This window comes from Candidatus Pelagibacter sp. HIMB1715, from assembly GCF_052047595.1.
GTDB lineage: Bacteria > Pseudomonadota > Alphaproteobacteria > Pelagibacterales > Pelagibacteraceae > Pelagibacter.
The window spans coordinates 1-48,601 of the sequence record NZ_JBNAJY010000011.1 but is presented as its reverse complement, the minus strand read 5'-3'; the positions used below and the strand labels follow the sequence as shown (position 1 = coordinate 48,601).

51 protein-coding genes, 2 tRNA genes and 1 pseudogene are annotated in these 48,601 nt (G+C 28.6%); 13 read left to right on the top strand and 41 right to left on the bottom strand.

The window, feature by feature from the left end; genetic code table 11:
• The 6 genes and pseudogenes from ACTTAY_RS03680 to rarD all read right to left on the bottom strand — a co-directional run.
• Positions 1–401, bottom strand: a pseudogene (locus tag ACTTAY_RS03680) (AAA family ATPase); the annotation flags it as partial.
• Complete coding sequence (gene tmk, locus ACTTAY_RS03675; protein ID WP_440672411.1) at positions 398–1,012, bottom strand: dTMP kinase; 615 nt, start codon at positions 1,010–1,012, stop codon at positions 398–400. The gene tmk and the pseudogene ACTTAY_RS03680, both read right to left, overlap by 4 nt.
• Complete coding sequence (locus ACTTAY_RS03670) at positions 1,005–2,156, bottom strand: D-alanyl-D-alanine carboxypeptidase family protein (RefSeq protein WP_440672410.1); 1,152 nt, start codon at positions 2,154–2,156, stop codon at positions 1,005–1,007. The genes tmk and ACTTAY_RS03670 overlap by 8 nt, the downstream gene beginning before the upstream one ends.
• Entirely contained in the window at positions 2,149–2,988 is an 840-nt protein-coding gene (locus ACTTAY_RS03665; RefSeq protein ID WP_440672409.1) for an SPOR domain-containing protein, read from the bottom strand. The genes ACTTAY_RS03670 and ACTTAY_RS03665 overlap by 8 nt, the downstream gene beginning before the upstream one ends.
• Entirely contained in the window at positions 2,978–3,979 is a 1,002-nt protein-coding gene (locus ACTTAY_RS03660) for a lytic murein transglycosylase (protein ID WP_440672408.1), read from the bottom strand. Before ACTTAY_RS03660 ends, ACTTAY_RS03665 begins: the two co-directional genes overlap by 11 nt.
• A complete protein-coding gene (gene rarD / locus ACTTAY_RS03655) occupies positions 3,966–4,844 on the bottom strand; it encodes an EamA family transporter RarD (RefSeq protein ID WP_440672407.1) in 879 nt (292 codons plus the stop codon). Before rarD ends, ACTTAY_RS03660 begins: the two co-directional genes overlap by 14 nt.
• Before the next feature lie 85 nt (positions 4,845–4,929).
• Here rarD and ACTTAY_RS03650 point away from each other — a divergent pair.
• Positions 4,930–5,019: transfer RNA gene (locus tag ACTTAY_RS03650), tRNA-Ser, on the top strand.
• A gap of 5 nt (positions 5,020–5,024) precedes the next feature.
• On the opposite strand, the gene ACTTAY_RS03645 is transcribed toward ACTTAY_RS03650, so the two are convergent.
• A complete protein-coding gene (locus ACTTAY_RS03645) occupies positions 5,025–5,282 on the bottom strand; it encodes a succinate dehydrogenase assembly factor 2 (RefSeq protein WP_440672406.1) in 258 nt (85 codons plus the stop codon).
• Between the two features lie 23 nt (positions 5,283–5,305).
• Here ACTTAY_RS03645 and recG point away from each other — a divergent pair, with 23 nt between their 5' ends.
• The gene (gene recG / locus ACTTAY_RS03640) at positions 5,306–7,357 is read left to right on the top strand and encodes an ATP-dependent DNA helicase RecG (protein ID WP_440672405.1); all 2,052 of its coding nucleotides are present in this window, start codon (positions 5,306–5,308) and stop codon (positions 7,355–7,357) included.
• On the opposite strand, the gene ACTTAY_RS03635 is transcribed toward recG, so the two are convergent.
• A complete protein-coding gene (locus tag ACTTAY_RS03635) occupies positions 7,354–8,010 on the bottom strand; it encodes a DUF502 domain-containing protein (protein ID WP_440634143.1) in 657 nt (218 codons plus the stop codon). The genes recG and ACTTAY_RS03635 overlap by 4 nt on opposite strands.
• Before the next feature lie 112 nt (positions 8,011–8,122).
• Between ACTTAY_RS03635 and ACTTAY_RS03630 the strand changes: the two genes are divergently transcribed.
• A complete protein-coding gene (locus ACTTAY_RS03630; protein WP_440618428.1) occupies positions 8,123–8,950 on the top strand; it encodes a M48 family metallopeptidase in 828 nt (275 codons plus the stop codon).
• Between the two features lie 10 nt (positions 8,951–8,960).
• Here ACTTAY_RS03630 and ACTTAY_RS03625 read toward each other — a convergent pair.
• The 6 genes from ACTTAY_RS03625 to ssb all read right to left on the bottom strand — a co-directional run bounded on the left by ACTTAY_RS03625 (position 8,961) and on the right by ssb (position 14,394).
• Positions 8,961–9,036: transfer RNA gene (locus ACTTAY_RS03625), tRNA-Lys, on the bottom strand.
• A 152-nt stretch (positions 9,037–9,188) separates the two neighbouring features.
• The gene (gene tgt / locus ACTTAY_RS03620) at positions 9,189–10,301 is read right to left on the bottom strand and encodes a tRNA guanosine(34) transglycosylase Tgt (RefSeq protein ID WP_440672404.1); all 1,113 of its coding nucleotides are present in this window, start codon (positions 10,299–10,301) and stop codon (positions 9,189–9,191) included.
• Between the two features lie 8 nt (positions 10,302–10,309).
• A complete protein-coding gene (locus ACTTAY_RS03615) occupies positions 10,310–10,870 on the bottom strand; it encodes a peptidylprolyl isomerase (RefSeq protein WP_262589211.1) in 561 nt (186 codons plus the stop codon).
• Complete coding sequence (gene coaD, locus ACTTAY_RS03610; RefSeq protein WP_262589212.1) at positions 10,863–11,357, bottom strand: pantetheine-phosphate adenylyltransferase; 495 nt, start codon at positions 11,355–11,357, stop codon at positions 10,863–10,865. Before coaD ends, ACTTAY_RS03615 begins: the two co-directional genes overlap by 8 nt.
• The gene (gyrA, locus tag ACTTAY_RS03605; RefSeq protein WP_440672403.1) at positions 11,357–13,936 is read right to left on the bottom strand and encodes a DNA gyrase subunit A; all 2,580 of its coding nucleotides are present in this window, start codon (positions 13,934–13,936) and stop codon (positions 11,357–11,359) included. Before gyrA ends, coaD begins: the two co-directional genes overlap by 1 nt.
• Before the next feature lie 5 nt (positions 13,937–13,941).
• Positions 13,942–14,394, bottom strand: coding sequence for a single-stranded DNA-binding protein (gene ssb, locus ACTTAY_RS03600; RefSeq protein ID WP_440672402.1), 453 nt, complete (start codon positions 14,392–14,394; stop codon positions 13,942–13,944).
• 89 nt (positions 14,395–14,483) lie between these two features.
• On the opposite strand from ssb, the gene uvrA reads away from it, so the two are divergent.
• Together uvrA and ACTTAY_RS03590 are read left to right on the top strand one after the other, a co-directional pair.
• The gene (gene uvrA, locus ACTTAY_RS03595; protein WP_440672401.1) at positions 14,484–17,336 is read left to right on the top strand and encodes an excinuclease ABC subunit UvrA; all 2,853 of its coding nucleotides are present in this window, start codon (positions 14,484–14,486) and stop codon (positions 17,334–17,336) included.
• A gap of 50 nt (positions 17,337–17,386) precedes the next feature.
• Positions 17,387–17,989, top strand: a complete 603-nt coding sequence (locus tag ACTTAY_RS03590) for a urate hydroxylase PuuD (RefSeq protein WP_440672400.1) — start codon at positions 17,387–17,389, stop codon at positions 17,987–17,989.
• On the opposite strand, the gene secF is transcribed toward ACTTAY_RS03590, so the two are convergent.
• Genes secF through ACTTAY_RS03525 form a run of 13 tightly spaced genes read right to left on the bottom strand, consistent with a single transcriptional unit; the run spans position 17,986 to position 28,778 of the window.
• Positions 17,986–18,882, bottom strand: coding sequence for a protein translocase subunit SecF (gene secF, locus ACTTAY_RS03585; RefSeq protein ID WP_440672399.1), 897 nt, complete (start codon positions 18,880–18,882; stop codon positions 17,986–17,988). The genes ACTTAY_RS03590 and secF overlap by 4 nt on opposite strands.
• Positions 18,882–20,435, bottom strand: a complete 1,554-nt coding sequence (secD, locus tag ACTTAY_RS03580) for a protein translocase subunit SecD (RefSeq protein WP_440672398.1) — start codon at positions 20,433–20,435, stop codon at positions 18,882–18,884. The genes secF and secD overlap by 1 nt, the downstream gene beginning before the upstream one ends.
• Positions 20,436–20,448: 13 nt before the next feature.
• The gene (yajC, locus tag ACTTAY_RS03575; RefSeq protein WP_262589219.1) at positions 20,449–20,739 is read right to left on the bottom strand and encodes a preprotein translocase subunit YajC; all 291 of its coding nucleotides are present in this window, start codon (positions 20,737–20,739) and stop codon (positions 20,449–20,451) included.
• Positions 20,740–20,792: 53 nt separating this feature from the next.
• Entirely contained in the window at positions 20,793–22,052 is a 1,260-nt protein-coding gene (gene serS / locus ACTTAY_RS03570; protein ID WP_440672397.1) for a serine--tRNA ligase, read from the bottom strand.
• The gene (gene tatC, locus ACTTAY_RS03565; protein WP_262589221.1) at positions 22,045–22,815 is read right to left on the bottom strand and encodes a twin-arginine translocase subunit TatC; all 771 of its coding nucleotides are present in this window, start codon (positions 22,813–22,815) and stop codon (positions 22,045–22,047) included. Before tatC ends, serS begins: the two co-directional genes overlap by 8 nt.
• On the bottom strand, positions 22,808–23,026 hold the full coding sequence (gene tatB, locus ACTTAY_RS03560; protein WP_262589222.1) for a Sec-independent protein translocase protein TatB: 219 nt from the start codon (positions 23,024–23,026) through the stop codon (positions 22,808–22,810). Before tatB ends, tatC begins: the two co-directional genes overlap by 8 nt.
• Before the next feature lie 5 nt (positions 23,027–23,031).
• On the bottom strand, positions 23,032–23,232 hold the full coding sequence (tatA, locus tag ACTTAY_RS03555) for a twin-arginine translocase TatA/TatE family subunit (protein ID WP_262589223.1): 201 nt from the start codon (positions 23,230–23,232) through the stop codon (positions 23,032–23,034).
• Between the two features lie 47 nt (positions 23,233–23,279).
• A complete protein-coding gene (scpB, locus tag ACTTAY_RS03550; RefSeq protein WP_440672396.1) occupies positions 23,280–23,981 on the bottom strand; it encodes an SMC-Scp complex subunit ScpB in 702 nt (233 codons plus the stop codon).
• Positions 23,974–24,717, bottom strand: coding sequence for a segregation and condensation protein A (locus tag ACTTAY_RS03545; protein WP_440672395.1), 744 nt, complete (start codon positions 24,715–24,717; stop codon positions 23,974–23,976). The genes scpB and ACTTAY_RS03545 overlap by 8 nt, the downstream gene beginning before the upstream one ends.
• A gap of 9 nt (positions 24,718–24,726) precedes the next feature.
• Positions 24,727–25,677, bottom strand: coding sequence for a glycoside hydrolase family 3 N-terminal domain-containing protein (locus ACTTAY_RS03540; RefSeq protein WP_440672394.1), 951 nt, complete (start codon positions 25,675–25,677; stop codon positions 24,727–24,729).
• On the bottom strand, positions 25,667–25,930 hold the full coding sequence (locus tag ACTTAY_RS03535; protein ID WP_440672393.1) for a hypothetical protein: 264 nt from the start codon (positions 25,928–25,930) through the stop codon (positions 25,667–25,669). Before ACTTAY_RS03535 ends, ACTTAY_RS03540 begins: the two co-directional genes overlap by 11 nt.
• A complete protein-coding gene (gene argS / locus ACTTAY_RS03530; protein ID WP_440672392.1) occupies positions 25,930–27,663 on the bottom strand; it encodes an arginine--tRNA ligase in 1,734 nt (577 codons plus the stop codon). Before argS ends, ACTTAY_RS03535 begins: the two co-directional genes overlap by 1 nt.
• Positions 27,660–28,778, bottom strand: coding sequence for a deoxyguanosinetriphosphate triphosphohydrolase (locus tag ACTTAY_RS03525; RefSeq protein ID WP_440672391.1), 1,119 nt, complete (start codon positions 28,776–28,778; stop codon positions 27,660–27,662). Before ACTTAY_RS03525 ends, argS begins: the two co-directional genes overlap by 4 nt.
• A gap of 50 nt (positions 28,779–28,828) precedes the next feature.
• On the opposite strand from ACTTAY_RS03525, the gene ACTTAY_RS03520 reads away from it, so the two are divergent.
• On the top strand, positions 28,829–29,146 hold the full coding sequence (locus tag ACTTAY_RS03520; RefSeq protein WP_440634131.1) for a HesB/IscA family protein: 318 nt from the start codon (positions 28,829–28,831) through the stop codon (positions 29,144–29,146).
• Positions 29,146–29,922: an exodeoxyribonuclease III gene (gene xth, locus ACTTAY_RS03515; protein ID WP_440672390.1), complete on the top strand. Its 777-nt coding sequence runs from the start codon at positions 29,146–29,148 to the stop codon at positions 29,920–29,922. The genes ACTTAY_RS03520 and xth overlap by 1 nt, the downstream gene beginning before the upstream one ends.
• On the opposite strand, the gene ACTTAY_RS03510 is transcribed toward xth, so the two are convergent.
• The 3 genes from ACTTAY_RS03510 to ACTTAY_RS03500 are packed head-to-tail and all read right to left on the bottom strand — an operon-like array spanning position 29,914 to position 31,756.
• A complete protein-coding gene (locus ACTTAY_RS03510) occupies positions 29,914–30,912 on the bottom strand; it encodes an Ldh family oxidoreductase (RefSeq protein ID WP_440672389.1) in 999 nt (332 codons plus the stop codon). The two genes, xth and ACTTAY_RS03510, sit on opposite strands and share 9 nt — an antisense overlap.
• 14 nt (positions 30,913–30,926) lie before the next feature.
• Positions 30,927–31,391: a hypothetical protein gene (locus ACTTAY_RS03505; protein WP_440672388.1), complete on the bottom strand. Its 465-nt coding sequence runs from the start codon at positions 31,389–31,391 to the stop codon at positions 30,927–30,929.
• Positions 31,391–31,756: a Fur family transcriptional regulator gene (locus tag ACTTAY_RS03500; RefSeq protein ID WP_428080143.1), complete on the bottom strand. Its 366-nt coding sequence runs from the start codon at positions 31,754–31,756 to the stop codon at positions 31,391–31,393. Before ACTTAY_RS03500 ends, ACTTAY_RS03505 begins: the two co-directional genes overlap by 1 nt.
• 101 nt (positions 31,757–31,857) lie before the next feature.
• On the opposite strand from ACTTAY_RS03500, the gene ACTTAY_RS03495 reads away from it, so the two are divergent.
• Genes ACTTAY_RS03495 through ACTTAY_RS03475 form a run of 5 tightly spaced genes read left to right on the top strand, consistent with a single transcriptional unit; the run spans position 31,858 to position 34,580 of the window.
• Complete coding sequence (locus ACTTAY_RS03495) at positions 31,858–32,739, top strand: phytanoyl-CoA dioxygenase family protein (RefSeq protein WP_440672387.1); 882 nt, start codon at positions 31,858–31,860, stop codon at positions 32,737–32,739.
• Between the two features lie 51 nt (positions 32,740–32,790).
• The gene (locus tag ACTTAY_RS03490; RefSeq protein WP_075506507.1) at positions 32,791–33,015 is read left to right on the top strand and encodes a DUF6552 family protein; all 225 of its coding nucleotides are present in this window, start codon (positions 32,791–32,793) and stop codon (positions 33,013–33,015) included.
• Positions 33,015–33,446, top strand: a complete 432-nt coding sequence (locus tag ACTTAY_RS03485; RefSeq protein ID WP_440672386.1) for an arsenate reductase ArsC — start codon at positions 33,015–33,017, stop codon at positions 33,444–33,446. The genes ACTTAY_RS03490 and ACTTAY_RS03485 overlap by 1 nt, the downstream gene beginning before the upstream one ends.
• Positions 33,436–34,095, top strand: coding sequence for an MIP/aquaporin family protein (locus tag ACTTAY_RS03480; protein WP_440672385.1), 660 nt, complete (start codon positions 33,436–33,438; stop codon positions 34,093–34,095). Before ACTTAY_RS03485 ends, ACTTAY_RS03480 begins: the two co-directional genes overlap by 11 nt.
• On the top strand, positions 34,092–34,580 hold the full coding sequence (locus ACTTAY_RS03475; protein WP_440672384.1) for an NUDIX hydrolase: 489 nt from the start codon (positions 34,092–34,094) through the stop codon (positions 34,578–34,580). The genes ACTTAY_RS03480 and ACTTAY_RS03475 overlap by 4 nt, the downstream gene beginning before the upstream one ends.
• 34 nt (positions 34,581–34,614) lie before the next feature.
• On the opposite strand, the gene ACTTAY_RS03470 is transcribed toward ACTTAY_RS03475, so the two are convergent.
• The 3 genes from ACTTAY_RS03470 to ACTTAY_RS03460 all read right to left on the bottom strand — a co-directional run bounded on the left by ACTTAY_RS03470 (position 34,615) and on the right by ACTTAY_RS03460 (position 40,315).
• A complete protein-coding gene (locus ACTTAY_RS03470) occupies positions 34,615–36,531 on the bottom strand; it encodes a PhoX family protein (protein ID WP_440672383.1) in 1,917 nt (638 codons plus the stop codon).
• 132 nt (positions 36,532–36,663) lie between these two features.
• A complete protein-coding gene (locus tag ACTTAY_RS03465) occupies positions 36,664–38,175 on the bottom strand; it encodes a Ppx/GppA phosphatase family protein (RefSeq protein ID WP_440672382.1) in 1,512 nt (503 codons plus the stop codon).
• A gap of 1 nt (position 38,176) precedes the next feature.
• Complete coding sequence (locus ACTTAY_RS03460) at positions 38,177–40,315, bottom strand: RNA degradosome polyphosphate kinase (RefSeq protein WP_440672381.1); 2,139 nt, start codon at positions 40,313–40,315, stop codon at positions 38,177–38,179.
• A 14-nt stretch (positions 40,316–40,329) separates the two neighbouring features.
• Here ACTTAY_RS03460 and ACTTAY_RS03455 point away from each other — a divergent pair, with 14 nt between their 5' ends.
• A complete protein-coding gene (locus tag ACTTAY_RS03455) occupies positions 40,330–40,854 on the top strand; it encodes a SixA phosphatase family protein (RefSeq protein WP_440672380.1) in 525 nt (174 codons plus the stop codon).
• Here ACTTAY_RS03455 and phoB read toward each other — a convergent pair.
• The 8 genes from phoB to ACTTAY_RS03415 all read right to left on the bottom strand — a co-directional run.
• A complete protein-coding gene (gene phoB, locus ACTTAY_RS03450; protein WP_440672379.1) occupies positions 40,836–41,519 on the bottom strand; it encodes a phosphate regulon transcriptional regulator PhoB in 684 nt (227 codons plus the stop codon). The genes ACTTAY_RS03455 and phoB overlap by 19 nt on opposite strands.
• A 3-nt stretch (positions 41,520–41,522) precedes the next feature.
• A complete protein-coding gene (phoU, locus tag ACTTAY_RS03445; protein WP_440672378.1) occupies positions 41,523–42,230 on the bottom strand; it encodes a phosphate signaling complex protein PhoU in 708 nt (235 codons plus the stop codon).
• The gene (pstB, locus tag ACTTAY_RS03440; RefSeq protein ID WP_440656633.1) at positions 42,230–42,985 is read right to left on the bottom strand and encodes a phosphate ABC transporter ATP-binding protein PstB; all 756 of its coding nucleotides are present in this window, start codon (positions 42,983–42,985) and stop codon (positions 42,230–42,232) included. Before pstB ends, phoU begins: the two co-directional genes overlap by 1 nt.
• Positions 42,986–42,988: 3 nt before the next feature.
• Positions 42,989–44,260: a phosphate ABC transporter permease PstA gene (pstA, locus tag ACTTAY_RS03435; protein ID WP_440672377.1), complete on the bottom strand. Its 1,272-nt coding sequence runs from the start codon at positions 44,258–44,260 to the stop codon at positions 42,989–42,991.
• On the bottom strand, positions 44,253–45,638 hold the full coding sequence (gene pstC, locus ACTTAY_RS03430; protein ID WP_440672376.1) for a phosphate ABC transporter permease subunit PstC: 1,386 nt from the start codon (positions 45,636–45,638) through the stop codon (positions 44,253–44,255). Before pstC ends, pstA begins: the two co-directional genes overlap by 8 nt.
• Positions 45,639–45,713: 75 nt before the next feature.
• Complete coding sequence (locus ACTTAY_RS03425) at positions 45,714–46,745, bottom strand: substrate-binding domain-containing protein (protein ID WP_440672375.1); 1,032 nt, start codon at positions 46,743–46,745, stop codon at positions 45,714–45,716.
• Between the two features lie 106 nt (positions 46,746–46,851).
• Positions 46,852–47,460, bottom strand: a complete 609-nt coding sequence (locus tag ACTTAY_RS03420) for a hypothetical protein (RefSeq protein WP_440672374.1) — start codon at positions 47,458–47,460, stop codon at positions 46,852–46,854.
• A gap of 85 nt (positions 47,461–47,545) precedes the next feature.
• The coding region (locus ACTTAY_RS03415; RefSeq protein ID WP_440672373.1) for a sensor histidine kinase at positions 47,546–48,601 on the bottom strand (1,056 nt) is incomplete at its 5' end.

Genomic DNA, 48,601 nt, shown 5'->3' with positions numbered 1-48,601 from the left:
TTTAATAATTCTATATTGTCTATTAAAACAAATCTTTTTTTATTATTAAATGAAGATTTATTTAGATTAACTATTAATTCTCTTATTTGATTTATATCAATGTTTTTTTTATCTTCAACAACGTCTATAAGATTAAAATTTGGATTAGATTTATTTTGTAAAAGTTTGAATGATTTATTTTCTAAATTAATTTTATTATTTTCAACATCATAAGAATGTTCTTCATTTTCAGATAATACAAAGTTTATTAGATGATAACCTAATGTTGCTTTACCAATCCCCTTTTCACCAGATAAAAGAATTTTATTTGGTAATTTATTATTTAAATATAATTTAGATAAATGTTTGAAAATATCTTGATGTTCGTACAAATTCAGTTGTGTGGAAGAATTTAGGCTCATTTAATTAATTTTTTAATATGATTGATAATTAATTTTTCATTTTTCTTAATATCTAAATTTGAATCAATTATCTTGTATTTTTTCTTATTTAGTTTTGACATCTTAAGAAATCCATTTTGAACCTTGTTATAGAAACTGGCATTAAATTGATCATATCTATTCAAAGATTTTCTCATTTTTAATCTTAAGAAAAGATTTTTTTTATTTACAACATTAAGAAATGTAAAATTAACCTTAATATTTTTTAACAAATATTTATTAATTATATTTATAATTTTAATATCAACACCCATACCATAATGTTGATAAGCAATTGTAGAGTCTATAAATCTATCAATTAAGATAACTCTTTTTTTATAATATTTTTTAATAAGATTAATATTTTCACTTCTGGAAGCTAGATATAAAAGTAAATCAGTTTTTACATTAAAATTGGATTTCTTATTTAATATTAATTTTCTAATTTTTTCAGAATTTAAACTCCCTCCTGGTTCTCTGATTTTTAAATATTTAACTTTATTTTTGTCTAAATACCTTGAAACAATTTTAATATGATGACTTTTGCCACTGCCTTCTATACCTTCAAAAACAATTATTGGCTTCTTAGACATCGCCCCAAATTAAGTAGTTTAATGATTTAAGCAATCTAGAAAAGAAATTTACTTTTTTAATTTCTTTTAAAGCAAGCAAATCATACTCACCTACTAATTCTTGGTCATAAACTACTTTTAATGTTGCAATTTTTTGATCTTTGTTTATTGGTGCTTCTACAGGACCATCATAATTTACAGAAACCTTTAATAATTTTTTTTTGGCCTTTTTAATAGTTTTGTAAATATCTTCATTTGTATAAACATCAACTGCATCTTCTTTTCCCAACCATACGTCTATTTTTTGAAAAGGTTTATTAGCTTCAGTAATTTTAACTAAATCAAAATTTGTAAGTCCATAAGTTAACATTTTAGTACTTTCTTTTGATCTGGCGTTTTTTGAATTAAAACCACTGCCAACAGCAATTAATCTTCTTCCATTTCTCTCTATAGACGAAGCTAATGAATATTTTTCTACAGCTAAATAACCAGTTTTGATACCATCTGCTCCAAGATTTTTATATAATAAAGGATTTCTATTACCTTGTGTTATTGGATCTCCTCCTGTTCTATCCCAAGTAAATTCTTTTTCTGCAAACATTTTATAAAATTCTGGATGTTCTTTAATTAAGTATCTAGACATGATCATTATGTCTCTAACTGTTGAATTATTATCAGGGTGATTAATTCCTGATGAATTAGAAAAGTTTGTATTGTCCATTCCTAACTCTTTAGCTTTTGATGTCATTAAGATTGCAAACTCTTCTTCAGTACCCGCTATGCCTTCTGCTAATGCAATACAAGCATCATTACCAGATGCTATGATTATACCTTTTAGTAAATTTTCAACTGAGACCTCATCCCCTACCATTATAAACATTGAGGAATAACCAGCTGTAGATAATCGCCAAGCTTTTTCTGAAATAATAAATTTTTCATCCATACTTAAATCTCCTGACTTAATTAAGTCAAAGGCAATGATGGAGGTCATTATTTTCGTCATGGACGCAGGATAAATTGATAAGTCCGCTTCTTTTTCAAAAAGAATTTCACCAGAATGATAATCTTGAATTATTGCAGTTTTTGCTTTCACATCAAAATTAGCAAATGATTTAGATGCAAATAAAATAAATATTAAAATAATTAAATTTAATTTTTTAAACATCTTTAATAATTTTTAGGTTTTCAAAATTTAGTTTTTCTATTTCGTCAAATGACTCTTGAATTTTTTTTATATCATTAAATGGACCTAATAATACCCTATATTTTGTTTGAGATAATTTTTTTATAACAGGATTTGTTATCTTTGTTTCATCCTTAATTCTTTGGATCATATTTTCAGCTGAATCTTTATAATAAAAATCTGCAATTTTAATTGAATATAGAAAATTACTTTGAGTAGTCTTAGGCAATTCCCTTTTCTCTTCGGTTCCTAAATTATCTATTTTTATTCCATCTACAGGAGCCTTTTGAGCTACTTTTTTTTCTTCATCAAACGTTTTAGCTTTTTTGGCTACAAAAGTTGATTCATTAGAAATTAGAGATAATTCAACATAAGGTTGATTTTCATCAAGAAATAATTCATCAACAATTCTTTTGGTGATTACTGAATTATAAAAATTTGAAAAAATCGCCTTATTAGATATCACTTGTGCGATAACAGTTTTTGTATTTTCAGGGTTAGTAATTTTCACAAAAGAATTTTTTCTAATTTTGGTATGAAAAATAAACAAACCTCTATTATCCAATTTTTTTGAAATACTTTTTTCTTTAAAGAGATTTTCGTCATAAATTAATGCAAAACCTTGGTTGGTATACTCTCTATCAAAAATATATTTAGTACTATCTTCATCATTTTCATCTGAAGATTTTAAATTTGTTTCTGCTGTTGATGTATCGGGCTCTATCTTTATAGTTTTCTTTTTAGTTGTTTCTAATTGTTTGCATCCCACAAAAAAAATAAACAACAATAATGGTAATACTTTTTTAAAGTTCATTTTTGAATTTATCCTTTAATGTGCAGACTGCTAAAGCAAATCTTAAAGATCTATTCCATTGTAAAATTATTTCATAATTACTAAATACCACATAAGCTGGATTTAAAGTTTCCGCATCAGGAATTATATCTTTATCTGGTGTTATTATTGCAACTTCTAATTCATCATAATTATTTGATATAATTGAATTGTTCTGAATGTATTGTCTAAAAAACTTTAATTGTTTCTTATCATGTAATTTTTTTGCAGAAATATTTAAATATTTTTTTGGAATATCATTATTCAGATCAATTCTATAAAAACATGGTTCATTAGATTTCCAACCTATTTTCTTTAAATAATTACTCGCTGAAGCATAGGCATCAGGGTTACTTTTTAAATTTATTGAACCATTGCCATCATAATCTGTTGCATAATTTTTCATAGTAGAAGGCATAAATTGGAAGTAACCAAAAGCACCCGCCCAAGAACCATATAATGTTTTATAATCAATTTGATTTTTCTCAATTAAATTTAAAAGTATTAAAAGTTCTTTCGTGAAAAATTCTGATCTTCTTTTGTCAAAACTTAATGTAGCTAGTGAAGAAAGAATGTCCATTTTACCAACATAGGTTCCAAAATTTGTTTCTATACCCATTAATGATAAGAGAAGTTCTTTTTCTATGTTAAATTCATTTTCAACAGAGGTAATTAAATTTAAATTATCTATATAAAGTTTTTTTCCTTTTTTTACTTTTTGTTCAGAGGTTCTTTTTGATATGTAAGTTTTTGTATCTTCATAAAATTCTGGTTGATATCTATCATATTTAATTACATCTGGTAAAAACTTAGTATTAGACATAACTAGATCAAATGTTGCTTCAGAAATATTATTTTCTAGAGCAATTTTTTTGAAATTATTTTTCCATTTTTCGAATTCTATATTGATATCTGCTAATGTGTTTTGATGAAAAAAAAGAGATAAAATAAGTATAAGTTTAATTAGTTTCATATAAATCTCTTAAATATATTATTACAGCAATCCAGATTAAAATGAAACTTACTAGTTTATTAAATGAAAAAACTTCATCGTAATAAAAAAAACCTAGTAAAAATTGAAGAGTTGGCGTGATATAGAAAATCATCCCTGTAGGACCTAATCCACATAATTCAACTCCTCTCACATATAAAAATAAAGGTATTACTGTCATTGGACCTGCCAATAATATTATTAACATCATTGGAGGGTTTGATAACGAGAAATCATTGTAACCGTTAATTGCAATGAGATAAAATGCAACAATTGCAATTGGTAATATAAATAAACTTTCTATTAAAAGTCCAATATCAGTATCAACATTAACTTTTTTTCTTACTAAATTATAAAAGCCCCAACTTAATGCTACAAGTATGCCAACCCAGGGAAGCGATTTTAAACTTACAAAAATTAAATATAAAATTGATAAAATAACTAAAGTAATTGAAAAAATTCTTTTATTATTTAATTTTTCTTTAAAAAAAATATAACCAAGAAGAACACTTAATATTGGCATTATAAAATAACCAAAACTCGCATCTATTATTCTGTTGGTAGCGATTGCATAAATCCATACACCCCAATTCATGAAAATCAAAAAACCTGAAATAAAAAGATAAATAATATTTTGTTTACTTTTAATTATCTTAAAAAAAATATCCCACTTTGAAAAAAAGAAAGTTGTTAATATTAAAGTCAAAGTTGTCCATAAACATCTGTGGACTACTAACTCAATATAACCAATAAAAGTAATATATTTAAAATATAAAACTCCAAAAAAACCCCACCAAAAAGATCCAAAACCAGCAAGTAAAAGCCCTTTATTAAATTCTTTGTTCATGTAGCTTTGATATTAGTCGTTAATGAGTTTTTTTCGACTATTTTATGGTTGAATTAAATAATTATAATTATAAAACCTTGCTCACGGAGAGATGGCTGAGCGGTTGAAAGCACCGGTCTTGAAAACCGGCAAAGGGGCAACTCTTTCCTGGGTTCGAATCCCAGTCTCTCCGCCATCATCTTAATATTTAAAATTTTTAAACAACATGCTAATATTGTTTTTTTCTATTTCAAACTCAGTATCAAAACCATTATAGAAATTATATAAATTTGTGTCATCAATATTAAGAAATTTATCTAAATCGATTAAATCCTCTTTTTGTAAATCATTAATATATTTTTTTACAAATTTACCTAAGAGCTTATCCATTTCCTTGGTACCTCGATAATTGGAACGATAAATAATTTTTTTTTTTAAATCATCTATATTGAGGCTCATTATTAGAATATAATTAATTTGTCATGGATAATAAAACTAATTTTGAATATTTATTATCTGATCTAACAGCTTTAAATGGTGTTGGTATAAAAACAACAAATTTACTCAAGAAAAAGAATATAAATAATATTTTTGACTTACTTTGGAAACTTCCAAAGGCCTATACAGATAGAAGTTTATCAACAAAAGTAAAAGATTTAAAGATCGGTGAAAATCAAACTGTTACCGTTGTAGCAAATAAATATTTATTTCCACGAATTAGAAAATTACCAAATAGAGTTAAATGTTCAGATGAAACAGGTGAGTTAGATTGTGTCTTTTTTAATAGTTATGAAGGATATATTAAAAAAATACTACCTTTGGGAAAAGAAATAACGGTAAGTGGCAAAATTGGCTACTTTAAAAATAAATATCAAATTACCAATCCCAAGTATGTATCTGAGGACTCAAGTTTAATTAAACAAGTTCATAATAAATATTCGTTAACTGAGGGAATATCTGAGAAAATTTATAATAAAATTATAAAACAAATAATAGATAAATTACCTAACTTAAAAGAATGGCACTCAAGTAAAATTTTAAATAAATTCAATAATATCAATTGGAATGATGCAATTAAAGAATTACACAAGCATGAGAATATAGGAAAATACAAAGATCATTTTTATCAAAGACTTGCCTTTGATGAAATATTTGCAACATTTTTAGTTAATTCAGAAATAAGAAAAAAAATTAAGAAAGTTAAAAAAAAAAATAAAATTATTAATTTAAATAAACAAAAACAACTCATTAATAAATTAGAATTTACATTAACTGACGATCAAATTAAATCGATTAACGAAATTAATGAAGATTTATCATCCTCAACTAAAATGTTTAGATTATTGCAAGGAGATGTTGGTAGTGGAAAAACAATTGTCTCATTATTAGCTGCATTTAATACTATTAATTCAGGTTTCCAAGTAGCTGTTATGGCCCCTACCGAAATACTAGCAAGACAACATTATAATTTAGCAAAAAAAATTTTTCCATCAAACATATCAACAGAGTTAATTTCTGGTAAGTCTAGCTACAAAGAAAAAAAATTAATCCTCAATGAATTAATAAATAATAAGATTAATATTATTTTTGGTACTCATGCTATTTTTCAAAAAACAGTTAAATTTAAAAAATTAGGATTAATTATTATTGATGAACAACATAAGTTTGGTGTTAATCAAAGAAAAAGATTATCTGACAAAGGTGGTAATGATTGTGATGTATTATTGATGACTGCCACACCTATTCCGAGAACTTTAACAATGACAATTTATGGTGATATGGATTTATCAATTATTAGAGAAAAACCTAAAAACCGTAAAATGATAAAAACTTACAGTAAATTAGAAAGTAAAATTGATGATGTAATTAAATTTATAAAAAAAGAAATTAATTCAGGAAATCAAATATTTTGGGTCTGTCCATTAATTGAGGAGTCTAAAAAATTAGATCATACTTCTGCAATTCAAAAATTTGAATATTTAAAAAAATTATTCCCTAAACAAGTCTCTATTCTTCATGGAAAAACAGATATAAATGAAAAAGATGAAATTTTAAAAAGATTTTTAAATAAAGAATTTAAAATATTAGTATCTACAACTATTATTGAGGTTGGAATAGACTTTCCAAATGCCAATGTCATTATAATTGAAAATGCAAATAAGTTTGGCCTATCTCAACTCCACCAATTAAGAGGTAGAGTTGGTCGTGGAGAGAAAGAAGCAACTTGTATTTTGATGTTCAAGTCAAATTTGAGTGAAAATGCTAAAAAAAGAATAAACATATTAAAAGAGACCAATGATGGATTTATTATTTCTGAGGAAGATATGAAGATCAGGGGTTTTGGTGATATATTGGGTTTTAAACAAAGTGGTGTTAAAAATTTCAAGTTAGCAGATCCAATACAGAATAGTGACTTATTTGAATTAGCTGAAAAAGAAATAAAAAGAATTGAACTTGAAAATGAAAATTTAAGTAAGTTTAAACCATTAATTAAATTGTACGATAGAGCAGATATAATTAACGATATCGCTTAATTTTTTTCTGTTGTTGTTGTTCCAGCTGATACAATAAATTTAGAAGCTTCTTCAAAAGTCATGTTTAAAAATATAACGTCGTCTTTTGGGAACATTAGCAAAAAACCACTTGTTGGATTTGGAGTTGTTGGAACAAATACGTTTATTAATTTTTGATTTGTTTTTTCAGCAATTTCTCCAGAATTTTCTTTAGTTGCAAAACCTACAGCCCATACACCTTTTCTTGGATATTCAACAAGAACAACACTCTTACTTTTACTGCCACTTTCTTTAAAAGATTGTGACATTTGTTTAATTGCAGACCAAAAAGTTCCTAGTAGTGGTATTTTTTTGAATAAACTGTCTATTAACTGAAGAAATTTTTTTCCTAAATAAGATAAAGATATGAAACCAATGATTGTTATGAAAATAATTGAAATAATTATCTCTAGGCCAGGTATATTAAATGGCAAATAATAATTTGGATTTATTTGGGACGGTAAAATTTTTGAAGACGTATTTATTAAAAATTTACTTAAATAAATAGTTAGTCCTATTGGTATTAAAACTACAACACCTGTAAAAAAATAATTCCTAATTTTTAAAGATAAAATATAAAACCATAGACCTATAATTTCTCTTTTTTTTATAGGTTTCTTTTTGGTTTCTTTCATTTATTAACTATAACTAGAATATGTAACAAAAATTATTGCAATGATAAATAATACAACTAAAATTTTATTATTAAGATTCATAATGATAAATTATTACCAATTTTAGAATGAAATGAATAGAAGAAAATTTTTAACATATGTTGGATGTGGTTGTGGAAGTTTACTTCTACCTTCTTGCACAAGTGCTCCAATTACTGACAGAAAACAATTAAAATTAATACCTGAAGCTAAATTAAATGCTCAAGCTGCTCAAATTTATGAGAAAGTTAAAGAAAAAGAGAAAATGAGTGATGACACAAAAACTTTAAATGAAATAAAAGAAATTGGAAAAAAAATGGAAGATTCAATTAGTGAATATTTCTATAGATCTAATTTAAATGATCCAACTGCTAACTTTGATTGGGAATATATATTAATTGATAATAAAAAAGTTAGAAATGCTTGGTGTATGCCTGGAGGTAAAATTGCAGTTTATACAGGTATACTTGATGTAACAAAAAATACTAATGGTCTTGCAGCAGTCATGGGACATGAAGTTGCTCATGCTGTTGCCAAACATTCTGTTGAAAGAGCAAGTAGAGGAGTTTTACTTAACACAGGTACAAGAATTATTGATATTGCAAGTGGAGGCATATTATCAGATATCAACAGAACAACTGGAATGGACACTGTTGGCCTACTATCTCAAATTGGATTAATGAATCCATTTAATAGAAAACAAGAAAGCGAAGCTGATTATCTTGGCATGATTTTTTCCTCTTTATCGGGATATGATATTAGAGAGACGGTTAAAATTTGGGAAAGAATGAAAGAATTTAATAAAGGCAAAGAACCTCCTCAATTTATGAGCACTCATCCTTCATCTGATACAAGAATTAAACAATTAAATGATTGGATGAATGAGGTAATTCTTGATTATCCACCGATTGAAATAAGTTAAATTCAAATAGTGGTGAGCCGTGATGGACTCGAACCATCGACCCATTCCTTAAAAGGGAATTGCTCTACCAACTGAGCTAACGGCCCACAAAGATTCATTTTTATGAAAATGAATATGGTTTGTATACAGATAAATTTTAATATTTCAATTCGTTCAATGTAATTTTTATAAAAAGAATTCGTTATAAATGAGGGATTTTCATTACAAAGTTGTACACATAATAGCACAGTTAATAAAACTACAACTTATCAATGTATTTATCATGAAATTCATCGAAGGTATTATTCATAATATTTTTTCTGATTTCAGACATTAATTCTTGATAAAAATTTATATTATGAAGTGTTAATAACATTGATGCTAATATTTCATTGGTATTAAACAAATGATTTAAATAGTTTTTTGAATATTTATTTAAATTTAAATTTTCACAATTAGGATCTAACGGCGTGTTGTCATTTTGATATTTGTTATTTTTAATATTTACCCTTCCATCCCAAGTAAAAGCAAGACCTGTTCTACCTGATCTAGTTGGAAGAACGCAATCAAACATATCTATACCTCTTTTTACAGCTCCTAAAATATCTGATGGTGTACCAACACCCATTAAATAATGAGGTTTTTCATCTGGTAAATGTTCCTTAATACCATCAAGAGTGGTAAACATTTCATCTTGAGTTTCACCTACAGCTAATCCTCCAACTGCATAGCCATCAAATCCAATCTTTATAAGTCCTTCGAGAGATTTTAATCTTAAATCCTTAAATAATCCTCCTTGAATAATTCCAAATAAAGCTTTGTGAGGATTGTTTCCAAATGCCTTTTTAGATCTTTCAGCCCAATACAAAGATAGATCCATAGATTTTTCTATTAAATTATAATCTTCAGTTTTTTTTGGACACTCATCCATTATCATTACAATATCTGAGTTTAAACCCAATTGAATCCTAATACTTTCTTCAGGACTTAAATAAAATTTTTTTCCATCGACATGTGAATTAAATATGGCCCCTTTTTCGCGATCTATTTTATTTAACTTTGATAGAGACATTACTTGAAAACCACCTGAGTCTGTAAGTATTGGCAAATCACAATTCATGAACTCATGTAAACCACCTGCTGACTCAACTCTTTCCACTCCAGGACGGATCATTAAATGATATGTGTTAGATAGTATTATTTCTGATCCAGTTTTCTTTATATCATCGATTGTACAAGCTTTAACTGTTGCTTGTGTACCAACAGGCATAAATGCTGGTGTATTAACCTCACCTCTATGAGTTTCTATAACACCACGTCTAGCAAATTTGTCTTTGTTTAAAACTTTAAAGGCAAAATTTTTTAATGCCATTTAATATTTTACAAAGATTTAAAGCTTATAATTTTATCAGGATCTGTTACTGCGCCATTATTATTTTGGTCACCTCTTTTAATTTTATCTACAAACTCCATTCCTTCAACAACTTTACCAAAAACAGTATACTGTCTGTCTAAAAAAGGAGCTGGTTGAAAGCAAATAAAAAACTGGCTATTTGCGCTATTTGGATCTTGAGCTCTAGCCATAGATAATGTGCCTCTGTCATGAGGTAAACTATTAAATTCTTGCTCTAAATCAGGCATATCAGATCCACCCATACCTGCTCTTCTTAAGTCAAATTCCTTAGACTCTGAATTTCCAAATTTAACATCACCTGTTTGAGCCATAAAACCATCTATCACTCTATGAAATACAACGTTGTCATATTTTCCACTGTTAGCTAATTCTTTAATTCTTTTGACATGGTTTGGTGCCACGTCTTCAAATAATTCAATTTTTACATCACCATCTTTTAGTTTTAAAATCATTATATTCTCCTCAGCTATTAATTGATTTGCACTAATAAAAAATAAAATAAATATGTATGATAAAATTCTATTCATATTTTTCTTTTAAAGATTTTATTGTGCTTTTGGTAGTAAATTTTTTAATATTTCCATTTAATTTTACAATTTCTTTAACAAACCTTGAGGAAATGATTTGATTCTCTACATCTGACATTAAAAAAATTGTCTCAATATTTTGGTTGAGTTTTCTATTCATTCCTGCAAGTTGAAATTCATATTCAAAATCAGATACAGCTCTTAAGCCACGTAATATGATATTTGATTTATATTTTTTGCACAAATCTGTAGTTAGTGAACCAAAGGAAACAACTATAATTTTTTTTTTATTTAATTTTAAATCCTTAAATAAAGCTTTATTAACAATTTCTATTCTTTCCTCTGATGAAAATAAATAATTTTTATTACTTACGTCCGAAACACCAACTACTATCTTATCAAAAAGTTTTAGTGCTTTTTTAATAACATCTATATGACCATAAGTAATTGGATCAAAAGTTCCTGGATAAATAGCAATTTTACTCATTAAATTAAATTATCATCTATTTTAATTGCAGACACCACTTTTTCATCACCAGATAATTTTATAATTCTTACACCTTGAGTATTTCTACTAGCGGTTCTTATTTCTTTCACTGCAACTCTAATAACTCTTCCTTTATTTGTAGATATTAAAATTTCATCCCCTTCAAATACAGGAAAAGATGAAGTTATATTTCCATTTCTTGGAGAATTTATAATTCCTATAATACCCTTTCCTCCTCTATTGGTAACTCTATAGTCTATATGAGAAGTCTTTTTACCATAACCGTTTTCACTTATTGCTAATACAAATTTTTCTTTTGCTTTTAATTCTGATTTTTCATTTTTTGATTTTGTTCCATTTTTATTTAATTTATCATTATCAATTACAGACAATGAAACAATTTGATCACCAGATGCGAGTTCAATTCCTTTAATTCCTTTTGAAGATCTTCCCTTAAATACTCTTAGTTTTCTAGCTTCAAAACGGATACATTTACCAAATCTAGTACTTAGAATTATATCTTGGTCATCTTTACAAATTTTTACTCCAACAATTTTATCGTTGTTATCAAGTTTCATTGCAATTTTTCCTGAAGCATTGATGGAAGAAAAATCTTCTAAACTATTTTTTCTAACTTTACCTTGTGCAGTTGCAAAAATAATTTGATACTTTTTTGAATCTGTATCTTCATCAGGCATTGGCATAATTGAACTAATGGATTGATGGCTCTTTAGTGGAAGAATATTGAATAAGGATTTACCTTTTGAAATCGATGATCCCTCAGGTATTTTCCAAGCTTTAATTTTATAAACAAGTCCTTCTGTAGAAAAAAATAAGACTGATGTATGCGTATTTACTGAAAGAGTTTGTATTACAGAGTCTTGATCTCTGGTAGTAATTCCAGATTTACCTTTTCCACCCCTTTTTTGTTGTTTCACATTATTTAATGAGCCTCTTTTAATGTATCCTTGCAAAGTTACTGTAATAATTACAGATTGTTTTTGGATTGTTTCCTCGATGTCGTAATTTAATACCGCATCAATAATTTTAGTTCTTCTAGGAACACCAAATTTTTCTTTAATATTTTTTAATTCTTCGCTTATTACTCTCAAAAGCTCTTTTTTAGATGATATAATTTTTTTATATTTTGCAATTAATTCAGCTAATTTTTTAATCTCAACTTCAATTTCATTGATACCAAGAGCTGTTAATTTCTGTAATCTTAATTCTAAGATAGCTAATACTTGTGGTTCAGATAAAGAATAAATATTTTTACCCTTTTTTCCCTCTACTAAAGAAATTAACTTTTGCGATTTGTTTATTTTCCATTTAGTTTTAAGAATAGCATTTTTTGCATCCTCTGGTGTTTTGGAAGATCTAATTATTTTTATAATTTTATCTAAGTTTTCTACTGCAACAGATAGACCTATTAAGATATGAGCTCTTTCCTCCGCTTTTTGAAGATCAAATTTTGTTTTTTTGATTACTACATCTTCTCTAAAAGATAAAAAATTAGAAAGAAATTCTTTTAATGTACATGTTTTTGGTTTCCCTTCTACTATAGCTAAAGTGTTAAAACCAAAAGAGCTCTCTATTTGAGTATTTTTGTAAAGTTGTCTTTTAATTGTTTCTGGCTCAACACCATTTCTTAAATCTATAGCAACTCTTATACCTTCTCTATTAGATTCATCTCTTATATCTTTAATACCTTCTATTTTTTTTTCTCTAACTAATTGTGCAATTCTTTCATTTAGTACAGCTTTATTTACTTGGTATGGAATTGAAGTAATTACTAATCTATCTCTACCATTCTTTAAGCTTTCAACTGATACTTCACCTCTAATTTTAAATGAGCCTCTACCATTGTTGTAACCTTGTTTAATTATATCTTTGCCGATTATTACTCCTCCAGTTGGAAAATCTGGTCCTGGAATATGTTTCATTAGTTCTTTTATTTTAATATCTTTGTTTTCTATTAAGGCTAAAGTACCATCAATTATCTCACCAAGATTATGAGGAGGAATACTGGTTGCCATTCCAACAGCTATACCTCCAGCTCCATTAACTAACAAATTTGGAAATTGCGCAGGTAATACGCTAGGTTCTTTCTCTGTTTCATCATAATTACTTTTAAAACTAATCGTATTTTTTTCGATATCATCAATCAAATATTGTGAAACTTTTGATAATCTTGTTTCGGTATACCTCATAGCAGCAGCTGGATCACCATCTATGGATCCAAAATTACCTTGTCCTTGAACTAAAGGTAAGCTCATTGAAAAATCTTGAACCATCCTAACTAAAGCATCATATACTGATTGGTCACCATGAGGGTGATATTTACCAATTACATCCCCGACAATTCTTGCTGATTTTCTAAATTGTTTAGACCAATCATAACCACCCTTGTACATTGCATAAAGAATTCTTCTGTGAACTGGTTTTAATCCATCTCGTACATCAGGTAATGCACGACTTACAATAACACTCATTGCATATGACAAATAAGACGAGCTCATCTCGTCATGCATAGAGATTAGATTAATATTCTTATCTTTTGGTTCTTCAGTTTTTTGCATAGAAATTAAAATGGTATTTCGTCATCCATATCATTTGACACTTGAGAAGAGACCTCAATATTATTTTGTTGAGTTGTGTCATTCTGAATTCCACCACCTGTATTTCCTCCACCTAACATTGTAAGTGAAGAATTGTAACCTTGTATGACAATTTCTGTTGAATACTTATCCTGGCCAGATTGTTCATCTTTCCATTTACGTGTTGTCAGTTGTCCCTCTACATAAACTTGAGCACCTTTTTTTAAATATTGTTGAACAACATTTACCAATCCTTCATTGAATACAACTATACGGTGCCATTCAGTTTTTTCTTTTCTTTCACCAGTATTTTTATCTTTCCATGTTTGACTGGTTGCAAGACTTAATCTAGCTACACTCTTGCCATTTACCATTTGTTTAATTTCAGGGTCTGCGCCCAAACGACCAATTAATAATACTTTATTTAAACTTCCAGCCATAATATTTTACTATTTGTTAAATTAATTAATAAGATTTATATCACAATTCTTCTGAATATTAATTTTATTGACTCAAAGCAACTAAAAATATGATGAAAAAGATAGTTATTAAGGGCGCTAAAGAACATAATTTGAAGAATGTGACTGTAGAGATTCCAAAAGATAAATTTGTAGTGATAACAGGTTTGTCTGGATCAGGAAAATCTTCATTAGCTTTTGATACCATCTACGCTGAGGGTCAAAGAAGATATGTTGAAAGTTTATCTGCTTATGCTCGTCAGTTTTTAGATAAAATGAAAAAGCCAAATGTTGATTTAATTGAAGGCTTAAGTCCTGCTATAGCAATTGAGCAAAAAAACACTTCAAAAAATCCCAGATCAACTGTTGCAACTGTTACAGAAATTTATGATTATATGAGGGTACTCTATGCAAGAGCAGGTATTCCCTACTCTCCTTTTACAGGTAAGCCAATAACCTCTCAAACAATTACTCAAATTGTTGATTTAATTAAAAAATTACCAAAAAAATCTACAATTTATATTTATGCTCCAGTAGTTAGAGGTCGTAAGGGTGAATATAAAAAAGATATTTTAAGCTATAAGAGACGTGGATTTAGAAAAATAAAGATTGATAATGTATTATACGACATAGAAAAATCTCCTAACCTTGATAAAAAATTAAAACACGATATTTCAATTCTAGTTGATAGAATTGTACTTAATTCAAAACTTGGAAACAGATTGGCTGAAAGTGTAGAAACAGCTGTAAATTTAGCTAATGGATTAGTTTTTGTTGAATACGAAGATGAAACACTTCCTCAAAAATTTAGAAAAATTGAAAAATTAATTTACTCAACAAAGTTTGCCTGTCCAGAAAGTGGTTTTACTATCGAAGAAATAGAACCGAGATTGTTTTCATTTAATAGTCCCTATGGTGCTTGTGAAGAATGTGAAGGTATAGGAATGAAATTAAATGTAGATCCAAATTTAGTAGTGCCTGATGAGCGAAAAAGTTTAGCAGATGGGGCAATTGAACCATGGGCCAAATCGACAACTTTATATTATGCCCAAACATTAGCTTCACTTGCAAAACATTATGAATTTTCTCTTGATGAAAAATGGAAAAAACTTCCAAAAAAAATAAAAGATATAATTTTATATGGTTCAGATGAGGACGAAATTAAATTTAATTATGATGATGGATATGAAAAATATTCATATAAAAAAACTTTTGAAGGTGTAATTAATAATCTTGAAAGACGTTTCTTGGAATCTGATAGTGAATGGAAAAGAGAAGCAATAGCCGAATATCAATCTGATACTGCATGTGAAGCTTGTAATGGTGATAGACTTAAAGAAGAAGCATTATGTGTTAAGATTAATGATTTAAATATTAGTGAGGTTACTAAAAAATCAATTCATGATGCCGCCGAATGGTTTAAAAGCTTAGAAAACAATTTGGATAAAAGGCAATTTAAAATTGCAGAGCATGTCCTAAAAGAAATAAATGAAAGATTAAATTTCTTACTTAACGTTGGTTTAGATTATTTAACACTTTCAAGAGAGTCTGGAACTTTATCAGGTGGAGAAGCTCAAAGAATTAGATTGGCATCGCAAATTGGATCTGGTTTGACTGGAGTATTGTATGTTTTAGATGAACCATCAATTGGTTTACATCAAAAAGATAATGTTAAATTAATTAATGCATTAAAAAGATTAAGAGATCTTGGAAATACAGTAATTGTGGTTGAGCATGATACTGAAACAATGGAAAATGCAGATCATATTATTGATCTTGGCCCTGAAGCAGGAACGAATGGTGGTCAAATAACAGCTCAAGGAACTTATGAAGAACTTAAAAAGGATAAGAAGAGTATAACGGGACAGTATCTTGCAAATAAACAAAAAATTGAAATTCCTAAAACTAGACGATTGGCAAAGAATGGTAGATTTGTAGAAATAAATGGTGCTAGTGGAAATAATTTAAACAATGTTAATCTTAAAATTCCTACAGGAACATTTACTTGTGTAACAGGAGTTTCGGGTAGTGGTAAATCTACATTAGTATTACAAACGTTATTCCATGCATTAAACTTAACACTTAATAATAAAGCTAGAAAAACTCCAAAAGCATTTAAAGGTTACAAAGGTGTGGAATTAATTGATAAGATTATTGATATAGATCAATCCCCTATTGGCAGAACTCCAAGATCTAACCCAGCAACATATACTGGAGCTTTTGGTCCTATAAGAGATTGGTTTACTAGTTTGCCTGAGTCTAAAACTAGAGGTTATAAGCCAGGAAGGTTTTCATTTAATGTTAAGGGTGGTAGATGTGAAGCGTGTGAAGGTGATGGAGTTATTACTTATGAAATGCATTTTTTACCAGATGTTTATATTCAGTGTGATGAGTGTAAAGGAACGAGATACAACAGAGAAACTTTAGAGATTAAGTTTAAAGGAAAAAGTATAGCTGATGTTTTAGATATGTCTGTTGATGAAGGTTGTGAATATTTTGAAAACATTTCAAATATTAAATCTAAATTATTAACCTTAAAAAAAGTTGGACTTGGTTACATTAAAATTGGACAACAGGCCACTACACTATCAGGTGGTGAAGCACAAAGGATTAAACTAGCTAAGGAATTATCAAAAAGATCAACTGGTAGAACTATGTACATATTAGACGAACCAACTACTGGACTACATCAGCACGATATTAAAAAATTACTAGAAATTCTTCACACCTTCGTAAAATTAGGAAACACAGTAGTTGTAATAGAGCATAACTTAGATGTTATAAAAACAGCTGATCATATAGTTGATATGGGTCCTGAGGGCGGTGTTAAAGGTGGTAAAATTGTTGCTGAAGGTAAACCTGAAGAAGTTTGCAAAGTAAAAGAAAGCTACACAGGCCAGTTTTTAAAACCTCTTTTGTACTAAATATAAAAACTTATAAAAAATCTAAATTTAGTGTATATTAATTAAGAATCATGAGCAGTTTATTATCATCACTATCTAAAACAATTCATGCATCGCTTGCATTAGCAATCATATTGTTTTTAGGTCTTTCCTATTTAAATGATGGTATTGCATTCGATACTCTTTTTTGGAGCTGGTTATTTAGATACATTCATGTTGTTGTTGCAATAATGTGGATAGGGTTATTGTGGTATTTTAATTTTGTTCAAATTCCAAATATGGGAAAAATACCTGATGAACAAAAACCTGCTATTGGAAAAGTAATTGCTCCTGCTGCATTATTTTATTTTAGATGGGCAGCTGCGTTTACTGTTCTTTCAGGATTAATTCTAGCTTTGTTAAATGGATATTTACATGATGCTATGACTTTTAGCATTGGATCTGGTGTTCCAAAACATACAGCAATAGGAATTGGTATGTGGTTAGGAATTGTAATGGCTTTTAATGTTTGGTTTATGATTTGGCCAAACCAAAAAAGAGCTTTAGGAATAGTTGAAGCTGATCCAGAAACAAAAGCTAAGTCTGCTAAAACTGCAATGTTATTTTCAAGAACAAACACACTTTTATCTCTACCAATGTTACTTTCAATGGTAGCTGCTCAAAACTTATATTAAACTGTTTTACTATCGTCTTCTCTTAAGACTGTTTTCTGTGATACTCTTAATCTCACTAAAACTGTATTAGCTATATAAATCGAAGAATAAGTTCCAAACACAACACCAAGTATCATTGCTAAAGAAAAACCTTTTAAAATTTCACCACCAAAAAAGAATATTGCTAATAAAGCTAACAATGTTGTAGCTGAGGTTATTATTGTTCTGGATAAAGTTTCGTTAATTGAAATATTTGTTAATTCAAAAATTTTAATGTCTGAATATTTTCTCAAATTTTCTCTAACACGATCAAAAATTACAACCGTATCGTTCATTGAATAACCAACAATTGTTAGAACAGCTGCAATAATTGATAAATTAATTTCAAGACTAAATAATGAAAAAATTCCCAATGTAACAATTACATCATGAAATAAAGCCAAAATAGCACCTAAACTAAATTGCCATTCAAAACGTATCCAAATATAAATTAGCATTACAGCCAGAGATAAAGAAATAGCAATTACACCAGCTTTAAGCAATTCAGCGCTTACTTTAGGACCTACGTTTTCAACTCTTCTAAAGTCATAGTTATTTCCAAAAGAACTATCTAAATCCTTTTTAATTTCTTCAATAATATTTTTTTTATTATCTTTATTTTCAAATTTAATTAGAAAATCAGTATCATTTCCAAATTTTTTAACAGAAACATCACCTAAATCCATTTGATTAAATTTATCTCTCAACGAACTTACGCTAATTTTGCTATCTGATGACCTTAGTTCAATTAATGTTCCACCTTTAAAGTCTATACCGTAATTTAAACCTTTAAAAATTAGTAATAAAAGTGATGCTGTAATTAAAAGTATAGATAGTATGTTAAAGTGATTATAGTATTTATTAAAGGCTATCATTAGATTAGTTTTTCCTTATTTTTATTTCTTGTCACATAAAGACTAGTGAACAATCTTGCTATAAAATAAACTGAAAATAGAGTTGTAAATATTCCTACACCTAGAGTAACAGCAAATCCTTTTACTGGACCAGACCCCATAAAAAATAAAATTATAGCTGCTAATAAAGTGGTAATATTTGCATCAATAATTGCAGTTCTTGATTTTGTGTAACCACCATCAAAAGCTAAAATATTATTACTTTCATCTTTAAGTTCTTCCTTAATTCTCTCAAAGATTAAAACATTTGCATCAACAGCCATACCAACGGTTAAAATTATCCCTGCTATACCTGGAAGAGTTAGTGTTGCTTCAAATAAAGTTAAAATACCAAGTAATAAAAATAAATTAATTATTAATGTTACGTTAGTGATTAGTCCAAAAACTTTGTATTTAACAAACATAAAAATAATAACTAATAAAAAACCTATAGCTAAAGCAATCATTCCTGCATTAATCGAATCTTGACCAAGATCAGGTCCTACAGTTCTTTCCTCAATAATCTCTAATGGAGCCGGCAAAGCTCCAGATCTTAATAATAAAGCTAAATCTGTAGCACTTTGGAAAGTAAATCCACCACTGATTTGACCAGACCCACTTGCTATTGTATCTCTAACAACAGGTGCGCTAATTATTTTTCCATCTAAAACAATGGCTAATTGTTTTCCAATACCAGTAGATGTTGCTTTACCAAATCTTTTGGCACCAACTCTATCTAATGTAAATGACACAATAGTTTGATTGTTTTGAGTGTCCATTTTTGGTTGTGCATCTAATAGATTTTCACCACTGATGATTATTCTTTTGCTTACTGTTGCCTCTTCTAAGCCATCTTCAAATTTTAACTTCTCAACACCAAATCTGTCACTTTCATCATTAGTTACAAATCTAAATGTAAGATTTGCAGTTTTTCCCAATAGTGATTTAATTCTTTGAGGGTCATCTAGACCCGGAAGTTCAACAAGTATTCTATCATTTCCTCTTTTTAAAATATTTGGTTCGTTAGTACCGACTTCATCTACCCTTCTTCTTACAATTTCTATAGCTTGATCTTGTGATGATGTTTTAAGATTGATTATGCCTTGTCTTGAAAAACTTACTTTTAAATTAATACCATTATCTTCGATGTCAAGTTGGTGTGATTTAAATCTTGGGTAATAAGGATTTAGATCACTGTTTTCATCTTGAAACACATCTAGTACTGCTTGTTTGTCTAAATCAGCAACATTGAAAAAAATATTTTGATTATCAATTTTAATATTATTAATTTTGATATTTTTCTCTTTGAAATAATTTCTAATAGTGGTTGTTAAATTTTGTAATTTTTGTTCAATTACAGGCTCATTATCAATTTCAAGTAAAAGGTAAGAACCACCTTGTAAATCTAAACCAAGGTTTATTTTCTTATTAAAAAAACTATCATCGAACTTAAATAAATTTGATGACGCAATTAAAATAAATAATAAAGAAAATATAGTTACAAATAAGATTCTTAGTTTAGAAAAATAAAGCACTTATCTTAATTGATTATTTTTTAACTTCTGGAGTATTGTTTAAGAGACTTTGAATACCTGTAGCTTTAACAATTTCTACTTTAACATTTTCAGCTATTTCAACTTCTACTTTGTCGTTATCAATTAATCTTTCTACTCTTCCTGTTATTCCACCTGAAGTGACTACTTTATCACCTCTCTTTAAACCTTCGACCATCGCTTTATGCTCTTTAACTTTTTTTTGCTGTGGTCTGATTAAGAAAAAATAAAAAATAACAAAAATTAAAATTAGCGGTATAAATTGACCTATTCCTGAACCTTCCATAAATCTCCTTTAAATTATGGCATTCTTATACCATCTAACTAATTAAAACAACTTTAATTGTTGGAAATCAATTCCATATTGTTCATATAAGGTCTTAGAACTTTAGGAATTATAATAGAACCATCTTTTTGCTGATAGTTTTCCATAATTGCAATCAGAGTTCTTCCAACAGCTAAACCACTTCCATTCAAAGTACCTGCAAATACGTTTTCCTTATTATTGTTTTTATATCTTGCCTTCATACGCTGTGCTTGAAAAGTTGAACAAGACGAACATGATGATATTTCTCTATATTTATTTTCTGATGGTAACCATACCTCAATATCATAGGTCTTCTCTGCGCTAAAACCCATATCACCTGAACATAAAATTACTTTTCGATAAGGTAACTCTAATTTATCTAGTATGTCGGTAGCACAATTTGTCATTCTCTCTAATTCTTCTAAACATTTTTCATTCTCAACAATGCTTACCATTTCAACTTTGTAAAATTGATGCTGTCTAATCATACCCCTTGTATCCTTTCCATAACTTCCAGCTTCTTTTCTAAAACAAGGTGTTGAAGCAACAAATCTCATTGGTAAATTATTAAGATCAATCATTTTATCTTTAACAATATTGGTTAAAATCACCTCTGCTGTTGGTATCAAAAATTTTCTATCTGAACCTTCGTCAAATTTAATTTCAAATTGGTCATTTTCAAATTTTGGCAACTGTCCGGTGCCGTACATAGTGCTTTCTGATGCCATTAATGGTGGTGATATCTCCTGATAACCATTTTGATGAATATGTGTATCAAGCATAAAATTTGATATTGCTCTCTCTAAAAGAGCCAATTTATCTTTCACAAATACAAATCTTGAACCAGTAGTTTTTGTAGCTAAATCAAAATCAAGCATATTTAGTTTTTCACCTAATTCGTAATGTGTTTTAGGTTTAAATTCTAAATTAGGTATCTCTCCTGATTTCAATATTTCTTTGTTATCATTTTCGTCTTTACCATTTGGAACATCTTCATGCGGTATATTAGGTATGCTAGACAGTATACTATCTAAATCAAACTTAATTTGTTTTTGATCTTCTACAATTTTGTCGAGTTCCTTGCTAATTTCTTTAGATTTCTTAAACAAGCTCTCATCTTTTGATTTAGAAATATCTTTTTTTTCTTTTTCTAAACTTTCTTTTTTTTGAATTAAATTTCTATTTTGTTCATCTAATTTTTGTATTTTTTCAAAATCTACGTCTAAGTTTCTTTTTTCAAGAGATTTTTGAAATTTAGAAAAATCTTTTCGTATTTCTTTAATGTTATGCATCTTCTTTTTGTAAATTTTTATTTTCTATAAATTTTACTGAAAATATTGATAATTCATATAGAATTAATAAAGGTATTGCTAAGCCTATTTGAGTTATTGGATCTGGTGGTGTTAACAATGCAGCTGCTGCAAATATAATAACAACTACATATTTTCTTCTCTCTTTTAAAAACTGACTATCAACTATTCCAATTCTTGCTAATAAACTTAAAACAACTGGTAACTGAAAACTGATACCAAAAGCAAAAATTAATTTCATAACTAGTGATAAATATTCATTAACTTTAGCCTCTAATTGGATTGGTAAATTTGTAGAAAGACCTGTACTTTCAAATGAAAGAAAAAATTTAATCGCAAGTGGCATTATCAAATAATAAACCAGCATCCCTCCTAAAAAAAATAATATTGGTGTTAATATAAGGTAAGGCAGAATTGCTACCTTTTCATGTTTGTACAAACCAGGTGCAATAAATTTCCAAATTTGCATCAAGATAAATGGACATGTAACAAAAAAAGCTGTGAAGAATGATACTTTAAGATATGTTAAAAAGGTCTCTTGTAAAGCTGTAAATATCAATCTTCTATCAGAGCCATCTTCTTTTACAGCTCTTGCAAATGGATCAACAAGGAAACCATAGATATGTTCAGCAAATAAGTAACAAATTACAAAAAAGATAAATAAAAAGATAAAGCTATTTATCAATCTTTTTCTTAATTCTGTAAGGTGACTTACAAACCCACCTTCCTGATCTTCATTACTCATCTTTTTTAATTTCTTTTTTTATTTCGTTATCAATTTTTTCTTCATCTATCTCTAGATTTGAAACTTCATTTTGAATGTTGTTAACGTATCTTTTTGCTGATCCGATCCACGACCCTGCTTTTTTTAACATTACTGGAAAATCCTTTGGACCAAGAACTATTATAGCAATAGCAACAACAATTAAAATTTCAAACCAACCGATAGTAGGCATTTAAATTAGTTTTTGTTATCCGAGTCTTTGTTATCGTCAGATATATTTTTTGGCTCTGTGTCGTCTGTTACGTCTGATGCCATTCCTTTTTTGAAACTTTTAATTCCTTTAGCTACATCACCCATTAAGCTTGAAATCTTTCCTCTTCCAAACAATAAAACAACTAATATAACTACAATAGCTATTTGCCAAATTCCTATACTCATGAAAAACTTATAACCTTTTTAAGGTTATTTTGAAAGTTACTTTTTTATTAATCTTTCTCTTCGGGTTCTAGAGTGCTGTTTAGCATTTCATCTATATTGGAATAAATATCCTCTTTTTTCTCTTCTTGCTTTTCTTTGTAAAACTTTCCAGTTCCAAAAATAGCATTATCAACGCTTGAACTATCAATTAAACCAGCAGCACCCAATTCATCAATTGTTGGAAGATCAGATAATTTTTGTATGTTGAAGTGACTTAAAAAATCATCAGTAGTTATGTATTGAATTGGTCTACCGGGAACATCTTTTCGACCTCCTGGTTTTACCCAATTTAATTCCATTAATATCTCTAAAGTATTAGTACCAAAAGCAACTCCCCTTATTTCTTCAATTTCAGCTCTAGTAACCGGCTGATGATAAACAATTATAGCCAAAGTTTCTACCGCAGCTCTAGATAGTTTCTTTTCAACAGTTTTCTCTTGGGACATCAAATTTGATAAATTTGGTGATGTTCTAAAAGACCACTTATCTTTTATACAAATTAAATTAATTCCTCTATTTGAATATTCTTGCTTTAATTTTTCCAAAGACTCTGGAACGTTGCCTTTTTTAGAAACTTTACTTTCTATAGTATCTACATCTAAAGGCTCAGCTGCTGCAAAAATAATTGCTTCTATTTCTTTATCTAAATCCGATAATTTTGATGGAAATTTTAAAACATTATCTTTTGAAGCTTTTGCTTTTTTAATCATTTATTTCCTTTATATATATTTCATCAAACAATTTATCTTGTTTAATTGATAAATTTCCTTCTTTAACTAATTCTAATGATCCAGCAAATATTCCTGCTTTACCAGTTTTCTTGTATTTTGAACCACTTTTAAAATTACTTGGTATTAAATCGTCCAATTTTTTCCATTCAAATAGTTTACCAAAAAATTCTCTAATTGTTTTGATCCCATCTTCTGTTGTGAACACAGGAAGTTTTGGAATATTCATTTTTTGAAAATCTTTAGTCATTATTATTGTTGAGTAAGCTTTCATTAGCTCAAATAAACTTAAGTTATATTCCGTGCTATAAATTGATCTAATATTTCCTTTCATACCTCTTGTTCTTATTTCTCTACCTAATCTTTTTCTCTTAAGCATTTGTTCGGATAATAATCTAATTAATTCTAATTTTTTTAGCTGTAATTTTAACTTTTCTGCAACTTCTTGAACTTTAAATTCTTCTTCTGGAGTACCAGGTAAAAGTAATTTTGATTTTAAATAGGCTAACCACGTAGCCATTAAAAGATATTCAGAAGCAATTTCTAAATTTAAGTTTTTTTCATGAGTAATATACTCATGAAATTGATCTGCTAACTTGGTTATAGATATTTCTTCTAGATCAACTTTTTGAGCTTTTGCTAAATCTAAAAGTACATCTAATGGTCCATTATAATTATTTATATCGACATTAAATAATTCAGAATCAGTGGCTGACATGAAAAGATATTAACTTAAAATTTTATAAAATTGAGATGTTTTTTTAACAATAAAACTATTCACTTTTGGTGAATTTTCTGCAACTATCTTCATTTCTTTCATATTTCCATTGCAATGAAGCGCTATATTACAACCTGCACTGAATAAATTAATAGTATTAATTTTTAAATCATCACTTAAACTCTTCATTGATAAGTCATCTGAAATTAAAATATTCTTAAATCCTATATTTTTCCTAATAATATTAATTATTTTTTTAGAGTGAGTGGCGGTGTTATTTTTATCAATTTTTGAATAAACAACATGACCTGTCATTGCAAATAAACATTTCTTCTTTTTGAATGTCCAAAAATCGTTTTTGAGAAGATATCCATATGTTTTATTAATAATCGGTGTTGAATAATGACTGTCGACTTTTGCTAAACCATGACCAGGTATATGCTTTATTACAGTTCCTATTGAGTTATTTTGAAATAATTCAATACAAATATCACCTAATTTAGAGACAATTTTTTTATTTTTTGAATAAGATCGATCACCAATTACTTTGCTTGCACCATTAATTCTAAGGTCTAAAACTGGAACAGTATTGATATTCACACCAATTAAATTCAATAAATAAGAGGTCTTATCTACAAATAACTTATAAACGATTTCAAATTTTTTTTTATCTCTACTAAACAAATCTCCAAAATATTCAGATGTCATATTATCAAAGGAAATTAAATTTTTTAGTCTGTTTACTCTTCCTCCTTCTTGATCAATCATGATTGGATATTTTTTATCCTTAAAAATTTTTCTAATGCTAGAGGTTAATTTTTTAACTTGATCAAAAGATGTAATATTTCTAGTAAATAGGATAATTCCCCAAGGTTTATATTTTTTTAGAAATAAAATTTCATTTTTAGATAACTTTGTTGATTTTAAACCAACTATAAAAGATTTTCTTTTACTTATCATTATCTAATAATTTCCAAAAATTAAATTTTTTCTTTTTCTTTTTGTTTGTTTGCTTAACATACTCAATTACATTTTGAGTATCATTCTCTAAAACTGGTAAATTTTTTGAGTATAATTTTATTTTCTCATCAATATTTTGATGAGATCTATATGATTTTTTTTTGTGTTCATCAGAAAAATAATATTTGCCTGTAAAAAAAATAAATAAAAGTATTACTGAAACAAATATTAAGTACTTTATTTCTTTAAGCATTACATTTGATTGGGTGTATCAACACCAACAATATCCATACCTGTTTTAATAACATTAGAAATAGCTTTCAAAAATATCAATTTATCTGGTGAAACTGTTTTTTGATCATTAATGAACCTTTTTTCTGGAAATTGTTTTCCTAAATTCCAATACGAGTGAAATTCCGATGCAAGATCGTATAAGTATACAGGTATTCTATGTGGTTCTAATTTTGTGCTTGCAGAATCTATACATTTTGGCCACTCAGATAATTTTTTTAAAATTTTAATTTCATCATTAGAATATTCAAAATTGAAATCATTTAATTCAATTTTTGAATTTAAGTCTTTATCTATATGTCTAAATACAGATGAAATTCTAGCATAACAATATTGAACATAATATAATGGATTGTCTTTAGATTTTTCTTTGACTGCATCGAAATCAAAATCTAATTCAACATCACTACTTCTGTTAAGCATAATAAATCTTGTTGCATCTTTTCCAACTTCTTCAATCAAATCATCAACCGTAATGTAATCCCCTTTTCTTTTAGACATTTTAAAAGGCTTGTTATCTTTTATTAATTTTACTAACTGACTAATTTTACAAATTAATGTATCTTTTTTTCCAGACAGTGCTTCAACCGAGGAGGTAATCCGTTTTATATAACCTGCATGATCTGCTCCAAGAATATTGATTAAGTAATCAAAATTTCTATCAACTTTATTTTTATGATAAGCAACGTCACTTGCAAAATAAGTCCATGTGCCATCAGATTTTTGAAGTGCACGATCTTTATCGTCACCAAATTCTGTTGATTTAAATAATAATTGCTCTCTTTCAACCCAATCTTTGTTATCTTCACCAGCGGGGGCTTTGATTTTTCCTTTATAAATAAAGTTATTTTTTTCTAAAAAATCTATTACATTTTCAACTTCATTGTTTAATACGATATTTTTTTCACTTACAAAATTATCATGTTTAATACCCAAGCTATTAAGATTGTTTTTGATAAGCAGAAGCGCCTGCTCTATTGATAAGACTGTTAATTTATCTCTAATTTCATCAAAATTATCAAATTTAAGATCTGAATTATTTGAAATTATATTTTTTGCAAAATCAATTAGATAATCCCCAGGATACAAATCAGGATTATCCTTAGGAAATGTTTCTTTAAAATGAACTTCTCTAATTCTAAAATATACTGATTTAGTAAAATTTATAATTTGGTTACCATAATCATTCACATAATATTCTTTTGTAACTTTGTGTTTATTAAAAATTAAAACATTAGAGATAACATCACCTAGAATAGCACCTCTACAATGTCCTACATGTAAAGGACCTGTCGGGTTTGCTGAAACAAACTCTACTAAATAATTATTTTTTTTCTCTTTGTCATTTATTCCAAAACTATCTGCATTATCTGTGATATTTTTAATAAAATTTGACCAATAAGATGGTTTAAATTTAATATTAATAAATCCTGGTTTGGCTACAGATATTGTTTCAATTTCACTGTCATTATTTTTAATTTCGGGAGCAAGTTTTTCTGCGAGCTGTAATGGTGAAGTTTTATTGATTTTTGATAAAACCATCGCAACATTTGTTGAAATATCACAATCAAATTTTGGTGGAGGTATTTCTGCATTAATACCATTAAAATTCTCTGGTATTTCTAGTTTATTATTTTTATTCAAATCAACGATAACAGATTTAATTTTATCTAAATATAATTCAAAAATATTCATTTATTATCGTTATAAAGGTTAATTGCATATCTATCAGTCATACCAGATATAAAATCTGAAATAGCTCTATATTTGTCTTTAGTCAATTGATCTTTGGACAAAAATTTTCTTGGATTTGATTTAATTATTTTAAACAATTTCTTAATTATTAATTTACCTTTATGATTTTTTTTCAATACTGACTTGTTGTCGTACATTTTGTCTCTTAAGAAAGATTTAATTTCTTTTTCTGCATTCTTAATTTGGTTAGAAAAACAAACGATTAACTCATTAGATTTAACTACATCTATTGAGGATTTTACCTTAAGTTTTTGAATATTTTTTTGGGTATTGCTCAATAAATCTCTAACCATGAGATCAATTGAGTCTCTTATAATTTGATAAATTGCAATTTTGTAATTTTTATTAGTAATTTTATTTTTATATTTTTTATGAATATTTTTAAAAAAATCTATTTCAACTAATTCCTCCATTTTAAAAAGGTTGGCTTTTATTCCGTCTTGAATATCGTGATTGTTATATGCAATATCATCTGAAATTGCTGAAATTTGAGCTTCAAGAGATGGAAATGAATTATATTTAATTTTATCTTTAAAAGCTTTTAACCCTATTAACTTATTAACTAAACCAATATCCTCAACAGGTCCGTTATGTTTAAGAAGACCTTCTAACGTTTCTATAGTTAAATTTAATCCCTTAAATTTAAAATACTTATTTTCTAAAAACATAACTATTCTTAAAGTTTGAAGGTTGTGATCAAAACCACCATAATTTACCATGCATTCATGTAAGGCATCTTCTCCAGCATGACCAAACGGAGTGTGGCCTAAATCATGTGCTAAACTTAAAGTTTCGGCTAAATCCTCATTTAATTTTAAATATTTAGCTATTGATCTTGCAATTTGAGCAACTTCTATTGAGTGAGTAATCCTTGTTCTAAAATGATCTCCCTCAGTATTAACAAATACTTGGGTTTTATGTTTTAACCTTCTAAATGATGCACTATGAATAATACGATCTCTATCTCTTTGAAAAGGAGATCGATATTTTGAGTTAGCTTCCTTAATTAGTCTGCCTTTACTTTTGTATACCCCTAACGAAACGTCTTTTTTCATCCTTTAATTAAAATAATTAAGTATTATATTAGTAATATCAGTGTTGAGACATGATTAAAGAAATTAAATTTACAGATAATGCGTTAAAACAAATAGAAAGTTTGTTAGCAAAAAAAGACAAAGGTTCATTTTTTAGAATCGCTATTAAGGGTGGTGGTTGTTCAGGCTTTCAATACGAATTCACTTTTGACAAATCAAAACAAGATGACGATTTAAATTTTCAAAATATTTTAATTGATAAAACTTCTGCAGATTTACTTAAAGGATCTGAGGTTGATTATGTTTCTGAGTTAATAGGTGAACAATTTAAAATATCTAACCCACAAACAAAATCCTCTTGTGGTTGTGGTGTTTCTTTCTCACTTTAATGCTGATTTCATCCTGGAATGTCAATTCTGTAAGAGCAAGAATTGAAAATATCAAAAGTTATTTATTAAAATATAAACCAGATATTTTAATGATGCAAGAAATCAAAACCGAGGATATCAATTTTCCTTATGATGATTTTTCTTCAATGGATTATGAAAGCCACGTATTTGGTCAAAAAAGTTACAATGGTGTAGCAATTATTTCTAAAAATAAATTAAAAAATATTAAAACTGATTTAATTAAAGATAAATTAAAACAATCAAGAATAATTTCTGCTGAATTTGAATATAAGAAAAAAACTATTCAATTAATCAATATATACACACCAAATGGAAATCCTGTTGATACTGAAAAATATGATTACAAAAAAAATTGGCTTGATCAATTAATCAAACAACTAAAAACTTTATCTAAAAAAAATCCAAATTTAATTTTAGCTGGTGATTTTAATATAATTCCATCAGCAGAAGATGTTTATAATGTAAAAAGTTTTCAGGATGATGCTTTATATAGGTTAGAAATCAGAAAAAAATTTAGAGAGATGATAAATCTAGGTTTCAATGATGTGTATAGATATTTTAATGAAGAGAAAGAAGGATATACATTTTGGGATTATATGAGAGGTGCCTGGCAAAAAAATAATGGCATGAGAATTGATCATTTTTTAGTTTCAAATTCACTAATTGATCAAATTAAAGATATAAATATCAACAAAGATCCTCGTGGAAGAGAAAAACCCTCTGACCACACTCCTATTGAAATTACTTTAGCTTAAAGATTTAATTTTATTAACTAACTCTTCGTTTATATTTCTTGGACCTGTGTCCAATCTATTTTTATGACGTCTTTCACCTGGTAATCTTACTTCACCCATTGATTTCATCTTCTCAAAAAATTCTTCCGCGTGTTTTTGCCAGTTTGTTCCTGAAGTTTTATCTGGACTTATTGCCAATATAAATTCGCCGCCACTTGGAGGACCACCATCATTATTATCTTTAGCAGCTGTTTCATAACTAAAATTGTCACCAACTAAAGCGCCCGCTAATAATTCAACCATCATTGCAATTGCAGAACCTTTGTAACCACCGAACGGTAATAATACTCCGCCATCAGCAATTTCACCTGGATCAGTTGTTTCTTTTCCATCTTTAGTCAAACCAGTTCCAAGCGGAACTTTATGCCCTTCTCTTTTGGCAACCTGAACCTCACCCATAGCCATCGATGCAGTTGCCATATCATAAACAACTGGAGTTTTTCCAGGTCTTGGCCAAGCAAATGAAATTGGGTTCGTTCCAAATAATGGTTTTATTGCTCCTGCAGGTGCAACAGCAGGTTTGTATGATGTGCAAGCAAATGCAACTAAACCTTCTTCTGCTAACTTTTCTGTTTCAGGCCACATAGCGGCCATATGATGTGAATTATTTATTGCTAATACCGCAACACCATTTTCTTTTGCAGCTTTAGCTAGTTCTGGCAAACCTTTATTTAAAACAACAGGTGCTAAACAATTATTTCCTTCAACTTTAATTACTGATGGAGATATTTTTTTAACCTCAGGTTTACCTTTTCCATTAATTTTTCCGCTTTTAAGACCGGTCACGTATGCTGGTAATCTAAATAGACCGTGTGATACAGAACCATCTCTTTCAGCATTTCTAATTAAATCTGATAAAATTGATGCTGTCTCATCATCACATCCATTAGCTAAGAGTGTTTTTTTAGCTAAATCATAAATTTCATTTAATGTAAGTGCTACAGTAGTCACTCATTCATTAAATATTATTTATGTTTGGTTTTCAAATCCTTTTTTAGATCTTCGTGATCACCTACAACAGTATGATATTTGCTTTTGGTTACATATTTTTCCAAGAATGGAACGGCTAATAAAGGTAAAAATCCTCCAATCACAATACCAAATGCTGCGCTTTGTAAATCTGGATCAGCTAAAGCTGCTATAAAGTCAGCAATAATATGTGCAAAAACAATTCCAACAATTCCAGCTATTGCTCCATTTGAGATAATTTTAAGAAATCTATTAATACTCCAACCTGTATAAAAACCTATCAAAGGAATTAAAGTATGAATAAATCCAAAGGTTGCTCCCCTTAAAATACTGTGCTCTTCTATTAGCTCTTCCATAAAATGAAGGATTTCAGGTAATTCATGAGAATGTCCCTCTGCAGCTTGAACAGCGGTTAAACTAAATAAGTAGATGGCTGAAGATAAAAAACCTATTTTTTTCATTAATTACACTCCTTGCATGTTGTTAGCACTTCCATTTTAAATTTATTAAAATCATATTTTTTAATATTGTTTTTTTTAAAAAATTCTAAAAAGATATTTGATTTAAGTTCTTCTGTGTCACCACATTTCTCACATATTGCTATAGCTGTATTATGATTATCTTCATGAGTATGATTACATAAAATATAAGTTTTTGTTTGATTTGATTTATGTATTCTCTCTTCTTCAATCAAACTATCCAAAGCTCTATAAACAGTCATTGGTTGAGTTTTTTTAATTTTTTGTAGCTTATCTAATATTTCATAAGCAGTTAAATGCTTGGATGATTTTTTAATTATATTAAAGACTAATTCTTTATTAGACATATTGTTATGTTATAACATAACATAATATTGTCAACATAATTTAACACTTATGATTAAAAAAATTATTGTCTAGATTATATATTTTTGATTATAGTAGACTGATGAAAGACTTAAATTTATTTAAAAAAAATGGATTTATCGTTAAAGAAAACCTCATTTCTCAAACAAAGATAAACAAAATAAATAAAATTATCAATGAAGTAATTTCAAAAGAGAAAAAGAAAAAAAATGGTAATGGTGAAAATGGAACTCAATCCTATAATAATTACCATTTTGTTTACAATTCAGACTCATCAAATAATAAAGAAATATTAAGACTAAATAACCCTCAGAACAGGCATAAAATCTTCTATGAATTATCTAGAGATAAAAAAATTATATCCATAGCTAAAAAATTGTTAGGTGGAACAGTTAGATTTCATCTTGGTAAATTAAATTTTAAGCTTCCAAATAAAAAAAAAGGGAGTGAAATTGGATGGCACCAAGATTGGGCTTTTTACCCTCATACCAACGATGATTTAATCACAGTTGGAATATATTTAGATGATTGCTATGAGAAAAACGGGCCTCTTAAAATAATAAAAAATTCACACAAAAAGAAATTATACAGCCATCACAGCAAAGAAAATTATTTTGTTGGAAAAATAGATACAAAAAAAAATAAAATAGGAACTAAAGATAGTGTTTCTATAACAGGAACTGCTGGAACAGTTGTTTTTTTTCATTGTAGATCAGTTCATGGATCAGGACACAACCAAATGAATAACTCGAGACCCTTAATTTTATTTGGTTATAGAGCTTGTGATGCTTGGCCATTAATCAATGATGGAAACCCTCATCCTGAAGTCAATTTAGAAAATTATGATAAAAATATTATTGTAGGAAATAAATCAATAAAACCAAGATTAACTAAAGTTCCAACAATAATCCCACTACCTAAAAAGAAACATTATGTTTCTATCTACGAACTTCAAAAAAATTAAATTAAAGTTCTTTGTAATAAATCTTTAACATAACATTCATATAAATTTTGAATGTTATTTTTAAAAAAATATCTTAAATGGATCAGCACATTTTTGGTATTAACTGGTATTTTGCTTACTAATCTTAATATTTATCCACTAAATATATATTTTCATGGACTTGGTGTTGTTGGATGGACAATTTCAGGTTTCTTATTAAAGGATAAGGCTATTTTAACTAATTTTGGATTACAAATTCCACTTTTTGTAATCGGTATTTATAAAATTATTTTTTAATGAAAAATATTTTATTTGTATGCACTGGTAATTCTGCAAGAAGTATTATAGCTGAAAGCATTATAAATAATGAATACTCAGATAAATTTAAAGCTTTTAGCGCTGGAAGTAATCCATCTGGAAAAATCAATGAAGATGTTAAAAGTTTTTTAGAGAAAAACAAAAATTATAATCTAAGCAACTATAGTTCTAAAAACTTTGAAGAATTTATAAATAATGAAATAAAAATGGATCATGTATTTACCGTATGCAATAACGCAAATAATGAGGTGTGCCCTATATGGCCTCAAAAGGAACAAATAATACATTGGGATATTGAAGATCCTGTATCCAAACTTCAAAGTGCAAATAATGAAGAAAAGCAAATAATTATTAGAAACACATTCAATATTATAAGTAGTAAAATTAAAGATTGGGTAAATGAAAAATAAAAATAGATATTTTCTTTCAGAATTTATTGGAAGTTGCTTTCTAGTAATGATCATAGTTGGATCAGGCTTAATGGCAGAAAATCTGACTAACGATATAGCTGTAATGCTAATTGCTAACACTATAGCAACAGGTGCAGGCTTATTTGTATTAATCACAGTATTTGCTGATGTATCAGGCGCTCATTTCAATCCATTTGTTAGTATTGCAATGACAATTACGGGAAAATTAAAAAAAAAATTACTTCCCTTTTATATTTCTGCTCAAATCTTAGGGTGCATGTTGGGTGTAGCTTTAGCTAACTTCTTTTTTGAACATCAAATATTTGAGCTATCAACAAAATCAAGAGATGGTGTTTATATATTTGTATCAGAAATAGTAGCTACTTTAGGTCTTATAATGATAATTTTTGGTTCAATGAAATCGGGTAAAATTACTGTAGCTGCTTCAGTTGGTTTATATATTACAGCTGGTTACTGGTTTACTTCATCAACATCATTTGCAAATCCTGCAGTTGCAATAGCTAGAACTTTTACAGAATCATTTACTGGAATAAATTATTTAAATACACCATTTTATATAATGGCAGAATTAATTGGAATGATAATAGCAATTTTTATAGTTAAAAAATTATTCTTACAGAAAAATTGAAAAACTTTAAACTCAGTAATAATATTGAACTAATCAATAAACCTTTTAAAAAAAAAGAATTTTATCATTATTTTAAGACGTCTAATCTTTCGATAGTTATACCTAAAATAAATAACAAATATATTTTGGTTTCTCAGAAAAGAATTCCTATAAATAAAATTAATTATGAATTTCCATCTGGTATCATTGAAAAACATGAAACGGCTTTAATATCTGCTAAAAAAGAACTAATTGAAGAAACGGGATATAAATCAAGAAATAAATTGAAAAAAATTACTTCGTTTTATTCTGAACCAGGTCGGCTTACCACTAAAATTACTGGTTTTTTTTGTAATAATCTTATTAAAATTTCAAAGCCAGAAAATGGAATAAAAATACATATAGTTTCAGATCATCAAATAATTAAATTAATTAAGAATGGTAAATTTAACAACGCATCACATATCGGTATGTATTTGTTTTATAAAAAAAAATACGCTCGATAAATTATCGAGCGTATTTAAAGGGGTTTAATGTTAATTAACCAATTCTAGAGCCATCATTTTTTCTAATAGCAATAATTGAAGATCTTGGAGCGGTACCAGGTCCGTCTGGCCATGTAGAATTACCTTTTTCACCAGGATGTTGAATACCAACAAACATTGTTTTGTAATCTTTACTCCAGGTCAATCCTGTAACCTCTGCCTCATTAGGCCCTACAAGAAATCTTTTAATCTCACCTGTCTTTGGGTCACCATACAACATTTGATTATTACCCATTCCAGCAAAATCTCCCGAATTAGAATACTTTCCATCAGTTTGTATCCATAATCCTCCTTTAGAATCAAATTTAATACCATCAGGAGCATTAAACATATTTTCCTTAGTTATGTTTTTAGATCCAGCATTTGGTCCTTTGTGAACAGCTGGATTTCCAACTAAAACAAATATATCCCATTTAAAATTAGATGAGGCATGATCACCTCTATCTGCTGTCCATCTAATAATTTGACCATATTGATTATTTATTCTAGGGTTGGGTCCATTTACAGACGTATCATCACCACCAGCATTTGGTTTTTTTCCTCTGTTCTTATTATTTGTTAAAGCAACATATGCTTCTGCTTTTAATGGATTTGCTGCAACCCATTCAGGTCTATCCATTGTAGTTCCGCCTGCTGCAGAAGCTGCTATTCTAGTGTGAATAGCTATTTCGGCTTTAGACTTCATTCCAGTTGTTTCCGGTGTTAAAGGTAACCATTTACCTTTGCCATTGTCATCAAACTTGGCAACAAATAAATCTCCATCTTCTAAAACTTTGGAATTATCACCATTTTTACTATATTTTTTTGATGATATAAATTTATAAAGATATTCACCTCTTTCATCATCTCCAAGATAAACAATAACTTCATTATTTTTTCCAAGAACTACTTCTGCGTTTTCATGCTTGAATCTACCTAATGCAGTTCTTTTTTTTGGTGTTGATGAAGGATTAAGAGGATCAATCTCCACTACATATCCTGCTCTATTAGGTTCATTTGGCTCTAAATCCCAAGAGAATCTATTATCATATTTTCCCCATGCATAACCCCAATCTTTAGTAGATATACCATATCTTTTAAATTCAAGCGGAACTTCTGCATCTGGGTCTGTGTTAGAGAAATAACCATTAAAATTTTCCTCACAGGCTAAATAAGTGCCCCATGGAGTTTTACCATTTCCACAATTATTCCAAGTTCCTAATGATTTAGTACCAGTTGGATCAGAGATTGTTTTCAATAGTGAATGACCTCTTGCTGGACCAGTAATTTCCATAAGAGACTCTGCTGTAATTCTTCTGTTGTACATAGAGTCTTTAACTATTTCCCACTTTCCATTTTCGTTTGAGATTTCAAAAATACTTACTCCATGGCCAGCCTTACCTTTTCTTACATCATCCTCATTTTCTGGAAGTTTTGTTCGTCTATTACCATAAATTATAGATCTATTTACATATTCATTGTTTACAGCAATAATTGTCTTTCCTTCCTTTGTGGTAAAAGTATCCATACCATCATTGTTATCACCAAATGATAATTCCTGACTTTCACCATCACCTCTTGTAAAGTGATCAAACCATTTTCCTTTACTGTAAAGTGGATCACCCCATTTAGCTACTATTTCCCAATTAAAACCATTAGGTATTGTAATGTCATCGGTTGTATTTGCTTTTATTGGTTTAAAATCAATTAATCCTGAAAAAGCTGCCTCAGCATCTGATGTGCTAAGCATATTCAAACCAGAACCCAATACAAAAGCTGATGCGCCAAACATAGCACTGCCTTTTATAAAGCTTCTTCTACTCATCGCTTTTTTTAAAATAATATCAAATTCTACTTCAGATGGTGGTGGATTATTTATTTCATCATATTCATCAATTGATAAATTATGCAACTCAATATTTTTTTTATTCATAATTTTTTTCTCCTTTAAAAATATAATTGCAAAAAAAAATTACAAATTGATTAACAAAAAGTTTAATTTTTTTTAACCTTTTGTTACAATAAAAGTAGCGATCTCTTCTAAGTTGTATTTTAAAAATTTATTTCAGTTATTTGAGTATATTACTCTGGGCTCTAAAAATAATTCTCTTGATAAAGCTTTAAATTTTTTTGTGACTTGTTTAGAAATTATTTCCTGATGTTCTGAAGGTATTTTTAAAAAAACAGCGTTCCCTCTTCTGTATAATTTAAATTCCTCTAAAAAAATTGTCGAAATTGATGTTAGTGAATGAGCAAATCTTAAAGCTGAACCTACTTGCTTACTCGAGAAAATTTCATTGTTATTTAGATAGGTAAGATATTCTATTTTTGGGTTATACTTTATACTGCAGTATCTCCAGTAACATGACAAAGCTATTTGGATTCTTTCTTTGTGGGATAATCTTAATAAAGGAGTATTTAAGGTTTCTTGAAAAACCAATTCAGCTTTTTGAAATGCTCCCAAACCCCAATCCATATGACTTAAAACACAAGCCCAATTTAGCAATTTTTCGCTAAAGTGTTCATTTCCATCAAAAACTGGTTTTATAAATTCAAAATATTTTTTAAAGGTAAAACCTAAGTCTCCTCTTTTTTTTGCAATATGCTCTAATGATTTATCAAAAACCTCTTTACCATCTACATCTTTAAAATGATCCTTTGCAAGAGAACCTTCTCTAATACCACTAATCGAACATATTATATTTTTTGGATTAGTGATATTCATTAAATCACCTAAAATTATAGAACTATACGGTAAATATGGAGTTCTTGATTTGGATATATATTCAACAGTTTTAAGTTTAGATTTATTCATACTGGAGATTTTTTCTATAAATTTTGTCAAGGATTGATTATCTATAGAGTATTGATGAATAATGTGAACTGGATGGTTGTTTTGAAAAAGGTGTAATTTAAATAAAGCTCTCCAAGTTCCACCAACTAAATATAAATTTTCAAATTTTTTCTTAGACAACCATTTTTCATCTCTCAATAAATTTTTTATATACTTGGATAAGTTTCTTTTTTTTACTATAGGGTTATTTAATAGCCTCAAAACACCTAAGGGTAATGATGTTTTATTAGTTATCGTTCCATTTTCTATTCGAGCTAACTCTAAACTACCACCTCCTAAATCAGCGACCAAACCATCTACATTATCAAATCCAATTTTTACACCTTCAGCTGAACTCTCGGCCTCTTCTTCACCAGTTAAAATCTCAACTTTTTTTTTAAATAGTTTTTCAACTTCTTGTACAAAAGGTTTTGCATCCATAGCTTCTCTTAGAACAGCTGTTGCAATAATTTTTATGTTAGAGATTTTGGATATGTTTAAAATTTCTGAAAATCTTTTTAATACTTTTAAAGCATAAACAACTCCTGATTTATGAAGTTTTCTGGATTTATCTAAATTCTTTCCTAGTTCACAAACAGCTTTTTCATTAAAAAAAGGTACCCTTGATGAGCTAAAATCATCATAAATAAGCATTCTGATAGAATTTGATCCAATATCTATTATAGCGACTTTTGCTTGTTTTAGTTTTAAACTTTGTTTACTTTTTAAAACTTTTATTTGCATCTCAAACTGCTTTTAAATTTAGTTTTTTTGGTTTCATTTTTAACTTAGCCTTTCCCCTTCCTGACAGACTTGGATTATTCATAAAATAATCGTGTGCAGAAAAGGAATCGTTCTTACTATATTGAATTTTTTTGTAATCTCCATTTGCATTAAGAACCCAACTTTGTTTTTTGTCTAAATAATTTGCCAACATTATTTGGTCTAGAACTTGCTCGTGTACTGTTTTATTTTCAATTGGAACTAGAAGTTCTACTCTCCGATTAAGGTTTCTAGGCATCAAGTCAGCAGATGAAATAAACACCTTGGCTTCTCTACTTGGCATAGATTTGCCATTTGCAAAACAGTAAATCCTAGAATGTTCTAAAAATCTTCCAATAATGCTTTTTACTATAATGTTTTCAGATATATTTTTTAATCCTGGTCTCAAACAACAAACTCCTCTGACAAACAAATAAATTTTAACACCTGCATTTGATGCTTCGTATAGTTTATCAATTATATCTGGGTCCACTAATGAGTTCATTTTGGCCCAAATTTCTCCATTTTTACCTTTTTTGGAATTTAAAATTTCATTATCTATTAGTTCATTAAGTGTTTTTCTTAAGTTTATTGGTGAAATGGAAATTTTATTAAGATTTCTTGGTTTGGCATAGCCTGTAACATAATTATAAAACTTTTCTACATCGGATGCTAATTTCTTATCTGAACTAAATAATGATAAATCTGTATAAATTTTTGCATTTACAGGATGGTAATTGCCTGTACCTAAGTGAATATAGGTTTGAATTTTACCTTGTTCTCGTCTTAATATTAATGAAGATTTTGCATGTGTTTTGTATTTTGCAAAACCATAAACAATTTGGACACCAGCTTTTTCTAAGCTTCTAGCCAATTGTATATTTGCTTCTTCATCAAATCTAGCTTTTATTTCTATTAAGGCTGTTACAGCCTTACCATTTTCTGCTGCCAAAATAAGTGCTTTTACTATAGGCGAGTCCAGTGTTGTTCGATAAAGGGTTTGTTTTATTGCTATAACTTTTTTATCGTTGGCTGCTTGATTAAGTAACTCAATTACAGCATCAAAAGTTTCAAAAGGATGATGGACTATTAAATCTTTTTTCTTAATTGTTTCAAAAAAATTATAGTTATATTCTTTTAATCTCTCAACGGCTCTTGGATTAAAATGTTTAAATTTAAACTTTGGGTTTTTAATTTTACAAATTTGGTCAATTTCTTGAATACCAACTAATCCTTCTATTTCATAAATATAATCAGAATTAATGTTTAACTTATTTATTATAAATTTAACAAGTTCATTGTTACTATTTTTTATAATCTCAAGTCTTACAATATCCCCTGTTCTTCTTTGTTTTAATGCCAACTCAAATGATCTTACAAGATCTTCAGCTTCCTCTTGTATTTCAACATCACTATCTCTTATTACCCTAAAGAGCATCTTAAGTTCAATGTTATGATCAGGAAAGATTTCTGAAGCAAAAAAACTAATCAAATCATCAATAACAACATATTTTTTAAAATTTTTATTTCCTTTAACTTCTATAAATCTAGGTAATGCTTTTGGTATAACAATAATAGAATTAAGTATTCTTTTTTTATTTTTCTTCTTCAATTTCATTACTAAAGCACGTCCTTGATTAACTATAAATGGAAATGGATGTGCTGGATCAATTGCTGAAGGTGTTAATAATGGATAAATTTCCTCGTTAAAAATTTCTAATAATTTTTTTTTTTCAGAATTGCTTAAGCTTTGAGGTTTTACTAAATTAATATTATTTTTTTTTAGCTGTAAAACTAATTCTTTAAAAATTTTATTCTGTTTTTTTAAAAGATTATTTGTTTCACTTACAACTTTTGCCATTTGCTCTTCAGGTGTAAGTCCATCAGAACTTAAGGAATCAACATCTTGCTTTATTTGACTATGTAATCCAGCAACTCTGACCATGAAAAATTCATCAAGATTTGAACCTGCTATTGATAAAAATTTTACTCTTTCAAATAGAGGGTTTTCAATATTTTGTGCTTCCAATAGAACTCTATCGTTGAATTTTAACCAGGATAATTCTCTGTTTATATATCTTGATCTAAGTTCATCTTTGTATTGTTTTTTTTGAGTACTCATAATATTTAGGAAATATGTTTGAATTATATGTCATGCGACATTCAAAATCTAGTTGGAGCAACTTAAATTTGAAGGATTTTGATAGACCATTAAATAAACGTGGTAAGAAAAATGCTAAGTTGGTTTGTGAATTTTTTGTTACAAAAAAAATTAATTTTGATTATGTTTTAGTTTCTTCATCAAAGAGAACCAAAAAAACCTTACAAATATTATTAAAAAAGCTAAAAAAGCCTAAAAAAATTTTTTCATCAAAAAAACTTTATTTAACAGATGAGAAGAAAATAATTGAATATATCAAAAAAGTTCCGAAAACATACAATTCTATACTTTTAATTAACCACGAGCCGGTAATAACAAATTTAGTTAGAGAATTGATAAAAAATCATAATAGTAATTTGTTTAAACTACTTAATTATAAATTTTCAACATCAGCTTTTGCTAAAATTAATTTTAAAATTAAAGATTGGTCTGAAGTTGTAAACAAAGGTGTATTGAAAGAATTTGTAAGACCTAAGGATATTCAGGTTTCTAAAGAATAGCCAGCTGATCTTACTGTCCTTATTAATGGCTTTGTATCTTTAATATTTATTGCTTGTCTTAATCTTCTAATATGAACATCTACAGTTCTAGACTCCACATATATATTTTCACCCCAAACATTATTTAGAAGCTGTTCTCTTGAATAAACTCTTTTTGGATTTTTGATAAAAAAATCCAAAAGCTTAAATTCTGTAGGACCCAAGTTAATTTCTATATTTTTTCTGTAAACTCTTTTTGTTATTCTATCTATTTTTAAATCACTGAAAACAACAATATCTTCAGAAGACTGTGGTTTAGATCTTCTTAAAAGAGATTTTATTCTTGCATTTAATTCTTTTTGACTAAATGGTTTTGTAACATAATCATCAGCTCCTGTATCAAAAGCTTTTAATTTATCTTCTTCTTCACCTTTGGCTGTAACCATTATTATAGGTATGTCTTTAAATTTTTTATCTTTTTTTAAATTTTTACAAATATCTACCCCTGATAAATCAGGTAGCATCCAATCCATTAATATTAAATCAGGATGTTTGTCTTTTATTTGTTTAAGAGCATCCTCTCCATTTTCTGAATAACTTACTTTATGACCTTCTTTTTCTAAATTATATTTTAACAATGTTATTATTGGAGACTCATCTTCAGCAATAAACAAGTGTGCAGACATTATTTATTTTTCACCATTAACTATTGGCTGTGAACCCTTAGGTCTATCTCCTTCTAAATAAGATCCTTTAACAAGGAAGTAAATTTGTTCTGCAATATTAGTTACATGGTCTCCTATTCTTTCAATATTTTTTGTAACAAAAAGCAAATGAGATCCATACTCAATATTTTCATTTCCTGACTTAAGATATTTGATTACTTCTTCCATGCACAAATTAGTTAGATTGTCTACTTCTTCATCTTTTTCCCAAACATCCAATGCTATTTCTGGCGATCTATTTGTGTATGAGTCTAGTACTAATTTAAGTTGTTTTTGCACTATAGCTCCAACTCTCTCTATAGATTGGGTTAGATTATCAGGTAAATTATTATTTATTAGTTTGGTTCTTTTGGAAATATTTTTGGCTAAATCACCAATTCTTTCAAGGTCAGAAGATATTTTAAGAGCGGTTACAGTTTCCCTTAAATCTATAGCCATCGGTTGTCTTAATGCAATCAAATCAACAACTTCTTGCTCTATTTGACTTTCAAAATTATCAATGACAGCATCATTATTTATTACAGCATCTGCAATTGTGTTATCGTTATTACAAAGAGCTTTTATAGAATTTCCCAAAGCTGTTTCACAATTACCTCCCATAACAACCAAATTATTAGTTAATTGTTGTAATTGTTCCTCATAAGATTTTACTGTATGTGGTTTCTCAGTCATTATCCAAATCTCCCTGTAATATAATCTTGAGTTTGTTGTTGATTCGGGTTTTTAAATATCTTATCAGTAGACCCAACTTCTATCAATTTACCTAAATGAAAAAATCCAGTTTGCTGTGATACACGTGCTGCTTGAGACATTGAATGAGTTACTATAACAATAGTATGTTCCTTCTTTAGTTCATCAATTAATTCCTCAATTTGTGCTGTTGCTATAGGATCTAAAGCTGAACAAGGTTCATCCATTAAAATCACCTCAGGTTTAACAGAAATGGCTCTTGCTATACAAAGTCTTTGTTGCTGTCCTCCTGAAAGACCTGTTCCTGGTTCATTTAATCTATCTTTAACCTCATTCCAAAGAGCTGCTTTTTTTAAACTATCTTCAACAATTTGATCAAGCTCATCTTTAGATTGAGCCATACCGTGGATTTCAGGTCCATAAGAAATATTTTCATACAAAGTTTTAGGAAATGGATTTGGTTTTTGAAATACCATTCCAATTTTTTCTCTTAATCTTACAACGTCTGTACTCTTTTGATTGATATCATAGTCATTAATTTTAATTTCTCCTTCAACTTTACAAATTTCAATTACATCGTTCATTCTGTTTAAACATCTTAGAAAAGTAGATTTTCCACATCCAGACGGGCCAATTAATGCCGTTACTTGTCTTTCTGGTATATCCATGTTGATATCAAAAAGAGCTTGTTTATCTCCATAAAAAACATTTACTTTTTTTGCTTCTATTTTATTCATTTTTTAGTTCCATTTCTTTTCAAATTTATGTCTTATCATTTGTGCTGCTAGATTCATTAATACTAAAAATATCAACAAAACCATTATACAAGCTGATACCTTTTCAACAAAACCTCTTTCAGCACTTTCAGCCCAAATATATATTTGAACTGGTAAAGAGGCAGCTGGATCCATAGGCGAGCCAGGTATGGTATTAACAAAGGCAACCATTCCAATTAAAATCAAAGGTGCAGTTTCACCTAAGGCTTGCGCAAGACCAATTATTGTTCCAGATAAAGTTCCTGGTAAAGATAGAGGAACTGTATGATGAAGTGTTGTTTGCATCTTACTAGCTCCCATGGCGAGAGCGGCTTCTCTGATGCTTGGCGGAACTGCTTTCAATGATGCTCTAGCTGCTATAATGATCGTTGGTAAGGTCATCAATGATAAAGTTATTCCTCCAACTAAAGGAGTGGATCTCGGTAAGCCAAATACTGCAAGTAAAACACCAAGACCAAGCAACCCAAAAACTATTGATGGGACTGCCGCTAAATTATTAATATTTACCTCTATAAAATCTGTAAGTCTATTTTTGGGTGCAAATTCTTCTAGATAAATTGCGGCTAAAAGAGCCACAGGAAATGATACAGCTAAACAAACCAATATACTAAACAATGATCCCATAAATGAACTTGCAATACCAGCTAACTCTGCTTCCCTAGAGTCGCCATTAGTAAAAAAACTAAAATTAAAATTGCTTACAACTTTTCCTTCGGAATTTAGCTTATCGAAAATTTTTAATTGGTAATCATTAACTCTTCTTCGCTCTTCAGGTAAATCTCTTGGATAGTTTCCTTTAAACACTTGATCTAAATCATCAGATGCCGTCAATTTCACTTCAACAATTTTTCCAAAATCATCTGGATTTGAAAGAATATGATCTTTAATTTCCTCTTCAAATATAAAGGCAAACATTCTTTTGATATCTGTGATTTGATCTTCATTGGCATTTTGATCTAATGAAGCAAAACTTTCTATACCAACATCAAAATATTCAGAGTCTTGCAAATCCTCGATAGAGGGTTTCTGATCAGCATCCAAATACATAAATTCTGGATCGTAATTAATTGGCACTATTATCCAAGTTTTTTGAAACGCTGTATATCCTGTAGAAAAAATTTTAAATAAAAATACAGCTAAAAACAACAAAGCTAAAAAGATGGCTGTTTTACCATACATTTGAAATCGTTTCTCAGCCTTATATCGTTTATTTAAAAATTCTTCTCTATTAATCATATTTCTCTCTATATTTTTTAACTATTGATAGAGCTATTACATTTAAAATTAACGTAACAACAAATAATGTTAATCCTAAAGCAAAAGCAGCTTGGGTTTTAGGGTCTTCAAATTGTTGATCTCCGATTAATATTACTACTATTTGAGCTGTAATTGTTGAAGTAGACTCCAGCGGGTTAAAAGTTAAGTTAGCAGCTAATCCAGAAGCCATAACCACAATCATAGTTTCACCGATAGCTCTAGAAACAGCTAAAAGAATTGCACCAACTATACCTGGTAAAGCAGCAGGAAAAATTACTCTTTTAATTGTCTCAGATTTTGTTGCACCCATTGCATAACTTCCATCTCTTAAATTCTGAGGAACACTATTTATGACATCATCACTCAAACTTGAAACGAATGGAATAATCATCACTCCCATTACAGCGCCAGCTGCAAGTGCACTTTCTGCAGAGACATCTAAACCAACAGCTGTTCCGATATCTTTTAAGAAAGGACCGACAGTTAAAGCTGCAAAAAAACCATAAACAACTGTTGGAATTCCAGCTAGTATTTCAACAATTGGTTTTGCAAATTGTCTAAATTTTTTTGATGCATACTCTGCTAGATAAATTCCACTTAATAAACCTACTGGTATAGCAACACACATCGCGATAAATGCGATAAAAAAAGTACCCGCAAAAACTGGTACTGCACCAAACGTATCACTATACATTGATGGGTCTAAAGCTTCACTAGCATCTCTAACAAAAGCTTTTGCTGGGTACCAATGCATGCCAAATAAATAATCAAAAAAAGGAATTATTTTAAAAAATTCTATTGTTTGAAACAAAAGAGAAAAAACAATCCCAACTGTAGTTAAAATTGCTGCTAAAGAAGCAAAGAAAAACAACCACTGTAAAAAAATTTCTACAGGTTCCCTTGTTCTGGTATTTTTAGATAACCTGTTATAAGCGTAAGCTATTGAGGCAATAAGTAAACATAATACAATTACAGCTTTTGAAGCTGAAGCTGTGCTTCGTAAAGATGCATACTTGTCTGCTGCTGCCTGTAATGCTGTAGTTATTTCACCACTAAACTGTCCTCTTGAAAGTGACTTAGCTTTTTCAAATATGAGATTTAATTCTCCTTCTAACAATCCTTGATCACTAAAAGATTGTAAAACAATATATTTTACTACGGATGGTTCAAATATAGACCACAATGCAAAAATAATAAATGCAGGTGCTGCACACCATATTGATAAATAATATCCATAAAATTTTGGTAAAGCTGTAAGTCTAGTATTAGAAGATCTTATGGCAAATGCCTTTTTACGTCCAAAAAAATAACTCGATAGCGCTAATAGAACAATTGTTAAAAATATTACCGAGTTCATTTATATATATTTAATCTTGTATTAAAAAAAAGGCCCTTACAAAAGGGCCTTTTTAAATTTATTAACAAATCAAAATTACTCGCTCATTGCTACAAGATCCATAGCGTTATCTCTTGTAGTTCTGTACATTGCTTTATCTAATGGTACTAAACCAATGTCAGCTAAATAACCTCTTTTCCCAATAGTTCCTGTTTTTGTAAATTCTTTTACAAATTCATGTAAACCTGGAATTACACCTACGTGAGCTTTTTTCACATAGAAAAATAAAGGTCTTGCAACAGCATAGCTATAATCTTGAATAGACTCTAATGAAGGTTGTCCACCATCAATACTTGCTGCTTGTAATTTATCTTTAGCTGCTAAGTAATAACTGAAACCAAAGAAACCAAACATATCTTTATCTTCAACAAGTTTTTGGATGATCAAACTATCGTTTTCTCCAACTTCAATAGCTAAACCATCTTCTCTGTAAAGTTTTTCAGGCTTTGCCCATTTTTTATTTGAGCTTGCACCAGCTTTATAAAGAGCTTTAGCCTCTTTAGTCATACCTTTTTTCATTACTAAAGAATTCCATGCATCTCTAGTTCCAGAAGTTCCTGGAGGTATCATTACTTTAATTGGCTTATTTGGTAAGCTTGAATCGATCTCATTCCAGTTTTTGTAAATGTTATCAACTAATTTACCGTCAACTACTGTGTGTTTAGCAAGTGCTAAATATAATTGCTCTTTTGTGAAATTAACTGGCTCCGCATCTAAGCTGTAAGCTAATGTTATACCGTCGTTACCAATAATAATTTCTACAATATCAGTAATACCATTTTTTGCACAAAGAGCTTTTTCTTTATCTTTCATAGCTCTTGAAGCATTAGTGATATCTGGGTGAGCTTCACCTACACCTGCACAAAATAATTTAGCTCCACCACCTGTTCCAGTTGACTCGATGATAGGAGTTTTAAATCCTTTTTTACCGAATCTTTCAGCAACTACTGTTGCATATGGGAATACAGTTGAAGAACCAACGATTGTAATTTGATCTCTCGCTTGTGACGTTACAGTACTTAAAGTAAGCACTAAAAACGAAGCAAGGATAATAGTTAGTTTTTTCATTGATATTTCCTTTCGTAATTAAATTTAATCAACGACTCGCTTATTAGATTTGAATGTGGATGTTAATATTACAGATTTGTTACAGTTTTGTGAAAAACCTAACTTTTTAATTGAAATTTTTAGTTACAACAATTGTATCAAAATCATCAGCAAGACTTCCTTTGCAATTGATTGGGCTTACACCCTCTTTAAAAGCAAGCTCATTTGAAGGTCTTAAAGTAACTTCTAGTTGTATCATTGATACTAGTTCTTTTATCATTTTATGCTCATATTTCCATGAAGGCCAGCTTGTAGGAGTTGAAAATGTTGAAACGACATAAGATGAGGCCCTTGAGAAATTATAATTACTTTCATTTTGGTTTCTTAGTAAGTGATCTCTCACAGAAAAGAAAATATTCTTGCATCTATACATATCTGAAAAATAGTTTGTTTTTGTCAATGTCTCACTCATTGGTACAGATACTATTAAATCAATTGTATTTCTCCATAATGATGAGACTACATCAGTATAAACATCGTTAATTTCAATTTGTTTATCAGGAAAATGTTTTTGAACTTCAGGTATTGCTGATTTAATATCCTCTTGCAATCTAAATATACCAATATCATAAACTGTTAGTTGTTGATTTCTAAGCAATGTTGTAATTGATTGAGCATTCAAGGAAGAAGTTAACAGTATTAGAGAAAGAGAAAAAAATATTATTTTTCTAAACATAAGCATAACAATTAAGATTCTTACAAAAAAAGAAAGTTAATACAAATTAAATTAATGATCTAAAAGTATTGATAAATGTAATAAATTACAATTCACTAGGTATATGAATATTAAATTCTGTGCCTTTACCCAATTGACTTTTAATTTCAAATTCACCTCTGTGCTGAGTTACAATATGTTTCATTATTGCTAAACCCAGACCTGTGCCACCAACTTTTTTGCTTTTTTCAATGTCCACTCTATAAAATCTTTCAGTAATTCTAACAATCTGATTTTGAGGTATACCGATACCTTCATCTATAATTGAAATTTTAACACCTGGTTTAACTAGTTTGCCAACACTTTTTGATGTTAATACTTTAATAGATTTATTTTTTTCGGAATATTTAATTGAATTATCAATTAAATTTGAAAAAACAGTTAGCATTCTATCTTCATTGCCAATAATTTTATCAAAATGTTTGTCTATATTGATATTCAAATCAATATTATTTTTTTCGATATTTGTAATGTGTATGTTTTTTAATTTATTAAATATTTTTTCTAAACTTATTAAATTATTCGGTCTAATATGTTCTTCTAATTCAATTCTACTTAAAATTAATAAATCGTTAATTAAATTTTCCATTCTTGAGGTTTGTGAGTCCATTATATCTAAAAATTTTTGCTTAGCTGGTTCGTCGTTTTTTGCAGGTCCTTGTATAGTTTCTACCGCACCTTTAATTGACATAAGCGGTGTTCTTAATTCATGACTTACATTAGCAACAAAATCAGTTCTAAATTTTTGAGCTTTTGAAATTTCAGTCAAGTCTTTAAGAAATAAAACCACAGACTCTTGATCTGGAAATAGTTTTGTTGGACCTGGAATAGCATAAACCCTGTAATGCTGATACGAAGGTAAATCAATTTCAAGATCTATATGATCAGTTTTATTATTTAATTTTACATTTTTTATAAGATTATCTAACTCAGGATTTCTTATAATAGTTCCTAAATGTTTATTTTCTAAATTATTACCAAACCTTATTTTGGCACTCGGATTGGCGTAATCAATTATGTTTAATTTATTAAGAGCAATAAATTGATCCTCTAATTCATCTAAAATAAATTTTTTATCCTTATTGGGATCATATGCAGATAA

Bases quoted from the DNA above. Each gene is read 5' to 3' on its own strand.
- tmk (WP_440672411.1), bottom strand. From the start codon at position 1,012: ATGTCTAAGAAGCCAATAATTGTTTTTGAAGGTATAGAAGGCAGTGGC.
- ACTTAY_RS03670 (WP_440672410.1), bottom strand. From the start codon at position 2,156: ATGTTTAAAAAATTAAATTTAATTATTTTAATATTTATTTTATTTGCA.
- ACTTAY_RS03665 (WP_440672409.1), bottom strand. From the start codon at position 2,988: ATGAACTTTAAAAAAGTATTACCATTATTGTTGTTTATTTTTTTTGTG.
- ACTTAY_RS03660 (WP_440672408.1), bottom strand. From the start codon at position 3,979: ATGAAACTAATTAAACTTATACTTATTTTATCTCTTTTTTTTCATCAA.
- rarD (WP_440672407.1), bottom strand. From the start codon at position 4,844: ATGAACAAAGAATTTAATAAAGGGCTTTTACTTGCTGGTTTTGGATCT.
- ACTTAY_RS03645 (WP_440672406.1), bottom strand. From the start codon at position 5,282: ATGAGCCTCAATATAGATGATTTAAAAAAAAAAATTATTTATCGTTCC.
- recG (WP_440672405.1), top strand. From the start codon at position 5,306: ATGGATAATAAAACTAATTTTGAATATTTATTATCTGATCTAACAGCT.
- ACTTAY_RS03635 (WP_440634143.1), bottom strand. From the start codon at position 8,010: ATGAAAGAAACCAAAAAGAAACCTATAAAAAAAAGAGAAATTATAGGT.
- ACTTAY_RS03630 (WP_440618428.1), top strand. From the start codon at position 8,123: ATGAATAGAAGAAAATTTTTAACATATGTTGGATGTGGTTGTGGAAGT.
- tgt (WP_440672404.1), bottom strand. From the start codon at position 10,301: ATGGCATTAAAAAATTTTGCCTTTAAAGTTTTAAACAAAGACAAATTT.
- ACTTAY_RS03615 (WP_262589211.1), bottom strand. From the start codon at position 10,870: ATGAATAGAATTTTATCATACATATTTATTTTATTTTTTATTAGTGCA.
- coaD (WP_262589212.1), bottom strand. From the start codon at position 11,357: ATGAGTAAAATTGCTATTTATCCAGGAACTTTTGATCCAATTACTTAT.
- gyrA (WP_440672403.1), bottom strand. From the start codon at position 13,936: ATGCAAAAAACTGAAGAACCAAAAGATAAGAATATTAATCTAATCTCT.
- ssb (WP_440672402.1), bottom strand. From the start codon at position 14,394: ATGGCTGGAAGTTTAAATAAAGTATTATTAATTGGTCGTTTGGGCGCA.
- uvrA (WP_440672401.1), top strand. From the start codon at position 14,484: ATGATGAAAAAGATAGTTATTAAGGGCGCTAAAGAACATAATTTGAAG.
- ACTTAY_RS03590 (WP_440672400.1), top strand. From the start codon at position 17,387: ATGAGCAGTTTATTATCATCACTATCTAAAACAATTCATGCATCGCTT.
- secF (WP_440672399.1), bottom strand. From the start codon at position 18,882: ATGATAGCCTTTAATAAATACTATAATCACTTTAACATACTATCTATA.
- yajC (WP_262589219.1), bottom strand. From the start codon at position 20,739: ATGGAAGGTTCAGGAATAGGTCAATTTATACCGCTAATTTTAATTTTT.
- serS (WP_440672397.1), bottom strand. From the start codon at position 22,052: ATGCATAACATTAAAGAAATACGAAAAGATTTTTCTAAATTTCAAAAA.
- tatC (WP_262589221.1), bottom strand. From the start codon at position 22,815: ATGAGTAATGAAGATCAGGAAGGTGGGTTTGTAAGTCACCTTACAGAA.
- tatB (WP_262589222.1), bottom strand. From the start codon at position 23,026: ATGCCTACTATCGGTTGGTTTGAAATTTTAATTGTTGTTGCTATTGCT.
- tatA (WP_262589223.1), bottom strand. From the start codon at position 23,232: ATGAGTATAGGAATTTGGCAAATAGCTATTGTAGTTATATTAGTTGTT.
- scpB (WP_440672396.1), bottom strand. From the start codon at position 23,981: ATGATTAAAAAAGCAAAAGCTTCAAAAGATAATGTTTTAAAATTTCCA.
- ACTTAY_RS03545 (WP_440672395.1), bottom strand. From the start codon at position 24,717: ATGTCAGCCACTGATTCTGAATTATTTAATGTCGATATAAATAATTAT.
- ACTTAY_RS03540 (WP_440672394.1), bottom strand. From the start codon at position 25,677: ATGATAAGTAAAAGAAAATCTTTTATAGTTGGTTTAAAATCAACAAAG.
- ACTTAY_RS03535 (WP_440672393.1), bottom strand. From the start codon at position 25,930: ATGCTTAAAGAAATAAAGTACTTAATATTTGTTTCAGTAATACTTTTA.
- argS (WP_440672392.1), bottom strand. From the start codon at position 27,663: ATGAATATTTTTGAATTATATTTAGATAAAATTAAATCTGTTATCGTT.
- ACTTAY_RS03525 (WP_440672391.1), bottom strand. From the start codon at position 28,778: ATGAAAAAAGACGTTTCGTTAGGGGTATACAAAAGTAAAGGCAGACTA.
- ACTTAY_RS03520 (WP_440634131.1), top strand. From the start codon at position 28,829: ATGATTAAAGAAATTAAATTTACAGATAATGCGTTAAAACAAATAGAA.
- xth (WP_440672390.1), top strand. From the start codon at position 29,146: ATGCTGATTTCATCCTGGAATGTCAATTCTGTAAGAGCAAGAATTGAA.
- ACTTAY_RS03505 (WP_440672388.1), bottom strand. From the start codon at position 31,391: ATGAAAAAAATAGGTTTTTTATCTTCAGCCATCTACTTATTTAGTTTA.
- ACTTAY_RS03500 (WP_428080143.1), bottom strand. From the start codon at position 31,756: ATGTCTAATAAAGAATTAGTCTTTAATATAATTAAAAAATCATCCAAG.
- ACTTAY_RS03495 (WP_440672387.1), top strand. From the start codon at position 31,858: ATGAAAGACTTAAATTTATTTAAAAAAAATGGATTTATCGTTAAAGAA.
- ACTTAY_RS03490 (WP_075506507.1), top strand. From the start codon at position 32,791: ATGTTATTTTTAAAAAAATATCTTAAATGGATCAGCACATTTTTGGTA.
- ACTTAY_RS03485 (WP_440672386.1), top strand. From the start codon at position 33,015: ATGAAAAATATTTTATTTGTATGCACTGGTAATTCTGCAAGAAGTATT.
- ACTTAY_RS03480 (WP_440672385.1), top strand. From the start codon at position 33,436: ATGAAAAATAAAAATAGATATTTTCTTTCAGAATTTATTGGAAGTTGC.
- ACTTAY_RS03470 (WP_440672383.1), bottom strand. From the start codon at position 36,531: ATGAATAAAAAAAATATTGAGTTGCATAATTTATCAATTGATGAATAT.
- ACTTAY_RS03465 (WP_440672382.1), bottom strand. From the start codon at position 38,175: ATGCAAATAAAAGTTTTAAAAAGTAAACAAAGTTTAAAACTAAAACAA.
- ACTTAY_RS03460 (WP_440672381.1), bottom strand. From the start codon at position 40,315: ATGAGTACTCAAAAAAAACAATACAAAGATGAACTTAGATCAAGATAT.
- ACTTAY_RS03455 (WP_440672380.1), top strand. From the start codon at position 40,330: ATGTTTGAATTATATGTCATGCGACATTCAAAATCTAGTTGGAGCAAC.
- phoB (WP_440672379.1), bottom strand. From the start codon at position 41,519: ATGTCTGCACACTTGTTTATTGCTGAAGATGAGTCTCCAATAATAACA.
- phoU (WP_440672378.1), bottom strand. From the start codon at position 42,230: ATGACTGAGAAACCACATACAGTAAAATCTTATGAGGAACAATTACAA.
- pstB (WP_440656633.1), bottom strand. From the start codon at position 42,985: ATGAATAAAATAGAAGCAAAAAAAGTAAATGTTTTTTATGGAGATAAA.
- pstA (WP_440672377.1), bottom strand. From the start codon at position 44,260: ATGATTAATAGAGAAGAATTTTTAAATAAACGATATAAGGCTGAGAAA.
- pstC (WP_440672376.1), bottom strand. From the start codon at position 45,638: ATGAACTCGGTAATATTTTTAACAATTGTTCTATTAGCGCTATCGAGT.
- ACTTAY_RS03425 (WP_440672375.1), bottom strand. From the start codon at position 46,745: ATGAAAAAACTAACTATTATCCTTGCTTCGTTTTTAGTGCTTACTTTA.
- ACTTAY_RS03420 (WP_440672374.1), bottom strand. From the start codon at position 47,460: ATGTTTAGAAAAATAATATTTTTTTCTCTTTCTCTAATACTGTTAACT.